Annotated in this window: 35 protein-coding genes; 9 read left to right on the top strand and 26 right to left on the bottom strand. The window is 42.1% G+C overall.

Going from position 1 to position 51,378, the window contains the following annotated elements; translation table 11 throughout:
• Nucleotides 1-777: 777 nt before the first annotated feature.
• Complete coding sequence (locus tag I2503_RS02125; RefSeq protein ID WP_196966863.1) at nt 778-2,574, bottom strand: ABC transporter ATP-binding protein; 1,797 nt, start codon at nt 2,572-2,574, stop codon at nt 778-780.
• A gap of 1 nt (nt 2,575) precedes the next feature.
• Nucleotides 2,576-4,282, bottom strand: coding sequence for an ABC transporter ATP-binding protein (locus tag I2503_RS02120; protein WP_196966862.1), 1,707 nt, complete (start codon nt 4,280-4,282; stop codon nt 2,576-2,578).
• 179 nt (nt 4,283-4,461) lie between these two features.
• Here I2503_RS02120 and I2503_RS02115 point away from each other — a divergent pair, with 179 nt between their 5' ends.
• Nucleotides 4,462-5,478 carry an NAD(P)H-dependent glycerol-3-phosphate dehydrogenase gene (locus I2503_RS02115; protein WP_196966861.1) on the top strand — a complete coding sequence of 339 codons (1,017 nt, stop codon included), beginning with the start codon at nt 4,462-4,464 and terminating at the stop codon, nt 5,476-5,478.
• A 2-nt stretch (nt 5,479-5,480) separates the two neighbouring features.
• Entirely contained in the window at nt 5,481-6,389 is a 909-nt protein-coding gene (galU, locus tag I2503_RS02110; RefSeq protein WP_196091266.1) for a UTP--glucose-1-phosphate uridylyltransferase GalU, read from the top strand.
• Nucleotides 6,390-6,622: 233 nt separating this feature from the next.
• On the opposite strand, the gene I2503_RS02105 is transcribed toward galU, so the two are convergent.
• The 9 genes from I2503_RS02105 to I2503_RS02065 all read right to left on the bottom strand — a co-directional run bounded on the left by I2503_RS02105 (nt 6,623) and on the right by I2503_RS02065 (nt 17,768).
• Nucleotides 6,623-7,285 carry a rhomboid family intramembrane serine protease gene (locus I2503_RS02105; protein WP_247644665.1) on the bottom strand — a complete coding sequence of 221 codons (663 nt, stop codon included), beginning with the start codon at nt 7,283-7,285 and terminating at the stop codon, nt 6,623-6,625.
• Complete coding sequence (locus tag I2503_RS02100) at nt 7,263-7,811, bottom strand: 5-formyltetrahydrofolate cyclo-ligase (protein WP_196091267.1); 549 nt, start codon at nt 7,809-7,811, stop codon at nt 7,263-7,265. Before I2503_RS02100 ends, I2503_RS02105 begins: the two co-directional genes overlap by 23 nt.
• Before the next feature lie 51 nt (nt 7,812-7,862).
• Complete coding sequence (locus I2503_RS02095; RefSeq protein ID WP_196091268.1) at nt 7,863-8,567, bottom strand: MIP/aquaporin family protein; 705 nt, start codon at nt 8,565-8,567, stop codon at nt 7,863-7,865.
• Between the two features lie 13 nt (nt 8,568-8,580).
• Nucleotides 8,581-10,404, bottom strand: coding sequence for a type 1 glycerol-3-phosphate oxidase (glpO, locus tag I2503_RS02090; RefSeq protein WP_196091269.1), 1,824 nt, complete (start codon nt 10,402-10,404; stop codon nt 8,581-8,583).
• Nucleotides 10,405-10,795: 391 nt separating this feature from the next.
• The gene (gene glpK / locus I2503_RS02085; protein ID WP_196091283.1) at nt 10,796-12,307 is read right to left on the bottom strand and encodes a glycerol kinase GlpK; all 1,512 of its coding nucleotides are present in this window, start codon (nt 12,305-12,307) and stop codon (nt 10,796-10,798) included.
• A gap of 107 nt (nt 12,308-12,414) precedes the next feature.
• A complete protein-coding gene (locus I2503_RS02080) occupies nt 12,415-13,848 on the bottom strand; it encodes a helix-turn-helix domain-containing protein (protein WP_196091270.1) in 1,434 nt (477 codons plus the stop codon).
• Nucleotides 13,849-13,852: 4 nt separating this feature from the next.
• Nucleotides 13,853-14,758, bottom strand: coding sequence for a DMT family transporter (locus I2503_RS02075; RefSeq protein ID WP_196966860.1), 906 nt, complete (start codon nt 14,756-14,758; stop codon nt 13,853-13,855).
• Between the two features lie 708 nt (nt 14,759-15,466).
• Nucleotides 15,467-16,816 carry a glucose-6-phosphate isomerase gene (locus I2503_RS02070; protein WP_196091272.1) on the bottom strand — a complete coding sequence of 450 codons (1,350 nt, stop codon included), beginning with the start codon at nt 16,814-16,816 and terminating at the stop codon, nt 15,467-15,469.
• A gap of 76 nt (nt 16,817-16,892) precedes the next feature.
• Nucleotides 16,893-17,768, bottom strand: a complete 876-nt coding sequence (locus tag I2503_RS02065; protein WP_196091273.1) for an RluA family pseudouridine synthase — start codon at nt 17,766-17,768, stop codon at nt 16,893-16,895.
• 102 nt (nt 17,769-17,870) lie between these two features.
• Between I2503_RS02065 and pbp2a the strand changes: the two genes are divergently transcribed.
• The 3 genes from pbp2a to secE all read left to right on the top strand — a co-directional run bounded on the left by pbp2a (nt 17,871) and on the right by secE (nt 20,561).
• The gene (pbp2a, locus tag I2503_RS02060) at nt 17,871-20,111 is read left to right on the top strand and encodes a penicillin-binding protein PBP2A (RefSeq protein ID WP_196966859.1); all 2,241 of its coding nucleotides are present in this window, start codon (nt 17,871-17,873) and stop codon (nt 20,109-20,111) included.
• A 108-nt stretch (nt 20,112-20,219) separates the two neighbouring features.
• Complete coding sequence (gene rpmG, locus I2503_RS02055) at nt 20,220-20,372, top strand: 50S ribosomal protein L33 (protein WP_196091275.1); 153 nt, start codon at nt 20,220-20,222, stop codon at nt 20,370-20,372.
• 9 nt (nt 20,373-20,381) lie between these two features.
• The gene (gene secE / locus I2503_RS02050) at nt 20,382-20,561 is read left to right on the top strand and encodes a preprotein translocase subunit SecE (RefSeq protein ID WP_196091276.1); all 180 of its coding nucleotides are present in this window, start codon (nt 20,382-20,384) and stop codon (nt 20,559-20,561) included.
• A 521-nt stretch (nt 20,562-21,082) separates the two neighbouring features.
• Here the strand turns inward: secE and I2503_RS02045 are convergent.
• Nucleotides 21,083-21,445: a YbaN family protein gene (locus tag I2503_RS02045; protein WP_196966858.1), complete on the bottom strand. Its 363-nt coding sequence runs from the start codon at nt 21,443-21,445 to the stop codon at nt 21,083-21,085.
• A 155-nt stretch (nt 21,446-21,600) separates the two neighbouring features.
• On the opposite strand from I2503_RS02045, the gene nusG reads away from it, so the two are divergent.
• Both nusG and gorA read left to right on the top strand, forming a co-directional pair.
• Nucleotides 21,601-22,140, top strand: coding sequence for a transcription termination/antitermination protein NusG (nusG, locus tag I2503_RS02040; RefSeq protein ID WP_160332851.1), 540 nt, complete (start codon nt 21,601-21,603; stop codon nt 22,138-22,140).
• A gap of 115 nt (nt 22,141-22,255) precedes the next feature.
• Nucleotides 22,256-23,605: a glutathione-disulfide reductase gene (gene gorA, locus I2503_RS02035; protein WP_196966857.1), complete on the top strand. Its 1,350-nt coding sequence runs from the start codon at nt 22,256-22,258 to the stop codon at nt 23,603-23,605.
• Between the two features lie 371 nt (nt 23,606-23,976).
• Here the strand turns inward: gorA and nrdI are convergent, their stop codons facing one another.
• The 7 genes from nrdI to I2503_RS02000 all read right to left on the bottom strand — a co-directional run bounded on the left by nrdI (nt 23,977) and on the right by I2503_RS02000 (nt 37,039).
• Nucleotides 23,977-24,444: a class Ib ribonucleoside-diphosphate reductase assembly flavoprotein NrdI gene (nrdI, locus tag I2503_RS02030; RefSeq protein ID WP_196091279.1), complete on the bottom strand. Its 468-nt coding sequence runs from the start codon at nt 24,442-24,444 to the stop codon at nt 23,977-23,979.
• Nucleotides 24,444-24,983, bottom strand: a complete 540-nt coding sequence (locus I2503_RS02025) for a hypothetical protein (protein ID WP_196091280.1) — start codon at nt 24,981-24,983, stop codon at nt 24,444-24,446. The genes nrdI and I2503_RS02025 overlap by 1 nt, the downstream gene beginning before the upstream one ends.
• Nucleotides 24,984-25,139: 156 nt before the next feature.
• Nucleotides 25,140-30,929: a DUF445 family protein gene (locus I2503_RS09845; RefSeq protein ID WP_196966856.1), complete on the bottom strand. Its 5,790-nt coding sequence runs from the start codon at nt 30,927-30,929 to the stop codon at nt 25,140-25,142.
• A gap of 621 nt (nt 30,930-31,550) precedes the next feature.
• Complete coding sequence (glmS, locus tag I2503_RS02015) at nt 31,551-33,368, bottom strand: glutamine--fructose-6-phosphate transaminase (isomerizing) (RefSeq protein ID WP_196092281.1); 1,818 nt, start codon at nt 33,366-33,368, stop codon at nt 31,551-31,553.
• A 399-nt stretch (nt 33,369-33,767) separates the two neighbouring features.
• Nucleotides 33,768-34,268, bottom strand: coding sequence for a transposase (locus I2503_RS02010; protein WP_196966855.1), 501 nt, complete (start codon nt 34,266-34,268; stop codon nt 33,768-33,770).
• 200 nt (nt 34,269-34,468) lie between these two features.
• Nucleotides 34,469-35,695, bottom strand: a complete 1,227-nt coding sequence (locus tag I2503_RS02005; protein ID WP_196092283.1) for a transporter — start codon at nt 35,693-35,695, stop codon at nt 34,469-34,471.
• 378 nt (nt 35,696-36,073) lie between these two features.
• Nucleotides 36,074-37,039 (bottom strand): Rgg/GadR/MutR family transcriptional regulator, encoded by a 966-nt coding sequence (locus I2503_RS02000; protein ID WP_247644664.1) that lies wholly within the window; start codon nt 37,037-37,039, stop codon nt 36,074-36,076.
• A 155-nt stretch (nt 37,040-37,194) separates the two neighbouring features.
• Here I2503_RS02000 and I2503_RS01995 point away from each other — a divergent pair, with 155 nt between their 5' ends.
• On the top strand, nt 37,195-38,181 hold the full coding sequence (locus I2503_RS01995; protein WP_196092260.1) for an MFS transporter: 987 nt from the start codon (nt 37,195-37,197) through the stop codon (nt 38,179-38,181).
• 578 nt (nt 38,182-38,759) lie between these two features.
• Here I2503_RS01995 and leuS read toward each other — a convergent pair.
• Nucleotides 38,760-41,261, bottom strand: a complete 2,502-nt coding sequence (gene leuS / locus I2503_RS01990) for a leucine--tRNA ligase (RefSeq protein WP_196966864.1) — start codon at nt 41,259-41,261, stop codon at nt 38,760-38,762.
• Between the two features lie 406 nt (nt 41,262-41,667).
• Here leuS and I2503_RS01985 point away from each other — a divergent pair, with 406 nt between their 5' ends.
• Entirely contained in the window at nt 41,668-41,958 is a 291-nt protein-coding gene (locus tag I2503_RS01985; protein ID WP_196966854.1) for a helix-turn-helix transcriptional regulator, read from the top strand.
• Nucleotides 41,959-42,052: 94 nt separating this feature from the next.
• Here I2503_RS01985 and I2503_RS01980 read toward each other — a convergent pair whose 3' ends face one another.
• The 6 genes from I2503_RS01980 to I2503_RS01955 form a co-directional block, all read right to left on the bottom strand.
• Nucleotides 42,053-44,548, bottom strand: a complete 2,496-nt coding sequence (locus I2503_RS01980; protein WP_196966853.1) for an SEC10/PgrA surface exclusion domain-containing protein — start codon at nt 44,546-44,548, stop codon at nt 42,053-42,055.
• A gap of 21 nt (nt 44,549-44,569) precedes the next feature.
• Nucleotides 44,570-45,544, bottom strand: a complete 975-nt coding sequence (locus I2503_RS01975; RefSeq protein ID WP_196966852.1) for a hypothetical protein — start codon at nt 45,542-45,544, stop codon at nt 44,570-44,572.
• Nucleotides 45,545-46,195: 651 nt separating this feature from the next.
• Nucleotides 46,196-48,085, bottom strand: coding sequence for a M13-type metalloendopeptidase (locus I2503_RS01970; RefSeq protein WP_196966851.1), 1,890 nt, complete (start codon nt 48,083-48,085; stop codon nt 46,196-46,198).
• Nucleotides 48,086-48,351: 266 nt separating this feature from the next.
• On the bottom strand, nt 48,352-49,032 hold the full coding sequence (locus I2503_RS01965) for an alpha/beta hydrolase (protein WP_196966850.1): 681 nt from the start codon (nt 49,030-49,032) through the stop codon (nt 48,352-48,354).
• Complete coding sequence (locus I2503_RS01960; RefSeq protein ID WP_196966849.1) at nt 49,025-50,011, bottom strand: hypothetical protein; 987 nt, start codon at nt 50,009-50,011, stop codon at nt 49,025-49,027. Before I2503_RS01960 ends, I2503_RS01965 begins: the two co-directional genes overlap by 8 nt.
• On the bottom strand, nt 50,012-51,073 hold the full coding sequence (locus I2503_RS01955; protein WP_196966848.1) for a ThiF family adenylyltransferase: 1,062 nt from the start codon (nt 51,071-51,073) through the stop codon (nt 50,012-50,014).
• Nucleotides 51,074-51,378 lie beyond the last annotated feature (305 nt).

Below are 51,378 nucleotides of genomic sequence, written 5' to 3'. Positions count from 1 at the left end.
CTTGAAAATCTAGTGAAAATTGGTTGAAAAACATCATTTTTCGCTAGCTCTTTTCAGTGCGCCCTTTTTTCTGAAAAAAAGAGTAACTGCTCAGAACTTTGAACTTGACTTTTCACCACTAGACTTTCTTCATCTTTCGCCTGTTTTTTCGAAAACATAAGATCCCTCCTACTTATTGATTCGGAAGAGAACTGAAAAAATACAACCCAATTGATTTTCAAAACTAAAACTCGGGAATCTAGGAGCATGAAGCCATTTCAACAAACGAATATTTTTCATTTGACAACTATTCCCAATCCTGTATAATAAAGATACAGAGATGACGTTCATAGCAACGCCAAAGCCCTTGATTTGTGTCAGAAATCAAGGGCTTTTTTACGTTCTTAAAAGATTAACGGACGTTTTTTAGGCTGGCCATACTGGTTGTCCTTCCTATTCAGCCATTTGCAGATAAAATAGAGCAGAATGCCAGATATTATATCTGCTACGATAGCAAGTAAGACATCAGAAATGACATCTATGAGCAACACCTCCTTTCCAGCAAAGAATTGCTCAAGGTTAAGCATTGCACTTACAAATAGAACATAAAATGAAAACCATTCCATTTCAAAACCTAGAGCTCTTGAACATTTTTTATGGATAACTCTCCCTATTCCAAACGCTTTCGCTATTCTCAAACTCTTACTGGTTCGATTTTAAAATCACGCAAACTAGAAGTCTTTATAAAAAAGACCTAGGTTTTTACACCTAGATCTGACTTTACATCTATCTTAATCCTTATTCAAAAACGAATTGATTTTTATAGAGTCCCGCATAGAAGCCATCTTGGGCCAACAAGGCTTGATGGTTTCCGCGTTCGATGACTTGGCCATCTTTAAGGACGATGATTTCATCCGCATTCAAAATAGTCTTGAGGCGGTGAGCAATGACAAAGCTGGTTCGACCAGCCACAATAGCTTCCATAGCACTTTGAATCTTAGCCTCCGTCACGGTATCCACGTTGGAGGTCGCTTCATCCAGAATTAAGACTTGTGGGTCTGTCATCAGGGTTCGAGCGATGGAGATTAGCTGCTTCTGTCCAGTTGAGAAGACATTTTGCTCGTCGTCAACCAGGGTATCATAGCCATCCGGCAGACTCATGATAAAGTCATGGATGTGGGTTGCTTTGGCAGCAGCTTCTACCATTTCTTGAGGAGCATCTGGAACTCCAAACCGGATGTTATCGCGAATGGTTCCACTAAAGAGAACCGATTCCTGAAGAACAATCCCGACATTTTGCCGGAGGCTATCCAGGTCATACTCCCGAATATCACGGCCATCAAACTGGATGGAACCAGCGTCTACATCGTAGAAACGGTTGATCAAGTTCATTATGGTGGTCTTACCTGAACCAGTCGGTCCAACAACGGCCACCATTTTTCCTTTAGGAGCAGAAATGCTGACGTCTTTCAAAACCTTTTGACCCGGTAGGTAACCGAAATCGATCCCTTGAATAGCCACTCCTTCTTTCAGCTCTGTAAAATGAGGGGCATGGACTGGACGAACTTCTTCGGCTTCGTCGAACATTTCCTGAATCCGTCCAGCCCCTGTGAAGGCCAACTGCAATTCTGCCCAACTCGAAGCCACTTGCATAATCGGTTGGTAATATTGTTGGGAATATTGGACGAAGGTTACGACCAAACCAAGAGCCGCAGCCGTCGTCATGGATGTGTCATTTAAGAGTAGGTTAGATCCGACAAAGATGACAATGGCCGTATTAATCAAACTCATCCCGTTCATAACAGGGAAGAGCATCCCTGCAAAGAGCCGCCCTCTGAAGGTAGCCTCTCGCACCCGATCATTCAAGACCACAAAACCCTCAATCGCCTCCTCTTGCACCCCTTGCACAATAATTGCCTTTTGCCCTGAAATTTTCTCATCCATATAAGCATTCAGCTTACTTACCTCAGCCTGTTGCAAGTTGGTGTACTTGCGCGCCATTCTTACAATAAAAACTAAAAGAAGAAGGGCGATTGGAGTAGAAGCTACGGTTACCCAGGCCAATTGCGTGTTCTGAACAAACATCATCCAGACCAAGCCAATATACAAGGCAATGTTTGAAACCACCTGCGTCAAGCTTTGGTTAAAGGAGTTTTGAATATTGTCCAAATCGGAAGTAAAGCGAGACAAGATGTCCCCATCCTTGTGCTGGTCAAAAAAGGCCACCGTCAAACGCTCCAATTTCCCAAAGAGACCTTTTCGCATCCGGTTGGTTGAATGGGCTACAATACGAGTAAAGAGCAAGGTATAAACCAACATGGAAACAGTGGTAAACACATAAGTCAAAAAGAGTTTCCACATAACCGAACCGAAGGCATCCATGCTTGGTGCAACCATTTTAGCTCCAGTTGCTTCACTAATTGCCTGGGCGTCAAAATACCCTTGTACCCAGTTTCCTAATTCCGCCAAAGCATCCCCAAGAAAGACAGGTGCCTGCACTTGGAGATAGGTGGAGGCAATAATGGCTAAGAAAATCAAGAGAAAGGATAATTTATAGCGTTTAAAGTAAAACCAGAAAAAACGTGCGGTTTTCATGTTAGGCCTCCTTTCCTTTTTGTGTTTCGTAAATTTCACGGTAGACATCATTCGTAGCAACCAGCTCCGCGTGAGTTCCTTCCCCAATCAAGCGCCCTTCATCCAGAACCAGGATTTTGTCCGCCTTGACAACGGAAGAAATTTTCTGGGCAATGATGACTGTAGTTGTCCCTTTTAGGTCCTTATTCAAAGCTTCCTGAACCAGCTTCTCGGATTTTGCATCCAAAGCAGAAGTCGAATCATCCAAAATCAAAACTTTTGGCTTACCGATTACTCCACGCGCAATGCTCATCCGCTGCTTCTGACCACCTGAAAAGTTATTCCCACGCTCTTCTACCTGGCTATCATAATTGGCATCCATGCGATCGATGAACTCCTTAGCCTGAGCAATACTGGCAGCTCGCTCCATGGCAGTAGCGTCCGCGTCAGCATCCCCTTGACGAAGATTGTCAGCAATAGTTCCACTAAAGAGGATGGCTTTCTGCAAGACGATGGAGACCGTCTTACGGACTGTTTCCTGACTCAAATCGCGCAAGTCGCGACCACCAATGGTGATTTTCCCTTCTTGTGGATCAAAAAGGCGCGGAATGAGTTGGGCTAAGGTAGATTTCCCAGCTCCAGTTGCTCCAACAACCCCAATCATCTGACCTGGCTCCACACTGAAGCTAATATCCTTGAGGATTGGATCCGTATCATGCGGGTAAGTGAAGGTCACGTGATCAAAGACCAAACTCCCCTCTAGGTCCTCAAACTCAGTTTCCTTAAAGGTCATAGCTGGTTCCGTATCCAGAACTTCCTGGATCCGTCCAAGGGCAATAAAAGCCCGGCTGGCCTGCATTCCCATAAAGCTCACCATGATGATCGAGAACATAATCTGCATCATGTAGGTCATAAAGGATGCGATATTTCCAATCGCTTCTGGCTCGGTATCAACAATCTGAGACACCATATAGATGGAGAGGAAGGTCGCCATATAAGCAATAAAGGTCACCGCTGGCATCATGATCGAGAAACCGTAGCCGATAAAGAGGTTCAAATTCAAGAGATCATTGGACACCTCTTTAAACTTAGCATACTGAGCCTTTTCCTGAACGAAGGACTTGACCACCCGAACTCCGCGGAGGTTCTCCTTGGCAATGGCATTAATCTTATCCATTAGGGTTTGGAAGAGACCAAACCGTGGTCCCATCTGACTCATGATTACACCCATAACAGTCGCAATGCCTAGAACCATCAAAACCAATACCCACCAGAGACTTGGTAGCGTCCGGACAGCCATAATAAATGCTCCGAAAAAGAGAATCGGCAAGCGCAGCAAGACCTGGAAAAGCATCATCATCAAATTCTGAATCTGCGTCACATCATTGGTCATGCGCACAACCAGATTTCCAGCATTGAATTCCTCAATATTGGCATAGGAGAATGTTTGAATTTTACGGAAGGTCGCCTCCCTCAAATCCGCCGATACTCCTTGGGCAATCTTGGCCGCTAAAATGGTATTAATGACCCCCGCTAGCAAACCTGCTCCGGCAATCACCAATAGCCAAACACCGATGGATGAAATCTTATCCTGGTCATTCTCTAAGACCGCAGCTAAGACATCACTCAAATAACTTGGTTGCATAAGGGAACTAGCCACGATGACAATGACCATGAGTACAGATCCCAAGACATACCATTTATAAGGCTTTAGTGCCTGTTTTAGCATGTTTTCCTCCTTCATTCCATAAAAAAGCTCCTGGTCCATAATCATGGACAGGACACTCTCTTCTCATTAATGTATCCTAGAATCTTACCATAAATTCCTAAGCCCTGCAAGCCTCGGATTGTTTTTAAATCCCATTAGATTATGATAAAATGAAAAGGAAAACAACGAAGGAAGGAACTATGGAAAAACAAATCATTACCATCCTAGGACCCGGGTCTTGGGGAACTGCTCTAGCCCAGGTCTTAGATGACAATGGCCATGAGGTCCGATTATGGGGCAACGCCCCTGAACAAGTTGAGGAAATTAATACCCAACACCAAAATACCCGCTATTTCCAAGATATCACGCTATCCCCAAGTATCAGAGCTTATAGCGACTTGGACCAAGCCTTAGCAGATACTCAGGCTGTCCTTTTTGTCGTCCCAACCAAGGTTACACGCCTAGTTGCCCAACAAGTCGCAGCCAGTCTGGACCATTCAGTCACAGTCCTGCACGCCTCCAAAGGATTGGAGCCTGGCAGCCATAAGCGTTTGTCTACAATATTGGAAGAGGAAATCCCTGCCAATCTCCGCTCGGAAATCGTCGTTGTTTCTGGACCGAGTCACGCGGAAGAAGCCGTTGTTCGAGACATCACGCTGATTACGGCTGCTTCAAAAGATTTAGACGCTGCACGCTACGCCCAAGCACTTTTCAGTAATTCCTACTTCCGCCTCTACACCAACACCGATGTTATCGGCGTTGAAACCGCAGGCGCCCTCAAGAACATCATCGCAGTCGGTGCAGGTGTCCTAGCTGGCCTGGGCTACGGTGATAACGCTAAAGCTGCGATCATCACGCGCGGACTAGCCGAAATTACCCGTTTAGGAGTCCAGATAGGGGCAGACCCACTAACCTACAGTGGCTTGTCCGGTGTTGGGGACCTCATCGTTACAGGTACCTCCAAACACTCCCGCAACTGGCGAGCGGGTTATGCTCTTGGACAAGGACAAGATTTGGAATCCATCGAAGCTTCCATGGGCATGGTCATCGAAGGTCTATCCACAACCAAGGTTGCCTATGAGTTAGCTCAAGAACTTGGGGTTTACATGCCTATCACCCAAGGAATTTACCAAGTTATTTATGAAAATCGTCCCATCAAAGAGGCCATCACTGAAATGATGAATAATGAATTTAAAGAAGAAAACGAATGGAGTTAAACATGAATAAAAAAGTCAGAAAAGCCGTTATCCCTGCAGCTGGACTCGGTACTCGCTTCTTACCAGCGACCAAGGCCCTTGCCAAAGAAATGTTGCCCATTGTTGATAAACCAACCATCCAATTTATCGTTGAAGAAGCCCTTCAATCCGGTATTGAAGAAATCTTGGTTGTCACCGGTAAGGCCAAACGCTCCATTGAAGACCACTTCGATTCAAACTTTGAATTGGAATATAACCTAAAAGAAAAAGGAAAAGATGAGCTCCTCAAGCTTGTCGACGAGACAACTGGTATCCGCCTACACTTCATCCGTCAAAGCCATCCACGTGGACTCGGAGATGCGGTTTTACAAGCCAAGGCCTTCGTAGGGAACGAGCCTTTTGTGGTTATGTTGGGAGACGACCTCATGGAAGACAAGGTACCTCTCACACGCCAATTGATGGATGACTATGACAAAACGCATGCATCTACTATTGCTGTTATGCAAGTCCCACACGAGGAGGTCTCCGCATACGGAGTGATCGCCCCTCAAGGAAAAGGTACAAACGGACTTTACTCCGTGGAAACCTTTGTGGAAAAACCAGCTCCTCAAGATGCTCCTAGTGACTTGGCAATCATCGGGCGCTACCTCTTGACCCCAGAAATTTTCAACATCTTGGAAACCCAAGCGCCAGGTGCAGGGAATGAAATCCAACTAACGGATGCTATCGATACCCTCAATAAAACCCAACGTGTTTTTGCCCGTGAATTCAAAGGGAAACGTTACGACGTCGGCGATAAATATGGCTACATGAAAACCTCTATCGAGTATGCCCTCCGTCACCCACAAGTCAAAGATGACCTTAAACAATACATCATTGACCTTGGAAAAGTGTTAGAAAAAGCAGACCGCCCTCATAAAAAATTAAAATAAAGCCACAGAACAAAATCAAAAACCACAGCTTGGTTCCAACAAGTCATCTTGTGAGAGCCAGCTGTGGTTTTTGTCGGTTAAACTCTTTGAAAATTTTAGCGTTACCCAGCCTCTTTAAATGTTATACTCTTTTAGTTTATCTTTTATTACTGTGTTAGCTCGCCTTGCCGTACTTCAGTACTGTCTACGACTCGCTGCCTTGTACTAAAAGTAAACTAAAAGACTATAAATTTCTACAAAACTGTAGCCAAGGTGATCAAAAACAAGCCAACGTAGACACCTAGGCCTAGCAGTTGGCCTCTACGGCCATGGACGAGCCCATAGGGATGTAGGGGGAGCGATAGGGCCAAACAAGCTCCTCCCACAAGACCTCCCAAGTGTCCTGCAAGACTGACGCCGGGTACCAAACTAAAGACCAGGTTCATGACTAAGAGAGGGAGATAGGATTGGCCTAAATGTTGAAGATAGGGATTTGGAAGCCAACGAAGGACTACCAAAATGGTAAAGAGGCCATAGATAGAGGTTGAAGCTCCCGCTACAATCACCTCTGGACTAAAGACGAGACAGAACAGATTCCCCATCAGCCCTGCCAAAAGGTACATGAAGAAAAAGCGGACGGATCCATAAAGTCTTTCGATTTGCTGACCAAGGAAATAGATGGTTAAGGTGTTGGAGAAAAAGTGCATAAAACCAATATGCACAAAAATCGCTGAAAGAAGACGATAGGATTGGCCTAAATCCCAGTGGATCAAAGGGGGATAAAGAGCCCCAAACTGAATCAACAAGCGAGCATCCTCTACCGCACCACCAGACACGATATACATGAGCAGAAAGACGAGGCAGTTAAGGGCTACAAAAAGACAGGTAACAGGACTATATTTCAATTGAGACATCATCGATAAGAAGCTCCTTTACAGCTTGATCATGGTTTTCAGGGGTGAAGTCGGCTAATTGTTGGCCGTAGACCGTAGACACGGTCCAACCAGGGAAATCGGCCAAGATACGGTCATAAAAACCTCCCCCGTAACCGATTCGATAGCCATCTTTCCGAAAGACAAGACCGGGTACATGAAGTACATCAATATCCATTAGCTTAAGGTCTGGATCAGGAAGGTTCGTCGGCTCTAAAATTCCATAGACACCTGCTCTCAAGGAACTAGCCTCATAATCCACAAAGACCATGTGACCTGGGCCTAAAACCTTGGGAACTAGCAGACGTTTGCCATCCAAGTGCGCTTGTTTCAACAGGGCTTGCGTATCGACCTCATGGCTGAGGGACAGGTAGGTGGCCACCACTTCTGCCTGCTGATAGGCCGGTGAAGCTAGCAACTTGCCCATTAACCGCTGATCGGCAAGCCTTTTTCTTTCTGGAGACAGTTGTTTCAGAGCCTCTAGCCCCTTTTTTCGTAAGATTTTTTTCATATTCCTATCATAACACAAAATAGCGGTTGGCTAAGCCAACCGCCGTGGTTCTTAATAAAGTCCGTAAACAAGGACGGCTAAAATCGCACCTAGGAAAGGCCCAACCACTGGAATCCAAGCATAGGACCAATCGCCGTCACCCTTGTGGGAGATTGGGAGGATGGAGTGAACTAAACGTGGGCCCAAATCTCGAGCTGGATTAATGGCGTAACCGGTAGTTCCTCCAAGGGACAGACCAACACCAATAATGAGGGCTGCAACAGACAAGGTCGACACGCCAGCTGCGATGTTCGCGGTTCCCATGGCCAAGAGTGTCAAGACAAGAACAAAGGTCCCCAAGATTTCAGAAATCAAGTTGGAAACATTGTCTCGAAGAGCTGGACCAGTCGCAAAGGTTCCCAAGATAGCAGCTGGATCCTCTGCTGCATCGTAATGGGGCTTATACATGAGCCAAACCAGAATTTGACCAAACATAGCACCAAGGAACTGGGCAAGGACATAAGTTCCAAAGGATGCCCATGGTAGTGAGCCATTGAGAGCCATAGCTAGAGAAACAGCTGGATTGAGGTGGGCTGGGGACAGACTACTCACCGCAAAAGCCGCAATCGCAACTGCCAGACCCCAACCGGCTGTAATAACAATCCAACCCGCATCATGGTTTTTGGTTTTAGGAAGCACAACCCCTGCTACCACCCCATTCCCTAAAAGAATGAGCAGGGCCGTTCCTAGAAATTCTCCTAAAAATTCGTTCGACATATTGTGATTCTCCTTATGCCTTCAATGAGGCTAAATCATTTTCTGCAAGGCTGACTGCCAACTCTTCTTGGTAAGCAGCCTTTTCTTCTGGGCTCCATTCATAGTAACGAGCCATTTCTTCAACGACAGCATCCTTGATACCATCCACTTGCTCTCGCTTGAAGAGCATGTAATTGGTGCGGCGAAGCAAGAAGTCTACGGGACTCAAGGTCAACTCATTTTGCATCGCATAGTGGAGGGATAGTGTATCCGCCAAACTCAAACCTGGAGCAGCTTGAACCGTTTGGGCCAAGGCATAAACTTTTGGTGCATTTGAACCATACAAGTTGGCCAAATACTTAGCCTCATCCTTGTCCAAACCACGCGCCACACCCAATTGCGCAAAGACTTCCAATTCCGCTTCGACATTATGTGGATTGAGTTCCCCACCAGAGACCGGATAGGTCTTCGAATGCACCAAGGTGAAGGACCGTTGGAATTCCTCCGCCAGAATTTGCAGGATTAACTCCATCGCTCCCTCTGCCATTTTGCGGTAGTCCGTAATCTTACCGCCCGCCAAGGTTAGGAGACCATTTGGATCGCGCTCCAAACTGGAACCGCGCGATACAGCAGACGGATCCAAACTTTTCTCAGATGTAGAGGATTCCATTTTGCTAAGAACATGTTCCACGTCTTCCCTTGTTTTTTCTTTGGCAAGATAAGCTTGAACGGCTCCAATCAACTGCTCAAAACTATCGTCACTAAGGGAACCATTATCGCCACCATTGTAATCAGAAGCATTATTGCCCGCAATCAATGGCCGCAGACCAGCCCAACCGCTTTCAATATCCGCAACGGTCAAGTGAGCCTCTGGGAAACGATGGTTAACAATCTGCAAGAGGTAATCCACATCCTCTTTTTCCACACGAGGATGAGCCAAATCCCCTTGGTAGTCGGTATCCGTTGTTCCAAAATAAGTTTTATTTTCACGCGGAAGAACAAAAATCATCCGACCATCTGCCAAACCGGAGTCAAAATAAACCGGCTGACTAACCTTGAGACGACTAGAATCCACCACCAAGTGAACCCCCTTGGTTGGACGCATCAAACTAAAGGCTTGCTCAGGATTGCTGAGGTTACGAACTTGGTCAGACCAAGGTCCGGTTGTGTTAATCACCAGACGAGCCCGAATTTCTAAGGTTTCATCTGTCAATAAATCACGCGCCTGAACTCCGACAATCTGATTTCCTTCAAAGAGGAAGCCTTCTGCTTTGACATGATTGGCTAGATAAGCCCCATCTTGATTGGCCCGTTTTAGATTTTCAATCACCAAGCGGGCATCATTATTACGGAAATCGAGGTAGACACCGCCACCTACCAATCCTTCTTTCCGCAGGTCAGGTTCCCGCTCCAACACTTGTTCCCGACTGAGAACTTGGTTGGCAACGGAAGAACCATTGACCCCAGCCAAAAGGTCATACAAATCCATAGCCACTTTCAAACGGAAAAGATTGAAGGTAGCTCCTGGTTCATCATAAACTGGAAGCAACATTGGATCCGGCTTAGGAATATGTGGGGCAATGCGTTGCACTACCGCCCGCTCGCTCACCGTATCTGACACAACCTCCACATCAAATTGTTTGAGGTAGCGGAGACCTCCGTGAACCAATTTAGTAGAGCGACTGGAGGTCCCCTCCGCAAAGTCTTGCATCTCAATCAAACCAGTGTCCAAACCAGATGCGGCCGCTTGTAAAGCTAACCCAGCTCCAGTTATTCCTCCACCAATGATCAACAAATCCAGTGTTTGCTCTTGCATTTTTTCCAATGCCCGTGTTCGGGTACGTTTTGAAAATTCCATGGTCAATACCTATTCCTATCTAATACTCTCTACAGCGTCAAAGTTCTTCCACTAACCAAAATAGGACGAGGTGACTTTTACCTCAACCTCTGTACATTTCAAATTCTGACTGTATTAAACCTCATCATTTTTCAACATTTTTCGGGTATTCCTATTTAAAGTTAGTTAAGTCTTACTTCAACTACTGACCAGAGATGAAACCAGTCTGCAGTTATACTCTTTTAGTTTATCTTTTATTACTGTGTTAGCTCGTCTTGCCGTACTTCAATACTGTCTACGACTCGCTGCCTTGTACTAAAAGTAAACTAAAAGACTATAAAGTTTTTATGTGAAATGACGAATCTAAATAAAAGGTCCAGTGGTCCTTTTATTCAGGAAGCTTCTGAGACACTTAAGCCTCACTATCGTCCGCAAAGACGCGCGTCGCTTTGACAGCTTTTTTCCAACCCTTGTAGAGTTGTTCCTTACGCGCTTCGTTCATAGATGGCTCGAAGAGCTGTCCTGTTTCGTTTAAGGTTTTTAACTCGTCCAAGTCTTGCCAATAACCGACAGCCAATCCTGCCAAGAAGGCTGCTCCCAAGGCTGTTGTTTCAAGGTTCTTGGCACGTGCAATATCAATGCCCAAGATATCCGCTTGGAATTGCATCAAGAAATTATTCATGGCTGCCCCACCATCAACCTTGAGGAGGTGAATGGCCGTTTCTGCATCCACTTGCATGGTGTCGATGATATCTCGAACCTGGTAAGCAATGGATTGAAGGGTCGCCTTAATAAAGTCTTCCTTACTGGTGCCACGTGTCAAGCCAAAGACGGATCCACGGGCATTTTGATCCCAATAAGGAGCTCCCAAGCCGGTAAAGGCAGGTACCACATAGACTTCATCGTTACTTTGAGAAGCAAGGGCTAGGCTCTCTGATTCTGGAGAGGCTTCAATCATCCGCAAACCATCCCGTAACCATTGAATCGCTGAACCGGCAATAAAGATCGAACCTTCAAGGGCATAGTACACCTTACCATTAATACCATAGGCAATAGTCGTCAAGAGATTGTTTTGAGACAACTGCATCTTCTCACCGGTATTCATGATGATGAAGGAACCGGTTCCATAGGTATTTTTCACCATTCCTGGTTCAAAGGCTAATTGACCAAAGAGGGCTGCTTGTTGGTCCCCAGCCATACCAGAAATCGGCACTTCTCCTCCATAGAAATGGAAAGGAGCTGTTTTGCCATAAATCTCAGAGTTGGAGCGAACCTCCGGCAACATAGCCTTTGGAATATTCAAGATTTCAAGGATCTCATCATCCCACTCCAAGGTCTCGATATTGTAAAGCATGGTCCGAGCCGCATTGGAATAGTCTGTCACATGAGAAGCCCCGTCAGTCAATTTCCAAACCAACCAGGTGTCAATCGTTCCAAAGAGCAACTCACCTTTTTCAGCTCGTTCTTGAGCTCCTGGAACCTGGTCCAAGATCCAACGCACCTTGGTTGCTGAGAAGTACGCGTCAATCACCAAACCCGTTTTCTTATGGAAGAGCTCTGTATAGCCATCCTGCTTCAACTGTTCTGCCAAAGGCGCTGTTTGACGAGATTGCCATACAATCGCATTGTAGATTGGTAGCCCTGTTTTCTTATCCCAGACCACCGTGGTTTCCCGCTGATTGGTAATCCCGATTGCCGCCACCTGACTTGGTTTAACACCACTCTCAATAAAGGCACCCGCAATGACAGACTGAACAGAAGTCCAGATTTCATTGGCATTGTGCTCTACCCAGCCAGCCTCTGGGAAAATCTGCGTAAACTCCTTCTGACTGCTGGCAACCTTCTCTCCCTTTTTATTGAAAAGAATCGCCCGCGAACTCGTCGTCCCCTGGTCAATGGCCATAATATATGTTTCAGTCATGATCGACCTCCTAAGGTTTTAGTATGACTTTAGTATATCAAACGCTTTCATTCGCATCCTATCAACTTTTTTGCTTTTATAAAAAAAACTGATAGGATTTTGTGATATTTTCACAAAATCCTATCAGTTTGAAGAAACTCACGAATGACTTCCAGGTCATAGCCTAACAAATCTCCTTGGAGGACATGGGTGGGCTGGGTAGGATAAGTCCGCCAAGCGGCATCCGTAACAACTAGACTATACTCCATCCCTGCTTGATAGGTTTCCACTTCAATTAAACGGTTGTGTTGCAGGTACTGTTTGAGGGTCCGAACCATCCGCGCCAAGACCAAAGGTGACCGGTAAGAATCCACCGCCAGTCGCTTAATGGGTTGTTTCAAGTCTCCCAGATAATCCAAAATCTGAACAAAATCCCATTCAAAAGCTAAGAGGCGACTATCCCCATCGTCCACTAAACGCAAAGCCAGAGAACGAGACACATCTACTGTAATCCAGGATTGAGGATAGAGTCGGGTATAAGAGCGTAAAGCTCCCTCTACTTCCCAAGGGACAAGTCCTCCTTCAAAGAAATAGACCTGACTAGCCAAGCGGCCCAAGTCATCTAAAACAGGACCTGGCCCTTGAGGAGACACTCCTAATTCTTTCAGAGCCTGGAGTAATTCTGTCACCTTATCCTGAATCGGACCCCCAAAAGCCAAGAATTTCTCCATCTCCCGACTAGACAAGAGACCCTGTCCCAATAGAAAGGCAAACAGAAGGCTCAGCTCAGACGAATCCCAATCCAAGCTTGCCAAACGACTTGTCAACTGCTGAAAGGTTGGGTGTTCCTGATATAACCGCAAATCTGCTGACAATTTCTGCTGAAAACGTTGGCGTAGCCGAGACAAAGACCACCAAATCGCCAAGTCCAGTCCCGGATCCTTCTGAATCACCGACTCAACCACAGCTTGAAACTGCTGATAGTCTGCCTGTTGCTGGATTCTAGCAAAATCTTCTGCTTGGGTCATTCCTCGCAGGAGTTCAAAGGCCAAGAACCGCACCTGCACTTCACTTCCTCGCAAACGGCCATTTTGAATGGCCAGTCCAAATTCCTCCAATAACTGGTTGAGGCCTAGCAAATGCCGGTTCAAGGTTGCTTCACTGATTTGAAAACGAGCGGCTAGCGTCTGAATACTGAAAACCTGCTGGGACCAAACAGCTTCCAAGATTCGAAAACGCAGAGAGCGCCGTAACAATATCCCTGTCAAAGCCGGCAAACGAAAATCTCGCCCCGCCTGTAAGCGCAAAAGGTCCCCTTCTAGGCTCAGATGAGCTCCTAGATTTTCTCGGTCTAGGAGCTCATTTAATTCCTCTAAATATTTCAAAAAAGTCTTTCGGGATAAACCCGTTCGAGCCTGAAGCTCTCCCAGAGACAAAGGTCCACCCTCCTGTAGGAGGGTGGTGATCATCCGATAGGAAGCCGCTGCTACCTTGTCCATTAACTGTGCACAATCCATTTTATACTCCCAAGTGAGGCTGCGCGTCGCCGCCTCTTCTCTTTTCACAAAATCAAATCTTCTCCTCTTCGATGGAAAGCAAAACCATGGAGGGAAGAATCAACATAGAGGCCACAAAGAGAGACCAATGGGGCTCCAAGCCTAAAAATGCCAAGCTCAGTAAGATGGAGGCCAAGGGCTCACTGGCTCCGACGACCGAAATAACCAAAGGCGAAACCAGCTTCAGAGCCTGCAAGAGAATCCAGAAAGACAAGGCAGTCCCAAAGAGAGCAATGATCGCCGAAATAGAAAGGCTGATTGCGTCCACCTGGAAGGTCACCTGCCAAACAGGATAGAGAAAGTTGGAAAAGGCGCCCGCTACCAAGAGACCCCACCCCAGGGTATAAAGGGAGCCAAAGCGATTCATAAAATAGGTAGGCAAGGTTGTATTAAAAAGAATTCCCACAGCACTCAAGAGTCCCGCTACCAAAGCCTTGGGACTAATAGAGAGCTGACTCAGATCACCCTCACTCACTAGCAAGGTCACTCCAATCATGGTCAACACCACATAGAGAATGGATTTTCCAGAAACTGGATGCTTTTTCCACAGGGCTGTGTATAGCAAAATAAAGACGGGTGCTGTAAACTGTAAAATTGTAGCTGTAGCCGCATTCGAATGTTGAATACAGAGGTAAAAGAAGTACTGAACTGAAAAGAGCCCCAAAATCGTATAGGCAAAAAAACGGGGCAGCTTTTTCGGTTCTTGCCAAATACTCCAGAGACCTGCTGGATTTTGGACATAAGCCAATATCAATAAGACGAGTCCGCCAATCAAAAGACGCATGGAGGTAATCCAACCCGTTTCCACTGTGTAATGGGAAAAAAAGTATTGACCAATAATTCCACACAAACCCCAGACAATACCCGATAAAATTCCATAGAGTGTTCCTTGGATAATCCTTTGCTTTTGATTTTTCATCCTTTCACCTCCTCATCTTTACTATACCATAAGTCTATCTTTCCGTTAAGACGGAGAAAGAAAAAAGAACCCAGCTGGGCTCTTAATCTGGAAATAATAGAAAGGTCGATCAAACAGTCTGGGGAGAGACTGTTTGAACCCGAGCCTAGAAATAAGAAGTGAGGACATTCTAACGTCATCAACAAATACCAATTTCTCCATGGCTCAAGAATGTTGTGAAAGACATCCACAAGATTAGTATAGCAAAATGAAACAGCCACAGCCAAACTGTCCCGCTTCCGCAACACCCTTCATGGGGCCAATTGTTTGGAAATCTATTTATGGGAAAACTTCAATTTTGCATCAAATCAGGTCGTAGAAACCTTGAAAAATTAACAATAAACTTTTCAAGTGTTTCTTTTTTAGAGATGCCTTAAAAAAGAAAGCATCGCAAGACTTCACTCTTTCCCGATTAAGCTTTCCAAAAGAAAAAACTGGAAAATTTTTTAATACTCATTAAATTTCAAAATCTGACGTTGTCAAGACTCTTCGGTGAACTTCAGTTCTACCATCATCGGCTTTCCTAGTCATTTTTTTGAAAATTTTCGAGTATTCCGATTTTGAAGTTTGTCCAGTATAACTTTTTCAAATCTTTTTCTATTATGTTGCATATAAGAAACAAGTGTACATTAAAATGAAAAGGCTGGAAATTCCAACCTTTTCATTTTATTATAGGCGAGCATTGAGCTCTGCAGATAATTCTTCAAATCCAGGTTTCCCAAGAAGGGCAAACATGTTTTTCTTGTAAGCTTCAACACCTGGTTGGTCAAATGGATTGATACCATTGAGGTAGCCAGAAATCGCAATCGCCAATTCGAAGAAGTAGATGACATAACCTAGAGTGAATGCGTCTTGTTCTGGTAGAGTTACGAACATATTTGGAACATCCCCATCTGTGTGAGCCAAAAGAACGCCATCCGTCGCTTTCTTATTCACAAAGTCAACATCTTTCCCTTGGATGTAACCAAGACCATCTAGATCCTCTTCAAATTCAGGAATAATCACGTTCTTACGTGGTTTGTCAACACGAACGACGGTTTCAAACATAATACGCGCCCCTTCTTGGATAAATTGACCAAGAGAGTGCAGGTCAGTAGAGAAGTTCGCAGATGTTGGGTAAATTCCTTTTTGGTCTTTTCCTTCTGACTCCCCAGCTAATTGTTTCCACCACTCGCTGAAGTATTGAAGAGATGGCTCATAGTTCACCAAGATTTCTGTCGCATATCCTTTGCGGTAAAGAATATTCCGAACTGCCGCATATTGGTAAGCTTGGTTTTCTTTCAAATCTGCTGAAGCATAATCTTTACGAGCAGCATTGGCTCCATCCATAAGCGCTTGAATGTCTGCTCCAGACGCAGCAATTGGAAGAAGTCCTACAGCTGTCAATACTGAGAAACGCCCCCCAACATCATCTGGTACGACAAATGTTTGCCAGTTGTTCGCATCTGCTTCGACTTTCACCGCTCCTTTTTCACGGTCAGTGGTTGCGTAGATCCGACGGTTCGCTTCTTCTTGCCCATATTTCTTAATCAAGAGTTCTTTAAAGACACGGAAAGCAATCGCTGGTTCTGTTGTGGTTCCAGATTTAGAAATCACATTCACAGAGAAATCCTTGTCTTCCACGTACTCAACCAAATCCGCCAAATAAGTAGAAGAAATGGAGTTTCCAGCATAGAGAATTTGTGGAGCTTTACGCTCTTCCTTGCTTTGCAAGTTCACAAAGTGATTGTTCAAGAAATCAATCGCTGCCTTGGCACCAAGGTAAGAACCACCAATTCCGATAACAACCAATACTTCGCTATCCGATTTGATTTTCTCAGCCGCTTCAAGGATACGTGCAAATTCTTCCTTGTCGTAGTTTTCAGGAAGGTCTAACCAGCCTGTAAAGTCGCTTCCAGCCCCTGTTCCCTTACGTAGTAATTCGTCAGCTGCTGAAACTTGTGCTTGCATGTAGTCCACTTCATGTGGAGCTACAAATTTACCTAGCACTTTTGAATAATCGAATTGAATATGTGCCATATTCCTGCTTCCTCCAATTTTTTATCTCCCTTATCTTACTCTTTTATGAAAAAAAAAGCAAGAAAGGTCACAAAAATTAACGATTTAATGCAAACGTTATACCTGCTTCAAAGCTGGGCGATGTAGCTTGCAGAACCAGAGACTCCTGTGTCAAAGGATGAACGAAGCTTAAGCGATGCGCGTGAAGCAGGAGTCGCCCTTCTGGATGAGGGTGATACAAAGGATCTCCCACAAGCGGGTGTCCATGGTGAGACAAGTGCACCCGAATCTGGTGTGTTCGTCCTGTTGCCAGCTGACAAGCCACCAAGGTCCGATCTCCATTTGACTTCAAAACCCGTATCGTCGTCTGGGCCCGCTGCCCCTTTTTAGAATCAACTCGCCGCTTGCGTCGGTCATGTCGATCCCGTCCAATCATATCTCGATATACCTGCTCCTTCCGAGCAAAGGTCCCTTCGACCAAGGCCCAATATTCCCGTTTGATTTTCCGATTCTCCAAAAGCCGATTCAATAACGGCAAGATCACAGGGTTCTTGGCAAAAAGTAACAGGCCGCTGGTCTCCTGGTCTAGCCTGTGAACCACATAGCAGGTTTGGCCCGTATGGGCAACCACATGATTGAGACAGGCAATTTCACCAGGCTGATTGGCGTGCGTCTTCATTCCTTCAGGCTTTTGAACGACAATCAGATGCTCATCCTCATAGAGAACCTTAATCTGATCCGCCTGCCCCGGCTGAACCTGGCGATCCTCGTACCAGTTCTCCTTAAAATCCAAGTCCAAGACTTGTCCCGTCTCCACTGGTATTTGCCAGTGGACGGCCTGGCCATCTAAGGTCAATGCCTTTTCCATCCTTAGAAAATGGCGGATTTTCCGGGGTATCAGTAGTTTCTCTTCTAGCACCTGTTTAATGGTGAGCCCTGTCCAGGCAGCAGGGATTGTGATGTTAATCTTCATACTCTTCATTGTAACAGAAAGAAAGCTTAAGAAAAACTGAAAACAAGCCTAGAACCAAGGCATTTTCTTGTTCCCTTGTAGAGAAATTGATACAATAGCCCTATGAATAGACTAAAAAACGCCTTTGAGCAGTTCTTACAGCTCTTTAAGGCATCCGAAAACGAAGAAGAACTGTTAGAAAACCAAGACGAGCTTTCTTCAGAAGCCTCGTCTCCAGAGCAAGACTCCAGTGAGAGTAGTCGCTCCGCAAATAAGAAAAAACGCGGCTTCTGGCCTGGTTTTCGCCGCTTCTGGCGCCGTTACCATCTGACCAAAATTCTCTTAATCCTGGTTCTGTCTTTTAGCTTGGTTATCGGTGGTTGGCTCTTCTACTTGGCTAAGTCTTCCAATGTCGAGGACTTACAAAATGCCCTTAAGGCCACAACCATTATCTACGACCGCAATGACGACGAGGCTGGGAGCTTGACCGGACGGAAGGGAACCTATGTTGAGTTAACAGCTATCAATCCCAATTTGCAGAACGCCGTGATAGCGACGGAGGATCGCTCCTTCTACGAAAACAGTGGGATCAACTACGGGCGCTTCGCTTTAGCCATCGTAACGGCAGGTCGCAGCGGTGGTGGGTCTACCATTACCCAACAGTTGGCCAAAAATGCCTATTTGTCGCAAGACCAGACTATCCAGCGGAAGGCGAAAGAGTTCTTCTTAGCTTTAGAATTAACAAAAACCTATTCTAAAGAAGAAATCTTAACCATGTACCTCAACAACGCCTACTACGGAAATGGGATTTGGGGAATCGAGGATGCCAGTCAGAAATACTTTGGCGTCACGGCTAGCGAGCTAACCCTAGATCAGGCGGCAACCCTGGCGGGTATGCTCAAGGGACCAGAGCTCTACAATCCGCTCTCTTCCTTGGAGAATGCGACCAACCGACGAGACACGGTGCTGATGAACATGGTGAACGCTGGCTACATCAGCCAGGAAGAAGCGGACCAAGCGGCAGCTGTTGATATGGCTGCTCAGTTAAGGGACACCTACCAGGGCAAGGCCAATGACTATCGTTACCCCTCCTACTTTGACGCCGTTATTGCAGAAGCCGAGAAAATCTACGGCCTTTCAGAAGAGGACATTGTCAACAACGGCTACCGCATTTACACCGAGTTAGATCAGAACTACCAGGCCAATATGCAGCTGATTTTCGACAACGAGAGCCTCTTCCCGCAGGCAGCTGACGGCAGCTACGCCCAATCTGGAAGTGTAGCCCTGGATCCACAAACCGGTGGCGTTCGAGGCTTGGTTGGCCGTATCAATTCCGATGAAAACCCTGAATTCCGGAGCTTTAACTACGCAACTCAATCCAAGCGTAGCCCCGGATCGACCATCAAACCCATTGTCTCTTACACACCAGCCCTCGCTGCTGGTTGGTCCATCAACACCCAGCTAAACAACAGCAAAAAAACTTACGGGGACTACAGTATCGATAACTATGCCGGTATGACCACCGCCCCTACAGTTCCTATGTACGAAGCCTTAGCCGACTCTCTCAATATCCCAGCCGTCGCAACCTTGGACGAACTGGGTGTTGACAAAGGCGTCGAAAGCGCCAAGAAATTCGGCCTTAAATTAGCCAGCGATACCCCAACCCTCGGCATGGCCTTGGGAAGCGGTTTTGAAACCAATCCCTTACAAATGGCTCAGGCCTATGGGGCCTTCGCAAATGATGGGGTCATGCGTGATGCCCATTTGATTACCAAAATCGAAAACGCTAGTGGTCAAATCATTAAGACCCATAAGTCCACTTCTACACGGGTTATGTCCAGTTCCGATGCTAGCAAGATGACCCAAATGATGCAGGGAACCTTTACCAACGGAACCGGTATCTACGCTGCACCATATGGCTACACCATGGCCGGAAAAACCGGAACCATGGAGACCGACTTCAACCCTGACGTCTCCAGCGACCAGTGGGTCATCGGTTACACCCCAGACGTGGTTATCAGCCAGTGGGTCGGTTTCCCTGAAACGGATCAGGAACATTACCTAACTGGAACGTCATCAACCGAAGCCGCTACCATTTTCCAAAGCGTAGCCGCCAGCGTTCTCCCTTACACCGAAGGTAGCACCTTCTCAGCGGAGAACGCCTACGCCGCAAATGGCATCGCTCCTGTCAATATCTATGGACAAGAAGAAACGACTAACAGCGGCACCCTCAATGACTTCCTCAACGATGTGCAAAGTCAAGCTCAAACCATGGTTGATCAAGCCAAGGAAGCCCTTAACAGCGCACAACTACCAGAAAAAGCTAAAAACCTCTGGGATAGCTTCACTGGGCTTTTCCAATAAAGATGAGAAAATCGGGTTTCACAGGCCTTCGGCCCTGACCCGATTTTTCCCTCTATAAAACTTGGCAAGAGTTTCAAATCTTGCTATAATAGGACTATTGGAGGCATCATGGCACTAAAAAAAGCAAGTTTAGCCTGCACGGTTTGTGGCTCACGGAATTATTCCATCAAGCTTAGCAGCAACCCCAAACCAACACGGCTCGAAGTTAATAAATTCTGCAAGCATTGCAGCAAATACACCATTCATAAAGAAACACGTTAGGAGATATCAATGAGATTTGTCCTCGATACCTTTCGGGTCTTGCGGGATACCACTTGGCCCAATCGAAAACAACGCTGGACTGACTTCTGGTCTGTCCTACAATATTCTGCCTTTTTCATCCTCGTCATTTTTCTATTTGACCAGGCTGTATCAAGGGTCTTTAATCTTCTCTTGGACTTCTTCCAATAGAAAACCAAGCAAGAGGCTGGAACAGTTGTTCCAGCCTCTTGTCTTGTACTCTACTCTGTCCGCTACCTCGCCTACTAGCAGTTGATATACTCTTTTAGTTTATCTTTTATTACTGTGTTAGCTCGTCTTGCCGTACTTATTTGAAACTTTCTTCGAAAGTTTTATCAGCAACCTCAAAATCTCCCTCAAGATTTTGACCTGTCTACGACTCGCTGCCTTGTACTAAAAGACTCTAGCAGTTGATACTCGAAATAGTTCGAAATCTGAAATGAATTTTAATCCAGGAATTGAATTAAAATTTATAGGTCATGAAGCAAGCATCGCTTGTAATCAATCCGATGAAGATAGTTCAACAGGTCTGAGAGACCTGTTGAATATTATCGCTAAAGCGTGCAAGGCACGCAATCAAGGGGTTCGGCAAAGAAGATTCACACATTCAGATTTTGAAATGTAATAAGTGTGAAAAAACTTCTCATCAACGATTCTACAGCCTATTTCTACGCAATATACAAGCTAAACAACTACTCCTTATCCGGAATCACCCAGAAAAGATAGTAGGTAATAAAGACTGTCAAACAGCCCAAGGCTCCTTTAACCCAAATAATAGGCGCAAAATAGAGGGACAAGCCCATCAAAAGATAGATTTGAATAATAATGGCTTTTTTTCTTCTCCTTGGAATGGAGCGACTAGTAGCATAGTCCAAAGCATAATAGCGGTATATCTTGCTTCTCTTCAGCTTCTCATTGAGCCTCTGTGATGATTTGGCAAAACAAAAACTAGCTAGCAGTAAAAAAGGCGTTGTTGGTAAAATGGGTAAAAAGATTCCTAGAGTCCCTATCAGAAGGCTTAGCGAGCCCAAGATTAAATAGAAGATTCGTTTCATAAAGCCTCCTTATATTTGTTTAGTATATCACAATTTTCAGATTAAAACGATTGGACTTCTTTTTTCCAATCTCCCCATATCTCCACTTTTTTGTGTTATAATGTGTAAGAAATACGCCAAGCCTTCGGGCTTTTTTATATAGGAAAGGAATGTCCATGTTAGATAGTTTTGATAAAGGCTGGTTTGTCCTACAGACCTACTCTGGCTATGAAAATAAGGTCAAGGAGAACCTTCTCCAGCGTGCACAGACTTACAATATGTTAGAAAATATTCTTCGCGTTGAGATTCCAACTCAGACAGTTCAAGTTGAGAAGAATGGGAAAAAGAAAGAAGTGGAAGAAAACCGCTTCCCTGGTTATGTCCTGGTTGAAATGGTTATGACCGATGAGGCTTGGTTTGTTGTCCGGAATACACCCAATGTTACTGGTTTCGTGGGTTCTCACGGGAACCGCTCCAAACCAACACCGCTCTTGGAAGAGGAAATTCGTGCTATCTTAGTCTCCATGGGACAAACAGTTGAAGACTTGAATCTGGACTTCAAGGAAGGGGATACCGTACGAATTATCGATGGGGCCTTCACTGATTACACTGGTAAGATCACAGAAATTGATAACAACAAAGTCAAAATGATGATTACCATGTTTGGAAACGATACGTTGGCAGAAGTAGATATCACTCAAATTGCAGAGTTATAATTATTTTTTACACCTAAGCAAGGGTATGGCTAAATCATCTCTTTTTGCGTAGCAAATTACTGCTAAGCTGTTTAAAAAGTAATATAATAAAAGCAGAACTAAAAGGAGTGATAAAATGGTAAAAGAATTTGATATTCTCTCAATCGGAGGAGGATCCGGTGGTATTGCCACTATGAATCGTGCAGCCATGCATGGAGCCAAGGCAGCTGTTATTGAAGGAAATCTACTAGGAGGAACTTGTGTGAATCTTGGTTGTGTTCCCAAAAAAATTATGTGGTACGGGGCATCCGTAGCCGATGTCTACTCTAAATACGGTGCAGATTATGGATTTAAGAATCCCGAAGTCACATTTGATTTTGCAACCCTACGGAAAAACCGGGAGGCCTATGTGGAGCGTTCCCGCAATTCCTATGGGGGACAGTTTGAACGAAACGGGGTCGAAGTCATTGAAGGTTACGCCCGTTTTGTAGATACGAATACTGTTGAGGTTAATGGTGAACTTATTCGTGCTAAACATATTGTCATCGCCACAGGAGCCAAGCCTAGCATACCGGACATTCCTGGCAAGGATCTCGGGATTGTCTCTGACGATGTCTTCGCTTGGGAGGAACTACCAGAATCCATTGCTATTATCGGAGCAGGTTACATCGCTGTTGAGATGGCAGGGTTGCTCAATAGCCTGGGGGTAAAAGTCGATCTTTTTGTTCGGAAAGATGCTCCTCTTCGCTACCTTGATGACTATATCTTAGATGGACTCTTGCAGGAAATGAAGGCTGACGGTATTCAACTACATACACATAAAGTTGTTTCCCAAGCTGAACAGGTTAACGAAGGTATTCGCCTTCAATTCCAAGATGGCAGCAGCCATACAAGTCAAACTGTACTTTGGGCGATTGGTCGTCACCCCAACACCCACGATTTAAACCTAGAGGCCGCTGGTGTTGACTTAACAGATAGAGGTTTCATCAAGGTAGACGCTTTCCAAAACACAACTACGACTGGTATCTATGCCCTCGGGGATGTGACAGGCGAGAAAGAATTAACTCCGGTCGCTATCAAAGCTGGGCGTACTCTTGCTGAACGCCTCTTCAATGGCCAAACTCAGGCCAAGATGGATTACAGCAACATTCCAACCGTTATCTTTTCCCACCCTGCAATTGGTACAGTTGGATATACAGAAAAAGCTGCAATCCAAGAATTTGGAGCCGATCAGATTAAAACTTATACATCCAGCTTCGCCTCCATGTACACGGCTGTGACGCAGCATCGCCAACCAGTAAAGCTCATGCTGGTAACTCAAGGGAAAGACGAAAAAGTCATCGGCCTTCACGGTATCGGTCATGGGGTTGATGAGATGATTCAAGGTTTTTCTGTAGCCATCAAGATGGGAGCTACTAAAGCTGACTTTGATGCTACCGTAGCCATCCACCCAACTGCTTCGGAAGAATTTGTCACCATGCGTTAAAAAGAAGCCCTACTCATTTGTTCTGAGGGAACAGAAGAGTAGGGCTTCTTTTTTTATTTTTTCTAGAAATATATCGGCTGGATTCTTCCGCCCCTACTACATCACTAATATAGTCTTGTAATTTTCATACTCATTACATTTCAAAATCTGAATGTGTTCATCCTCTTCGCCGAACCCCTTGATTGCGTGCCTTGCACGCTTTAGCAATAATATTCAACAGGTCTCCCAGACCTGTTGAACTATCTTCATCGGATTGATTACAAGCGATGCTTGCTTCATGACCTATAAATTTTAATTCAATTCCTGGATTAAAATTCATTTCAGATTTCGAACTGTTTCGAGTATCAGGTCAAGATCGGGACGATACGCTTTTATTCATAAATAGCCGCATAGGCTTCCAAAATTTTATGGGCAATGCGTTCTACATCATTTTGCATCCCCCGCATTTCAAACGTATCCAAAACAGGAATAGAAAATTGTTGACTATATTGTTGGGCCGTCAGGCAATACTGATGATTGAAGTTGCGATTGCCGCTACCGACAAGTCCTAAACAATAGAAGGAGTTTTCGCCATACGCCATGAAATCACGGACATCTGTTGTCAGAATTTCAACATCCCCATTGTCAATTCCATTTCCTCCTTCAAGATAGGTTGGAATGAAGGTCACATAGGGCTTGTTCAATAGGAAAAACTCTTGCTCTTCCTTCACCAAGGCCTTAATGTCAATCAAGTTAATCGTCAAACCAGGATTTTGAATCAGCAAGTAGGTTTGAAGACGCGAGACGAAACTTTCTGTATTGCCACTGAGACTAATATAAACAAAGGTCAACTCTTGCATTAGAGTACCTCACCATCAAAAACTTCTGCTTCCAAAGCCTTTTGGTAGCGGCGCAAACCAAAGTAGGCAATGGCAGAAAGGAGAAGGAAAATGATAACAGTGAAGATCGCAAAAAACTTATTTGCATTTAAAACACCTACCAATTGGTCTTTGTTCTTCAAGAATGACCGAGCCATCTGATTCGAAACCATAATTGAGACCACACCACTTATAAATACTGCCAATCGCATTGCTAGATAGGTATAAGTTGATTTCACAACATCCTTTTTGAAAAATAGGAAAAAAGCAGATAGTCCAAAAAGAACAGTTACCACTGCAGTCATAGCAAGTGCTAAGGGACTACCAGCCCATTCAAAGGTGGCGATTTGAAGATTGATCGTTTCAACCCCACCCAGTTGTTGGACAATCGTTTCATCATTCCTAAATTCAGTCCAAGTTTTGATAACATTTGGTCGTTGAATAAAACCATAAATATTCGACAGTAAGCCCAGGGTTGATATCCCCAATAAGACGTATAAAAATACAGGTTTCTTTTTCATAAATTCCTCCTTATATTAAATAGAAAACTTTACTAATAGAATAGACCTAACCCCTAAAAATGTCAAGAAAAAGTCAGCGTTGACGTTCATCTCTCATTTCTTTATTCGAAAATTAAGAGAAAAGGCTGAGGCAAACTGAACCTCAACCTTTTTTCATTATATCAAGTCTGTTGAAGAGGATTCTTCCTCTTTTTTCTTTTTCCGACGACCAAAAAGCAAGGCTGAGAAGAGAGACAAACCAGCTAAACCTAAAAAGCTCGAAGACTCTTCACCTGTATTTGGAAGTCGACGTTTATCTGGAGATTCACTGAGTGACTCTGAGTTAGATTCTGAGACGGATTCACTTACGGATTCAGAAATGGACTCGGAGATAGACTCGCTTAGCGATTCTGAGACTGATTCTGAGACGGACTCGCTCACTGATTCCGAAATAGACTCAGAGACTGACTCGCTTACGGATTCCGAGATAGACTCAGAAATAGATTCACTTACGGATTCTGAGACGGACTCAGAAACAGACTCACTTATCGATTCTGAGACGGATTCAGAGACAGACTCGCTTAACGATTCTGAAATGGACTCGGAGATGGACTCACTTACGGATTCCGAGATAGACTCAGAAATTGATTCACTTACGGATTCTGACACAGACTCAGAGACAGACTCGCTTAACGATTCTGAAATAGACTCGGAAATGGATTCACTTACGGATTCCGAAATGGACTCAGAAACAGATTCGCTTACGGATTCCGAAATGGACTCTGAGACAGACTCACTTATCGATTCCGAAATAGACTCAGAAACGGATTCACTTAACGATTCTGAAATAGACTCAGAGACAGACTCACTTATCGATTCCGAAATAGACTCAGAAACGGATTCACTTACGGATTCCGACACAGACTCAGAGACAGATTCACTTACGGATTCCGACACAGACTCAGAGACTGATTCGCTTAACGATTCTGAAACGGACTCAGAGATAGACTCGCTTAACGATTCTGAAACGGACTCAGAGATAGACTCGCTTACGGATTCCGAAATGGACTCAGAGACAGATTCGCTTAACGATTCGGAGACGGACTCAGAAACAGACTCACTTAACGATTCTGAGACTGATTCAGAGACGGACTCGATTACGGATTCCGAAATAGACTCTGAGACGGACTCACTCACCGATTCCATAATAGATTCGGAGACGGACTCACTTAACGATTCCATAATAGATTCGGAGACGGACTCACTTAACGATTCCATAATAGACTCGGAGACGGACTCACTCACCGATTCCATAACAGACTCAGAGACAGACTCACTTACGGATTCCGAAATAGACTCAGAAACGGATTCACTTACGGATTCAGAGACGGACTCACTTAACGATTCCATAATAGATTCGGAGACGGACTCACTCACCGATTCCATAATGGACTCAGACACGGACTCACTTAACGATTCCATAATAGACTCGGAGACGGACTCGCTTACGGATTCCATAATGGACTCGGAGACGGACTCACTTAACGATTCTATAATAGATTCTGAGACGGACTCACTTAACGATTCCATAATAGATTCTGAGACGGACTCGCTTACCGATTCCATAATGGATTCTGAGACGGACTCACTCACCGATTCCATAGTAGACTCTGAGACAGACTCGCTCACTGATTCCATAATAGACTCGGAGACGGACTCACTTACCGATTCCATAATAGACTCGGAGACGGACTCACTCACCGATTCCATAATAGACTCGGAGACGGACTCGCTTACCGATTCCATAATAGACTCGGAGACGGACTCACTCACCGATTCCATAGTAGACTCTGAGACAGACTCGCTCACTGATTCCATAATAGACTCGGAGACGGACTCACTTAACGATTCCATAATAGACTCGGAGACGGACTCACTCACCGATTCCATAATGGACTCGGAGACGGACTCGCTTAACGATTCCATAATGGATTCTGAGACGGACTCGCTTACCGATTCCATAATGGATTCTGAGACGGACTCACTCACCGATTCCATAGTAGACTCTGAGACAGACTCGCTTACCGATTCCATAATAGACTCTGAGACGGACTCACTCACCGATTCCATAGTAGACTCTGAGACAGACTCGCTCACTGATTCCATAATAGACTCGGAGACGGACTCGCTTACCGATTCCATAATGGATTCTGAGACGGACTCGCTTACCGATTCCATAATGGATTCTGAGACGGACTCACTCACCGATTCCATAGTAGACTCAGAGACAGACTCACTCACTGATTCCATAATAGACTCGGAGACGGACTCACTTAACGATTCCATAATAGACTCAGAGACAGACTCACTCACTGATTCCATCACGGATTCTGAAATAGAATAGGAAACAGACTCACTTAGAGAGTGAGAATGGGACTCTGAAATGGACTCACTAATAGAGTTTGACAAAGATTCACTCGTAGAATTCGACAAGGATTCACTCTCAGAGTTAGAGAGAGACTCACTAATGGATCTTGACTCTGATTCTGAAATACTATTGGATTGTGACTCTGAGATGCTCTGTGATTCTGAATTGGATATCGATTCAGAAGATGATCGACTCTCGGATTCACTGGTAGATTCGCTCAGAGACTCCGAAGTCGTATCCGATTCTGTTCGTTTCTCAATCTCAACATCGTAGTTCTGACCTTCACCCGTACTACTCAAGGTTCGTTTTATTTCCGTCCCAACATCTTGAGATACATGATAAACAGATCCATCCGTGGTCGTAATAGTTGTTGATCCGGTTAAATTTTCAAAGTTATAGTCACCTTGCAAAAAGGTCTTAGAGCTGGATGAAAACTCATCTTTCGTAATCACATAGTCCGGCCAATTTTCGGTAACGACCGTTGTAGGATCTGTATTGATAGCTGTCCCAGCTTCTCCTGCAAAACTATCTACTTTCAGCTGAACACGGCCACCGTCCGTGACATCATAATAGGTAACAGTTGCTGTTTGAGGACCATACTCAATGATGAGGTCTTGACCCTCAATCACTGTTGTCGTTTCAGTGCTAACACCATCTGTTCCCTTACTGCTATCCACAGTTTTCGTCACATTACCAGCTTGGTCTGTGTGATAGATATAATAAGTCGTTGTTTTGCTGCTAACAACTGAGTCTTTTCCTTGCTGTACAATACGAGCTGTATCAGCAGGAATATCTGGGTTATAACGATAAATAATATTATAGTCTTGGACTGTGGTTTGAGTTTCAACCTCTTCCCCCGTCCGATCTACTGCTTCAATGGTTATCCGTTGAGATTGATAAGGATTGAAGCCGTCGTTTAAGTTATTCAGTGCAACTCCAGACTGGGTTCCAGCTCCATCTCCACTGATACTTGTGTCTGTAAAGGTTGTATCAATCGTAAATGGATTTCTGCTTCCACTGAAGTCCTTATATTGCATACTAAACTCGGAGACTCCATACCACACATTTAAAGGAGTCCCTTGCGTATCAGAACCATTTTGCCACTTAGAAATCCGATAATTTCCATTCCCTTTGAAGGTTCCATCTCCACTAAAGAAGACCAAAGCCCCACTTGGAAGTCTTTGACTATTTGGGTGTCCCACATTTGGACGAGTCTTTTCAAGGTTCAGGTATTTTACATTGTCGAAATTAAAGGCTGATCCGCTATTTCCACCTAAAGGAACCGAAATCAATTCTGCATAATAGTCTGTGTTGTCTGTTTGCAAATCAACAACAGAGTTTTCACCTGCATAAAATTCTGTATAGCCATTCGCTGTTCCGTTCAGATTGATGACGTCATCGTAGTTAACCTTATGATTCGTTAATTTAACCTTAAGAGTCCCATTTTTTTCAACCCGAAGGGAACTGCGATCGTTAAGACCAATGTAATTTCCAAAAGCATAGCTACCAAATTCCTTGCCATCAGACTGGAGATCCATCACAGCTTGACTCTTGACATGAAGGTTAGCATCATCTCCCATATCAATGGCAGCACCATTTCCAAAGTTCTGGAAGGTCACCTGAGCACCATCATTGGCAATAAAGTTTGACTGGTCTCCCATATAGACTCCAGCCCGACCATAGAAATTAAAGGTGGCATTTTCACCAATGGAAATTGTGTTTTGCCCCGTATTTCCTTTCGTACTCTCGATATTTGTAGAAGTACTAGGATTATTGACTTGTTGTCCCAGGACAATCCCAACACCCTGTCCAACCTTCAAGTCCAATTGAGAATAAGCCCCTGTGATAACAGAACCAGCGACCTTCTGATTTGGCTGACCAGCACGAATAGCTGTGTTGTAGTTTTCAACATTGGAAGATTTTTGCGTACTTACTAAATCTGTAGCATCCCCATTTTTAAGGGTGATCATCACCTTACTATAGTTCCCAAGTTCGACAGAACCACCCGCTATCACACGGATTCCATCACCATCAGCAGCCCGGTTCATGTTCAAGACACTACCCGCTGTTGTCACCACTTTCGCTGCCATGTTGATATTAGCCCCACGGTTAGTTGCAGTGGTCTTCACAACAGAGTTTGTATTTGTTACTGTACCATCAATTGTGATGGTGACATTCCCAGTTGACCTATTCCCGCTACCATCGTACATGATTCCTGAAATGGTCGAATCCTTATAGGTAATGTTCCCGTCACCCGTTACAACAAAAGGACCTGATGTATTACTGGTATTCAAAGTTACATTATCGAGGGTCATGTCAACGGTTGACGAATTAATGGTGTAATTTCCTAAATTTAAGCTATTCCCATTCCCTTTAATGACAACCGTATTTCCTGTATAAACAGCATTGGAAGTAGCCGTTAAACTAGAGCCTAAATTGATTTCCGTAATCGAGCTATCTTGTAAGGCGCTTGCAAACTCATCCCAAGAATTTACGGTACGACTAGTCGCGGTCGTGCTAAGGGTATTGGCACGTAGAATACGAATCTGGTCACCAGTTACCTGAGTACGTCCAGTATTCCTTGTCCGACCCTCTTTTAAGAGCTCTGTTGCTAAAGCCTGGGTACTATTCGAAATAGAAGCTATTGTGGTTTGGATGTCCGCAAGACTGACTGTTCCTTGAGCTAGTAGAGCTTTTCCTGCTACAATGTCTGCTCGACTAGCCACTAAAGCCGCGGCTAAATCTGCACTTGATTGCCTACTGGTTCTCTCCTCTACACCCTCAACAAAATTTTCTGCAGTAGTTGTAACCGTCTCAAGACGCTTCAAAGCTTGGGATTTAGCGTCCTCGTCCGCTTGCTTCGTCACCTGCTCTGTAGAGAATTCACTCGTCAAGGATTCCGAGCGACTTACAGATTCCGAGAGGGAAAGTGACTGCGAAGTAGAAACCGATTCCTGACTCAGGGATTCAGACAAGGATTCTGAACTTGAAAGAGACTGGCTTACGGATACGGATAAAGATTCAGAAGCTGAAATAGATTCAGAAACAGAAAGGGATTGACTCTCAGAAAGTGAAAGAGATTGAGAGATCTCAAGTGATAGCGACTGTTCGGTAGACAATGCCTCTTCACTAGCTCTTTGATGATCTACGGTGGAAGTACTTGTTTCAATGGAAACAGATTGAGATTCTACCTCCTGACTTTGCGGGAGAGAAATCTCATCTTGATCAACCATAACTGTTGTAGCCAACTCAGAAGAAAGAACGGTTTCTTCCGCAAATGCTTGATCAGTCCCTAAGGCTGCACCCCCTAATAAAGCAGCAATGGCACCAGCCCCTTTTAAAACAGTTTCTGGGGAGATAGGGCTACGAGTAAAATCATCATCTGTCTTTGTTTTTCGAAGTACCGGTGTCACCTTAGAACCAAGGCGAATGGCACCTACTTTTGACATAATTGTCCGAACCCAATGCTTACCAGATTTATGCATTCTTACACGAGTATGGCGATAGGATTCTTCATATTTTACATCTTTGTTCTTCACTCAAATACATCCTTTCGGAAAAATTAATAGTTACCATTTTATAACAGTGATTCCTCAAATTCAAGTGCCCACCCCTATGAAAACGTTTTTTCGACGGGTGTACCTCTATTTTTAGGAATAAAAGAAAGCGGTACAAACGACCGCTTCTTTCCTATTTTACATTAGACTGCCTACGAAACAGTGACAGAACTCGAGATTCATCGGAGTTATACTCTTTTAGTTTATCTTTTATTACTGTGTTAGCTCGTCTTGCCGTACTTATTTGAAACTTTCTTCGAAAGTGTCTCAGCAAGCTCAAAATCTCTGGGAGAGATTTTGAGCTGTCTACGCCTTGCTACCTTGGACTAAAAGACTATATCACTTGAAAATAGACTGAGTTGCCAGAAACTTCAGTGTGGTTTTGCGATATTTTCTGCTGAGAAATTGCATCCAATACATTCGTTCCGCAGGAAGAGGCTGGGATAAACGTCTCAACCTTCCTATTTTAGTTAGTGGAATAACTTTTACACAGTACTTGATTCGGTCAAACAGCAAAAAGGCTGTTTGAGGTGCAGATAGGAGAGCGAAACCAATAACAATTGTTCGCTTTTATTGAACCGTAGAAATAATCGCTTTTTCTTCTTATTCTACAGTAACAGATTTCGCTAAATTTCTTGGTTTATCGACGTCTAAACCGCGGTGAAGAGTCGCATAATAAGCGATCAATTGGGTTGGGATAACCATGGCAATCGTAGAGAGATATGGGTGAACTTGGTTAACAAGGATATCGTCATCTTCACGCGCCACACCTTCTTCAACAATGGTCAAGACATTAGCTCCACGGGCTTGCACTTCGGCAATATTTCCACGGGTATGAGCAGCCACTTTCTCATTGGCAGAAAGCAAGGCAATGACAGGAACACCATCTTCAATCAAGGAAATAGTTCCGTGTTTCAACTCACCTGCCGCAAATCCTTCTGTCTGAATGTAAGACACTTCCTTCAATTTCAAACTCGCTTCCATAGCCACATAGTAATCCTGGCCACGGCCGATATAGAAGGCATTGCGGGTTGTTTCCAAAAGACTCCGAACCTTACTATCAATCAAATCTTTTTCAGAAAGGCTAGCCTCAATGGATTGCGCAACGATAGACAACTCATGCACCAAGTCGAAGGCCTCTGCCTTCGCATTTCCATTGGCTTCGCCAACTGCTTTGGCTAAAAAGGCAAGGGCTGCGATCTGCGCAGTGTAGGCTTTGGTAGAAGCAACCGCAATTTCTGGCCCCGCATGGAGAAGGAGAGTATGCGTCGCTTCACGGGATAGGGTAGAACCAGGTACGTTGGTCACCGTCAAGCTTGGAATTCCCATTTCATTGGCTTTGACCAAAACCTGGCGACTATCTGCAGTTTCCCCTGATTGGGTTAGGAAGATAAAGAGTGGTTTCTGGCTCAAAAGAGGCATTTCATAACCCCACTCAGAGGCAATTCCCAATTCCACAGGCGTATCTGTCAGCTCTTCCAACATCTTCTTAGACGCAAAGCCGGCATTATAAGAAGTACCCGCAGCAATGATGTAAAGACGGTCTGCTTCTTGCACGGCTTGCACGATAGCTGGATCAACCTTCATCTTGCCATCCGCATCCGCATAAGTGGAGATGAGTTTACGCATCACGGTTGGCTGCTCATCGATTTCTTTCAACATATAGTAAGGGTAGGTGCCTTTACCAATATCGGACAAGTCCAACTCCGCAGTATAGCTGTCACGCTCTACCGGATTGCCTGCATAATCCGTGATAGTGACTTGGTCTTTCTCCACAACAACCAATTCTTTGTCATGAATTTCTTTAAACTCACTGGTTTCACGAATCATAGCCATGGCATCTGAGCCAACCATATTATAACCATCGCCCAAACCAATCAAGAGTGGAGATTTATTCTTAGCAACGTAAAGAGTTTCTGGATTCTCTGTGTCCATCAAGGCAAAGGCGTAAGAACCTTCAATAATATTGAGAGCTTTTTTGAAGGCTTCCAAAACGCTCAAACCTTCAGTATCCACAAAGTGACCAACAAGGTGTACGGCGATTTCTGTATCCGTCTGACCTTGGAAATGGTGGCCAGCCAAATACTGATCGCGAATCTCGGCATAGTTCTCAATCACCCCATTGTGAACCATGACCAAACGACCAGATTCTGATTGGTGTGGATGGGCATTAAGCTCACTAGGTTTTCCGTGAGTCGCCCATCGAGTATGACCAATCCCAGCAAAACCTTCTAAGTTTTCACCAACCTTGGCTTCCAAATCCGCAATCCGACCATTGGATTTCACCAAACGACCAGATTGAGAACCATTTGAAACATAGACACCAGCTGAATCATAACCACGGTACTCAAGCTTTTCTAATCCTTGTAAAAGAATATCTGTTGCATTGGGATTTCCCACAACACCAACAATTCCACACATAATTGTATTCCTCCAAAATTGGTATAGTCTAATTCGACTTTTGTGAATTAACTGACAAGATTATAGTTTTTTCATCTCTCTTTGTCAAGGAGCAAGGATTGGTATAGGTGCAAGAACAAATAAATATACGAAAACAAGGCAAAATTTCTCTCCATTTTGTAAATATGTAACAGGTGAGTCAAGTGCTCTGGTTTATTTTGCGCGTGCATAGATAGTAACTGATGTTTTTCTATCCCGCCTTCGCTACTTGCTAAACTTAAATCAGAAAAAAAGAGTAGCATGAAGTAATATCTCAATCCTTCATGCTACTCTAATATTTTTATTTGAAAATAACACAGTAAAAAAGCGCAAAAAAACACTATCTGTGTTATACTTAAGATGAACATATTTAAAGATGTCTTAAGGGTGTTGCCGCATCCCTAATGCTTTTACTGCTTCATAAGTTTGACGTGTTTCCAAAAGTTTGTAGACAATTCTTAGTATCTTATGAGCACAAGCAATAACAGCCTTCATCTTACTTCCTCTTTGGGAAACTCGATTGTATAAAGATGAGAAAGCTGGATCTTTGGAGTGACCTGCTATCATACCCGAGATCGTTAAGGCATGTTTTAAGTATTTATTTCCTTGCGTTATTCGCGAGGATTTTTTAATACCAGCACTTTCATAGGAACCTGGACATAGACCAGCCCATGAGGCTAGGTGTCCATCTGTTGGAAAAGCATCTACATCAGGACCAATTTCCGCTAAAATAACAGCAGCTGCGTTTTCGCTTACCCCAGGTACAGTCATTAATAATTGATATTCTTCGGGGAAGTGTTTATTTATATAGGATTTAATATGCTTATCCAAATCCTCAATGAGACTCTGTATCATGCGATATTGTATTAGACTTTGTGACATGAGAAAACAGTCCTCGCTGGAGAGCTTTCCATTCATGGCTTCAACCAAGTCTATTGCTTGAGCTTTTTGTTAACAAAATTTCATAATAAAGTGTTCGGCTGAATAACTAGAGGTATATCATTTTAATCCTATCAAGCCAAATACTCATATCTCTTTTAATAGCCATGAAAAACTAGTACACCTCACAAAGCAATAATATACTAGTCACTAACTAGTTTTCGAGACATCACTACAACAAGAATTGTAATCACTAAATATAAAGCCCATGTCCACTGCATATTGGCTAAACTAACAATGGAGAACACAGTAGAACCGAGTGGCATTGCAAGCATGAATAATAGAGATAGGAAACTCCCACTACGAGCCAAAACATCACTAGGTAAAGAAGCCATCAACAAACTATTTAACTTTGGATTTATTTTCCCACCTAGATAAGCTATAAATGCCAAACTAGCTAGTGAAAGAATCTGCGAACCACCAAGACTATTGTTAATCGCAATCACCAAAATTGCAAGAGAATCCAAATAGATAATGGATACCAAACGTAATTTTGCAAAATAATCATGAGGAGTCAAAGCACCAATCATACTAAAGATGACCATAATCATTTGAATAGTAAGAATCGATTGACTAAAGCTCAGTTCGAAAAGCGGGCGAGTTAAAAAATAAATGTTATAAATGGATGTCAAAGCTGAACCCAGTCCATTTAACAATAAAATAACCACCAGCATCAATCCAAAATAGTCTGTTTCCGACTTCTGGAAAACCTCTCTTAAACCTATATAAACCTCTTTAAATTGAACAATAACTGTTTTTTTCTCGCTTTGAGTAATAGGATCATGAGTCAAAAATTGACGATATTTAAAAAGAACAAGTGTTGAAGCTAAAAATAAAATTGCATTTAAACCAGCAACCAACATAAAATTGTCGTTTGAGAAAGCTAATAAATAGACTCCTAGAGCCTGACCAACTAGATTACAAATGTAAGAAAGGAATTGATTAATCGAATGAGCCTCCATCAAATCCTCTTCCGCTACAGTATGCTGAAAAATCGGCAATTCCAAACCGCCCCGATAATCTCCAATAATATCTGAAAAGATATTAAACAGACAAATAATGGAGAAAGATAACCAAGTCGCACTCTGAGTCAAAAAAGCTACACCTACAAATAAAAGAGCTTGAACAAAGCCCAAATACACAAAAAACTTGGTTTTTTCTCTCGTCTCATCCGCTTTTATTCCAACAAAAAATGTTACTAAAACTGGAATCAAAACAATGATATTTGCTATTGCAACTGCTAGCTCACTCTCACTCACTGTTGCTGCAAATGCAATGAAAACAAGGTTATACATTGCCGTTCCAAGTCTATTAAAAAAAGTTGAATAAGCTAAGGCAGCAAACGATCTATTTCTACGCAAAAGTTTCATGAATCAATTCCTCCAAAAACTCCTTTTCAATGAAACGATTTATCTCACCCGTATAATTTTCGACGGACTCCTTTAAATCTAAATGAAATAACTGATACATGGAAGACATAGATAGTTCTTCTACTATCGTAATTTCTTTTATAAACTGCTCATTGAATTAAATTCATTATAACCTAGTAATTAAGTAAAATAATCTATTTGAAAATATGAAATAAAACTTCAAACTACTTTCATATTTTCAAGTATCCACTCTACAGATCTGGCTATAATACTATTTAAATTTGAGCTAGTCCTCATTCTATATTACAATATTCCAAACAATTCAAAAGAAGGATAAAATCATGAAAAAATCGTTAAAACTATGTACTTACTAAACTTTTATTTGTCTTCTGTATCTTCATCTTTTCTTAATATAAGTTCCATATGTACTAGCCTATCAGTCAAATATTCTGATAACGGAATACAACCAAAGTCCCTTACTTTCCGTATGTATAACTCTACCTCGTATCGAGTGACTTTTTTATCCAGTAGATAGGATTTGGCACAGATTAAAAAATCTAATACAATCTTTTCAAATACATCGGTTAGAGCAAGCAATGATTTTAATTGATCAACAAAGAACTCAATATGAGTTCCTTGTTCACGTTCAATTAATTCTGATATAAGATTTATATATAGGCGTTTCAATCCAATCTGAAAATTGGTCAGGGAGAGGTAAAGTTTCGATTTTTTTACCAATTCTTTACCTAAGAATAGTAAATCCATATCTGTTAGCAGTGACATCGCATTACCAAAAAGGTGAAGCTCGTAAGCTGTCCATTGTTCTATATCAAATAGATATCTTGTCAACAAACTCCTATCTTCCTCAGAAAATTCATACCCCGGTTCAAAAATGGAGATTCCTGATTTTATTATAAAACTATTAAGCCTATCATATAAACGATCACTTTCCTCATGTAATTTGAGGAGATTTTTTAATCCATCAAGATCCCTCTCCATTGTCAATTGTGAAATTTGTGCTATTAGCCTGTCAGTTTCTAGCGGTTGATAATCCCTTAAAGCAAGGGCAAACTCTGAGAATGACATATTGATACCTTCTATGGCATATAATAGTTTATCTGCTGTCAGCATACTTTGACCCGCCTCAAATTTTGAAAGTTGTGACACTGAAAAATGATTCCGAACAACATCTTTTTGCTTAACTCTACGAGCAAGGCGCATCTCTTTGTAAAACTCACCTAATTCAACTGTTCTATCTCTCTCCATACCAGAAACACCTTTCCAAACTTTCAGTTCATTATTAAGACAATTATAAACCATAAAATAAAAAGGAAGCAACTTCAATTTGAAGTTACTCCTTTTTTATTTTAAAAGGATGCGGGAACACATAAATATCCTGAAACGAGGCTGCCTTTCTCTAATATTTTTTGTAAATATGTAACAGGTGAGTCACTCCCCTAAATCAGACTTATAATGGAGAAAAAATAAAGGAGAACAAGATGAATCTTAAGAAGTACAAATTATACACCGCTACCTTTTTCAGTAATCTGATTTCAGATTTAGGTGATACACTCTACAGTTTAGCCCTCATGAACTATATTCTGCTGGTGCCTGAAAAACAAGCAGCGATTGCGCTCGTCAGCATTTCTGAGTCTCTTCCTATTATTTTCAGCGTTTTTCTCGGCTATTGGGCAGATCAGACTCAGCAGAAAGTGCTAGCCATCATTAGTAGTCAACTGTTCCGATTTCTGCTCTATCTTGGAGCCGGTTTTCTCCTACAATTTAATCCTGCCCTCATCCTCGTTATCAGTTTGGTTGCTATCAATTTCTTTTCTGACCTAGCTGGTAAATATGAAAATAGTCTCTTTCTTCCAATTCAAGTACAGCTACTTCCCGAAGCTGATAGAGAACAAATCTTAGGCACCAGTCAAGGAGTAGTTTCTAGTGCCGCAATCCTATTTCAAGCAATGGGAGCTATTTTAGTAACCTGGATTTCTTTTAGCCAGCTCGCCTTTCTCAATGCAGGAACTTTTCTCCTAGCTGCTGGAATTCTTTTCCTGTTTAAAACACAACTCGATAAAATTCTATCTTATCAAGACAGCACTCCTCGCAAGCCACAGCCATTTTTCGCTATGTTCCAACAAGCTCTAAAAGATGTTCGAGAATCCCCTCAAATTCTACCCTTAATAACGATCCTATCCAGTATCAATGCTTTGTTTTCCATTCTCATTCCACTTATTTTAGCCATTATGGCTATTAACGAATCCTTTTCCATTATTAACCCCGCTGCCACTGTCGCTGGCATCTCTATTCTCATTTCCCTAAGTTCAATACTGGGAAACATCTTAGTGAGTACTGCACTTAAGGGTTGGAAGTTATCAAGGTTTATCTTTTTAACAGCGGTCCTATCCCTTCCCCTATTTGGTTTCCTGATTCTGCAACAAGCTTGGCCTGTTTTCGTTTGCATCACCCTCATGGGAACCTGATGGGCTGTGTCGGTCCGAAAATATCTGCATTTTTACTCAGTCATCTACCCACTGAACGTCTAGGAATTCTTAACGCAAGTATTGGAACTTTTTTACAAGGAAGTATCCTTCTAGCCCAATTGTGTTTCTCTACCCTTCTGGTTCTTCTCCCGCTTAACTGGATCTTATTGATTGGATTTATCTGTTCTTTAGCACTGGTAGTTTTTGTGGGGAAACACAGATATGATATGTAAAAGGAGGTACACAGGAACCCTAACATTTGACAAAACCTATCCTTCCTGTACAATAAAGTTACAGGAAAAACGTTCATAGCAACGCCAAACCCCTAGACTGTTGCCGCAGTTCTAGGGGTTTTTACGTTCAAATTTGATTAACGAGCGCATTTAGGCTGGCAAACTTATTTTTCCTTGCTATCCAGCCATTTGCAGATGAAATAGAGCAATAAGCCAGATATCACATCCGCTACGATAACAAGTAAGACGTCAGGAAAACCCAGGTAGCCTATCCTAAAATAATCCATTCTTCACCTACAAAAACCTTCCAAGGCCTTTCTGCCTTGGAAGGTTTTCACTTTTCGGTTATTTCACCACAATATTAACCAGTTTGTTTGGTACTGCGATGACTTTGATGATTTCTTTTCCTGCAATTTCGGATTGAACTTTTTCGTTGGCGAGGACTGTTGCTTCGAGGTCTTCTTTGGAAAGGTCTTTGGCAACCATGAGTTTGGCGCGGACTTTCCCTTTGATTTGAACGACGATTTCAACTTCGTCTTCGATTAAGAAGCTCTCATCATAGCTTGGCCATGCTACATAGCTGATGGACTCGCCTGAAGCAGTCAAGGTTTGCCAGAGTTCTTCAGCCAAGTGTGGCGCGAATGGTGCCAAGAGTTGAACAAAGCCTTGGGCATAGCCTTTGTAGAGCTTGTCAGCCTTATTAGCCGCATTGACGAAGATCATCAATTGGGCAATGGCTGTGTTGAACTTGTAGTCTTCAATCTGCTCGGTTACAGCTTTAACGGTTTCGTGGTAGACCTTGTCTAGCTGACCATCGTTTTGGTCAGTGATTTCCTTGCTGGTGATGAGGCGGTAAACCCGATCCAAGAATTTCCGACTTCCTTCCAGACCTTCTTCACTCCAAGCGATGGAAGCATCCAATGGCCCCATAAACATTTCGTAAACCCGCAGTGTGTCAGCCCCGAATTGCTCAATCACATCGTCAGGGTTGACGACGTTTTTGAGGGATTTGGACATCTTAGCTGGTGTTTGTTCCAACTCTTCACCGGTCTCAATATTAAAGAAGGATCCATCTCGTTTTTCAACCTTATCGCTTGCGACCAAAGCACCTCGGCCATCACGATAACTGGTTCCCAAAATCATACCTTGGTTAAAGAGTTTTTGGAATGGCTCCTTGGTTGGTACCACGCCGAGGTCATAAAGGAACTTGTGCCAGAAGCGGGCATAGAGCAAGTGTAAAACGGCATGCTCGGCACCACCGATATAGATATCGACTGGCAACCACATCTTGAGCAAATCCTCATCGGCTAATTTCTCTGTGTTATGAGGATCGATGTAGCGGAGGTAATACCAGCTGGAACCAGCCCATTGCGGCATGGTGTTGGTTTCCCGACGCCCTTTGACACCATCTTCACGTGTTACTTCTAACCAATCGGTGAGGTTGGCCAATGGGCTTTCCCCAGTACCAGATGGTTTGATATCATCTGTTTTTGGAAGGACAAGCGGTAGCTGGTCTTCTGGAACAGCTGTGGAAGTCCCATCTTCCCAATGGATGATCGGAATTGGTTCACCCCAATAACGTTGGCGACTAAAGAGCCAGTCACGTAGACGGTAGGTGATGGTCTCTTCGCCCATCCCTTTTTCTTCTAACCATGCCGTCATGCGGGCTTTAGCCTCTTCGGTATTTAAACCATCTAAAAACTCCGAATGAATATGCGGCCCATCTCCGGTATAGACTTCCTTCTCAACATCGCCACCTTCAATAACAGGGAGGAGCGGAAGATCATAAACCTTCGCAAATTCCCAGTCACGCGCATCATGAGCAGGAACCGCCATCACCGCACCTGTTCCGTAGCTAGCCAAGACATAATCAGCGATCCAGATTGGAATTTCTTTGCCGTTGGCAGGGTTGATAGCATAAGCACCCGTAAAGGCACCCGTCTTCTCCTTGGCCAAATCTGTCCGAGCCAAGTCAGACTTGAGACTAGCCTGACGCTTGTACTCAGCCACTGCCTCTGCCTGCTCAGGTGTTGTTATCACATCCACCAAGGCATGCTCCGGAGCCAAAACAGCATAACTAGCCCCAAAAAGCGTGTCTACACGGGTTGTAAAGACAGAGAAAGTCTCCTCATGCCCCTTAATCTTAAAATGAACAGTCGCCCCAGAAGACTTACCAATCCAGTTCCGCTGCATATCCTTGATAGACTCAGGCCAGTCTAACTCTTCCAAGTCTTCCAACAGACGATCCGCATAGGCTGTAATCTTCAACATCCACTGACGCATTGGCTTGCGGACAACCGGATACCCCCCACGCTCAGAAGTCCCATCAGGAAGCACCTCTTCGTTGGCAATCGCAGTCCCCAACTCTTCGACCCAGTTAACCGGCACTTCAGCTTCATAAGCCAAGCCTTTCTCGTAAAGCTTGGTAAAAATCCACTGCGTCCACTTGTAATAATTCGGATCAGTAGTGTTCACCTCACGATCCCAGTCATAAGAGAAACCAAGCGCATTAATCTGACGCTTAAAGTTAGCAATATTCTCCGCTGTAAACTCCGCAGGGTCATTCCCCGTATCCATAGCATACTGCTCCGCAGGAAGACCAAAAGCATCCCAACCCATTGGGTGAAGAACATTATAGCCTTGAGCGCGCTTGTAACGACTCAAAATATCCGTCGCTGTGTAACCTTCTGGATGCCCTACATGAAGACCCGCTCCTGATGGATATGGAAACATATCCAAAGCATAAAACTTCGGTTTATCTGCGTCCGTTCTAGTCCGGAAAGTTTGATTCTCCGCCCAGAACTTCTGCCATTTCGGTTCAATTTCTTTGTGATTATAAAAGCTCATCATCTGCCTCACTTTAACAATAAATTACTCCTATTATACCATGAAAAAAGTAGAGCAGCCAAGCGATTCCCGCAGGTTTATTGGAATGAGGAAAGGTAAAAGATACTAATTATTCTAAAAATACGATAAATCTTTGACAGAAAGAAAAATAAAGAGTAAACTAAACTTACACATAGCTCCTTTGCGAGCATTGAGAAGACATAGTCCTTTACGGACATCTGCCTGCACCTAGAGGGAGCGGGCTTTTTTCTTGTTCTCTGCATATTCACCAGAGCAGTAACATCAACAATTTCTACTCCAGCTATCTATTCACAAAAACATTGATATGCCCTCACACACCTTTTTAATAACTTTTGAGTTATAATTAGTAGACAGCTATCTAACTTACTAAAGGAGGGTTAAAATCATGACAAAGAACTCCGCTATAGGAAGCAATTGGCAAGACATCCAGGAGGAACTCCTATCTCCAGAAGAGATTCGAGAAAGCGACTTACGAGTTGCCCTTATGCTGGAATTGATAAGAGCCCGAAATGAACAAGGACTCAGCCAACAAAAGCTCGGTGAACTCGCCGGCGTCAGCCAACCGGTCATAGCTCGGATGGAGACCGGTAAAACCAGTCCACAACTGGATACTATCCTAAAAGTATTGGCCAGTCTGGGCAAAACACTGGCAGTCGTTCCCCTAGATAAAGCCTGAAAAAGCATCCGTCTCAAATTCGAGACAGGATGCTTTTTTGTCCTCGTTGTTTTTACCAAATCTGAATGCGAGACACTTTAAAACGATTTTTTTACTATCTCTTTTTTCGACGGCTTCTTACAGTTGCAAGAGCAGCTAAAGTAGCTAAACCTGCTGCTGCAGAAACGTTTACAACGTTTGTATCTGTTCCTGCATTCGGTAAGTTTCCATTTGATTCCTCTAAGACTGACTCCATAGTCATATTTTTGGAAATATTTACTACATTAGTTATTGTTGCTTTTGCAGAATGTTCCCCTGTCTCAAGTGATTTCAGTCCCTCCTCAAGAATCAGTTTATTCAGAAGTTCTTTTTGTTGAGCGAGTTTCTCTTCAAGCTCTTTAACTGTTTGAAGACTTGCTTCGTATTCTTCTTTAGCTGTATCGTAGGCTAACTTAGCGGCCTTGTAGATAGTTTCAGCATTAGCTAGAAGGTCAAGTTTTTCTTGATCTTCTTTGTTGTAACCTTGTAGAAGTTTAAGATTTTCTTCTTGTTCTCTAAGGGTTACTTTAAGAGCGTCTAATTCTTTCACAAGAGCGTCTAATTTAGCAACTTCTTTAGTTTTGACTTCTTGAAGTTGTTTTAATGTAGCGTTTTCTTTAGCGAGACGTTCTTCAGCCGCTTTTAGGTTAGCTTCTTTAGTAGGTTTGTCGCTAAGTAGAACTGCTAATTGTTGTTCTTTGCTTGATAGGGCAACTTTACGGTTGTTGAGAGTCGCTGTTTCTTTTTCAAGTTGTTGTTCCAAAGCTGGAATGTTTGATTCCTTGTTTAGAAGTTGCAATTGATTATTCAAATCACGAACTGCGCTTTCAGCTTTGTTTAGTTCTGATTTAGCGTTATGAACATCTTGTTCTTCTTTTAGGCGTGCTACTTGTTTTTCGTTGTGTTCAGTAGTAGCCGCCTTTAGTTCGCTCTCAGCTGTGCGGAGTTTTTCTTCACGGTCTGGGGCAGTTAGATTGGCCGAAGTATTGAACTTAGATTTATCTTCAATTAGGTCTTCACGAACTGCGATAAATCGAGTTTGTAGAAAACGATTGTTATCTGTAATTCCGATACCTAGACCGAAGTATTTACTTGGTTTAGCTGGGAAGGTGATGTGACGACCGTTAACAGCTTTGTGCGCATTGCTATATCCTGATAGAGAGTTAGCGTGACCCCAATCAACATGGTCATCGTCAAAGAACGCCTGTTTAATATTGAAATGAATCTTCTCTTTTAGGTCGTTAAGAGTGTATTCGTTGTAGTTAGCGTTTGGGAATCCTGCATTTTCATAATAGTTATCAGCGCTGTTTAGACCGCGTTTAGCAGCTTCAGCAGTGATGACTCTTTCATCATGGCTCCACCAGTTGTTATCAGATCCATCAGATTTACGGGCGATGTCTTTTGCCATGTCAATGGCATCACTGTTTACAAGAAGCATCCCTTCGTAACCTAATTTCTTACGGATATCGTTGATGATTTCAGCTGCGAAGTGAGATAGTTCTTCACGAATGGCGAGTGGTAGATCATCCATAGTAGCGTTGGTGGCTACAACGATATCATCTTCTTTGTTAGGTTTGAATTCATTTTCGGGAGCATAAAGGAAGTTGATAGCGATGTTTTTCAATTCCTTGCGACGACGATTACCTTCTTCTCTGGTTTCGCTCCATGTTCCGTTTTGGAGTTGTTCGTCTTGCCATTCTAAGTATTCAGTAAGGGTTCGAATATAACCATCACTCATTGTGAGAAGATTTTTGTTGTATTGATTTTCTTTAAGCTCTTTAACGCGAGCTTCTAGTTGATTCTTTTTGGTGAGGGCTGCTTGTTCAGCTAACTTAGCTTGTTCTAATTCAAGTTCTTGTTTTGACAAGTTTGTTGTTTTAGCTGTTTTGTCATTTTCTGCTTGATTTAGCGCAGCTTTTGTTTCATCAATAGCTTTAGCTTTTTCTTCATCAGATTTTCGTGCCGCTTCAACTTCTTTTGTCAGAGCGTCTACTGTTGTTTGTTTTTCAGCAACCTCTTTGGTTAGATTGTTGATTTCTGCTTTAAGTTTGTCTTCTCCAAGTCCTGCAAGAATATCTTTTGCTTCTTTTGCATTTTGTTCAGCAGATTTAACGACTTGCTCTTGATCTTTAACGTCGTTTGTCGCTTTTTCAGTAACAGGTGACTGCTCTTTGATTTCAGCTTCTTTTTTTTGAATTTTCACAGTAGTTTCTGTGATATTCAATTCTTGACGCTCAATAAGTTTATTGGTTTCTTCGATTTCTGCTTGTAATTTTTCGGTCGTTAGCGGATCTTTAGATTCTGCAAGTAAGTTTTCAGCTTCTTTATAGTTGTTTTCAGCTGTTTGAAGATTTTCAAAAGCCGTCGCTGCTTGATTATTTGCTTGGGCGAGCTCATTTTCAGTATTTGAGACGATTGTTTCTTGTTCTGCGAGCGTCACAGTTTGTGTTTGGTTTTGAGTTTGAATATTTGTTTCTGGAGCGGTAACAGTTGGTTGTTCATCCGCAGATACGTTAGTTGCGGTGGCTGCGATAGCAGCAGCTCCAAGAGTTAATGATGTTTTTAGTTTCATTATGATTCTCCCCTTTTTTCTCTATTTCTGTGTTACTTCTACATCTACCCTAATTGGTCTAGAATGTATCCATGTTACATTTTTATTCAATTTTTCTAATTCCTCTGTTGTTAGTCTTTGCTCATCAACAAGGGTCTCTATTGTACTGGTTAATCCCTCAAAATAAGTAGCACTATCCTCCAATTGCGCATCTAATTGAACAATCATATTTTCTTGTTGAGCCTGTAATTTTTGCTGATGCTGTTCTGTTCTCCAAGTATTAGCAGCCTCCTGAAAATTAGAAACTCGAAAATCTTGTAAGAGAACAAGCATTCCCGATAAGTCTTCAAAAGTTCTAAAATTCTCAGGAATTAGGTTTAAAAAGTACTGAAAGGACTCATTATTAACTAACGCATTCAGCTGAATCTGTCCAATTTCTAATTCGTTTTCAACCTCCCTACGATAGTCAATCAATTCTTGTAATTTAGAACTAACCTTGGTACTGCTATCTACTTCCTCAGTGTTTACTTGTTTATTAGTTGTCAGTAGCTTAATTATTGGTGGCAGAATGACAACAGCAAACACATAAACACCTATAACTCCTCCAATTAAACCGAGTATACCTGATGTGTAATCCATACTATATCCCACGGATATAGCAATGAAAAGGGAAATTATTATATTTTTTACACGCCATGGTTTCTCACTGGTTTTACTTCTTCCAATTTCATACAATGAGTAAATAAAAGTTGTAATAAATATAATCCCACCGAATCCATTTTGAAAACTTGGAAATAATGAAGAAACTGCATAAGCTATCGCCATAAGAATAGGTAAAAATTTTACTGAGTCTGTTGCTCTTTGTTTTTGAATTTCCTGTTCATTAGTTTGCAGTTTGTCTTGTAAACTTATAACATGTGCGTCGACCTCTGAAATATCTCTTCCAAAATAATATACATAGCTTAGTATAGCCATTAACTCGTCTCTATTAAAATCCATAATGGTTCTCTGTGACATAAATAATCTCCTTTTAATATAGTCTTTTAGTTTGCTTTTAGTACAAGGCAGCGAGTCGTAGACAGTACTGAAGTACGGCAAGACGAGATAACACAGTAATAAAAGATAAACTAAAAGAGTATATCATTACTTAAAACATTCTACCCCCCCCCCCGACCTATTTTGTCAAGGTATTTTCAAACAATTTAGCATTCTTTTTAACATCAAATTTCTTGAAAATACCTGGCCTTTCATTTACAAAAACAATAGTAAAAATTCTTTGGCTCTTCTCCTCCTCTTAAACACATAATCATTAAAAGAAAAACAATATCTTTTTCATTTTCTTGATTTTTAAGATGTCTATCATCGCAAACATTATAGTATTTATAAATCAAATAAAAATAGCATGGAAACTCTTAGTTTCAAAATAATATATAAAGATAAAAATCTAAATAAGAACGAAACTACTAGCTTATAAGCCTAAACATAAACCGATTATCATACTAAATCGCTTTATCATGAAATCACATTAATAAATCATATACTCTTACATATTTGCCACAACTTCAGTTCAAATAGTCAGCTCCATCAAAACAGCAACAAAAAATCCTCTTTCTGGTTTCAGGTGATTTCTCACCATCCACCAAAAAGAGGTTGTTTACATATTAATTTTTACCAAATCTGAATGCGATCGGCTGGGTCTCGCCACATGCCGTCTTGGTCTGTAACATCGAAGGTTTGGAAAAACTCATCGAAGTTTGGCAATTGGAGGTTGACACGCAGTTTAGCTGGTGCGTGAACGTCCACGGCTGCCATCATTTTCATGAATTCTTCCCGGCCTTTCATGCGCCAGATGAGCGCGTGATTTTCGAAGAAGGCTTGGGCGGAGTAGTCTGGGTCTTGCTTAGCTGCCTCGAGGGCTGCTGAGAGTCCGCCAAGATCCGCGACGTTCTCCGACACGGTTAACTTACCATTGACCTTTGCGCCATAAGAATCCTGTCCTTCAAAGAGATCCACCACTTTTTGGGTTCTTTCTTGGAAGGAATCATAATCGGCTTGGGTCCACCAATTATTGAGGCTCCCGTTTTCATCGAAAGAGGCACCATTGGTATCAAAAGCATGGGAAATTTCATGGGCAATAACGGCTCCAATTCCACCGTAATTAGCAGAGGAAGATTGGTTCAAATCATAGAATGGAGCCTGCAAAATGGCCGCTGGAAAGACGATTTGGTTTTTCTGTGGGTTGTAGTAGGCATTGACCATATGGGCTGGCATTCCCCACTCCTTATCGTCCACTTCCTGATTCCACTTGGACCAGGCGTGTTTGATGGAAACACGTCCCAAAGCTTGGGCATTCTCGAATAGAGAAAGGGCTGGATCTACTTTCTTGTCTGCATAATAAGCAGGTAGTTCTTCCGGATAACCAATGTAAGGGCGAATGACATTGAGTTTAACAATGGCCTTTTCACGAGTTTCTGGACTCAACCAATCATTGTTCTCTAAGCGACGCTTGTAAACCTCAATCATCCGTTGAATCTTAGCTTCCACATCCGCTTTTGCTTCCGGAGAGAAGTAATGCTCCGCATACCAAAGACCCAAGGCTTGATTAAATGGTCCCTGTGCCAAGTAATAAGCAGCCTTTTGCAAACTCATTGGAACAGGAGTTCCAGAAAGGGCCCGACTATAGGCACCAGACAAGACCCGAATCTCATCTGTCAAATAGGCATCCGCTTGCCCAACCACTCCCAAGACCAGACTTGCCTTAAGATATGGCCAAGCTTCTTCTGAATAGAAAAGCTCAGAAGCCTTCCAAAATCGCTCTTCTGGTACAATCACTTGATCCGGTTCCTGACCAAGAATTTCTTGGAAAACATCACCTAACGGAAGCTCTGGAACCATGGCCTTAAAATCCTCCCAAGCATAAGGGTGGTAGAGTTTCGCATATTCAGATGATTCTTCACTAGAAAGGACCACTCCCGCAATCCGACGGTCCAATTCCAAGCTCTTATCAAGGAGATCCGCAATTTCTTCGTCCGTAAATGGGAATTTAGCCAGAAGCTCCTCCATAGAAGAACGCCAAAGAGCCAACAACTCTTCTTTCTGCGGATGATCTTCCGCATAATAAGAAGTATCCGGCAAGATCGTTCCAGGCGCATCTGCCCACAAAACATTAATCCGAGCATTCATAAAGTCCGGAGCGACACCAAAAGGAAGGAAATTCGGTGTCCCCGCCATCTCAAACTCCGCCAGACGCTGACGATAATCCTCATAAGTCAGGTTCTTATATTCTTCTAGGAGGGGTAAGACAGGAGCAACACCATCTGCATCCCGCTTCTCATAATCCGAAGCCAAGCGGTGGAAAGCGACAAATTCCTTCAAAACAGAATCCTCAGGTAGATCCTCACCTGCCAACCACTGATCTGTTTTCTCCAAGAACAGCTCTTCAATCTCATCCGCCAAGTCTGTAAAGCCACCTGTGCGAGCTTTGTCCTCAGGAATAACCGCAGTCGCAGCCCACTCACCATTGATCGCATCATAAAAATCATCTTGTCGACGTACCATAGGAAACCTCCATTCTTTTCCTACTATCATACCATAAATAGGCAATCCCTAACATGACATGAATGTCAGGGGGCAGTTGAATACAGACTAAAAGACTATTCTGTAGGCTTTTAGTCTGTCTACGTGACACTTGTCCGTCTCCTGTGAAACTCGATTATTCAATCACTTCTTTCCGAAAAATTGTTATTTTTAAGAAAAATATACGTATGTATCCTGATAAAGTATAAAGTAAAATTCAAAACAAAGGTTTCATATCTCTTATGACATTAATCAAAACTAAAAATTGCATCTAATAATCTATTAGGATTCGTCAGCATTAATAAATGATCTTTTTCATCAATTAAAATATGCGGTAATTCAACTTTATGAGTAGAAAAAATTATAACATTATTGATTTTGCTTAATACAGTATTCAGATCACTTAATATATTTCTCTTAGAATAAATAGAAAGATATAATTTCGTATTCATTTCATCAAGTATTGGTAAATAATAATCTCCATAATTCACTAAATTTTTATTTAAAATCATCTTCAAATCTTGATCTTTTTGTTCATCTTCTGTAAGTATTTCAGAATAATAATCTGATATTTGATAATATTTTACCTTTTTAATGTCAGAAAACATCAAATCTAATTCATCTAATGATGGAATACTTTCTAAACCATCAATAACAATTAAGTTACTTACCATAATATCTCTTTTTTTCAAATAGTTTACAAAAACAGCTGTACCAAAAGATGATGTAATAACTGTTCCCAACTCTGAAACTAAAGATAGTTTTCCGTCCAAAATTTCATCAATAGAATTCTCTGTCAAGCTAGAGAACGACTCATTAGTAAATTCAATAATATCAAATGAGTTGTTCAAAAATCTCTCATCCCTTAATACCTTATCCCAAACATATCTACTCCAACCAAGTGGAGAAAAGAATAAATAGTCAAGCATTTTTGAACCTCTCTCTCAAGTACGCAACAACAGGTAAAATCAATATTAAAACAACAATTGCATTATCTAATAAAGTACTATCATTCATGAAATATAATAAATTGCTTAACTGAATAAAATAAATAAATACTAAAGGTAGCAGAAATAATAGCCCCAATAAATTAAATATCTTCAAAATTATTTCTTCACGCTTCATTCCATGACAATAAAACATTATTAAATAATATAAATCTGTTTTAAAAGGTATCAATAAATGATGAATCATTTTTGTATATTCCGAAAATAATATTAAAATCATTAGATTTGAATTAATATTAAAAATGAATAACAAAATACTCGTAATAAAAATAATCATGTTATCCATTAAAATACCACCTAATATTGGAAATATCCTTAGTTTCTTAGATAATAACCAGACTCCATTCATTTTACACTCAAAAACTAAAAAAATAATAGATCTATGAGAAATATTTAATCTTGATCTTACTCCTAATAAATGAGCAGCAATATAATGACCACCTTCATGAATTAAAGATAAAATCATATCCAAAATAAACATCAGTATAAATAATTTAATTGGATTTTGATAATATGAAACATCTAAAACAAATATATCCTTTAAATGTCTGAACATCAAATTCAAATTAAATAATAAAATTAAACATGAAAAAACATACACGGAACTAATATACCTATGCTTGGATCCAGTGCCTTTTACATCAAATGACCGTTTACCATCATACACATACTCAACTAAGCCCATCTCTTCAAAAGTGATAATTAAAGAATCTAAGTCAATTAAACTAAATCTATTTTTTAGTTCCTCCAAAGTATATAATCTATCAACTTTTTCTAAAAATTCAAAAAGTTCTATGCCATCATTATCAAATTCTAAATATATATCTTTACCAATAAAACCTATAACCTTTTCATCAGTATTAATTACATAATCATCAAATAACAAAAACCTGTTATCCATCTAAAATTCCTCTTGTCTACATATAACGCACAATCCATCTAATCGTATTTTCTCTTTAATTAAATCCCATGTACTAGTATTAATTGATAGCATTTCTCCCGAAACAATAGGAGAGGCATAATTTGTCAAAATTTTAACTATCTCCGTTGAAATAATCCCAGCCAAAACACCGCCCACAAATATAGTTGTGGTATTAAAATTAGAATATGATTTACCCTTAATATTAATCGCATAGTCCATTCCAAGATTCGCTTGTTTTATATCCTCATTAAACATACATCTATAACAAGGTTGGTTCGGTAATGAATAATCAAAATATGTATACACTATCGAATCTCCCCAAACTCCACCACTGATTACTTTTTTATTTTGAGACTTACATTCATCATAGATCCAAATAGAAGAATCTATTATCGGTTCATCTAATGCAACAATAACAATATCAGCAGTTGATATAACTTTTCTAATACTTTCACGTGATACGACTCTTATATTCTGAAAATCATAAACTATTTTAGAATTTATCTCATTTAGATTTGCCTTCAAAGCTTCATTTTTTAATTTACCAATATCTTGTTCTTTATAAATAACTTGCCTATTTAAATTTGATTCCTCCAATATATCAAAATCCAATCCAGATATTTTTCCAATCCCAATCTGTGCTAATTGTTGGACAATAAGTGAGGAGCCTCCCAAACCTAAAATACAAACTTCAGAATTCTTTAATATTTCTTGATATCGACTTTTATTTTTGTTATCAAATAAGCTAAAAAACAAAGTGTTTGTAAAATACCTATCCTTCTCAACTTTCTCCGTAAGAAAACCAACATCTATTAAATCTTCTATAATTTCTCTCGATTCTTCTTCTGTAAAATCCAAATCTCTTTCAAATAATTTAATTAATTCATCAAATAAAATTTCCTCATTCTTATCAAATAATTCAATTAAGAAAACTACAATTTCAATATTTTCAATTCCAACAAACTTATTGTTATATTTAAAATAATAGGAATCTCCTGTTCTAAAAATAGGATGAATTATTGAATTTATAATTAACTTCATATGTACCCCCATTCCAAACAAAAAGGTTCTTCTACACAGTATAGAAGAACCCTCATAAAAATTACCATCTATGACAAATTAATAATGCTTTAACATCATCTAATTTTTTAATTTTAATTTTCTTTTTTGGTTCTACCACTTTATTATCGACTACAATATTCTTCATAAATATTTCCTCACTCGTTGTGCTAGTTAATCCTGGAAATAATAAAAAACTTTGCGTATCATAAACTCAAAACCACCACGAATTGAGGACATGATATGCAAAGCCAAGTACATTATCTCGCGAATCCATCACAAACACA

Source organism: Streptococcus sp. NLN64 (assembly GCF_015831295.1).
Lineage (GTDB): Bacteria > Bacillota > Bacilli > Lactobacillales > Streptococcaceae > Streptococcus.
This window is presented reverse-complemented; position numbering and strand designations above follow the sequence as displayed.

Excerpts from the sequence above, each read along its gene's own strand:
- I2503_RS02115 (WP_196966861.1), top strand. The coding sequence starts at position 4,462 with ATGGAAAAACAAATCATTACCATCCTAGGACCCGGGTCTTGGGGAACT.
- leuS (WP_196966864.1), bottom strand. The coding sequence starts at position 41,261 with ATGAGCTTTTATAATCACAAAGAAATTGAACCGAAATGGCAGAAGTTC.
- I2503_RS01980 (WP_196966853.1), bottom strand. The coding sequence starts at position 44,548 with ATGAAACTAAAAACATCATTAACTCTTGGAGCTGCTGCTATCGCAGCC.
- I2503_RS01995 (WP_196092260.1), top strand. The coding sequence starts at position 37,195 with ATGAATCTTAAGAAGTACAAATTATACACCGCTACCTTTTTCAGTAAT.
- I2503_RS02095 (WP_196091268.1), bottom strand. The coding sequence starts at position 8,567 with ATGTCGAACGAATTTTTAGGAGAATTTCTAGGAACGGCCCTGCTCATT.
- nrdI (WP_196091279.1), bottom strand. The coding sequence starts at position 24,444 with ATGCAAGAGTTGACCTTTGTTTATATTAGTCTCAGTGGCAATACAGAA.
- I2503_RS01960 (WP_196966849.1), bottom strand. The coding sequence starts at position 50,011 with ATGGATAACAGGTTTTTGTTATTTGATGATTATGTAATTAATACTGAT.
- galU (WP_196091266.1), top strand. The coding sequence starts at position 5,481 with ATGAATAAAAAAGTCAGAAAAGCCGTTATCCCTGCAGCTGGACTCGGT.
- I2503_RS01975 (WP_196966852.1), bottom strand. The coding sequence starts at position 45,544 with ATGTCACAGAGAACCATTATGGATTTTAATAGAGACGAGTTAATGGCT.
- I2503_RS01955 (WP_196966848.1), bottom strand. The coding sequence starts at position 51,073 with ATGAAGTTAATTATAAATTCAATAATTCATCCTATTTTTAGAACAGGA.
- glmS (WP_196092281.1), bottom strand. The coding sequence starts at position 33,368 with ATGTGTGGAATTGTTGGTGTTGTGGGAAATCCCAATGCAACAGATATT.
- I2503_RS02100 (WP_196091267.1), bottom strand. The coding sequence starts at position 7,811 with ATGAAAAAAATCTTACGAAAAAAGGGGCTAGAGGCTCTGAAACAACTG.
- rpmG (WP_196091275.1), top strand. The coding sequence starts at position 20,220 with ATGGCACTAAAAAAAGCAAGTTTAGCCTGCACGGTTTGTGGCTCACGG.
- I2503_RS02045 (WP_196966858.1), bottom strand. The coding sequence starts at position 21,445 with ATGAAACGAATCTTCTATTTAATCTTGGGCTCGCTAAGCCTTCTGATA.
- I2503_RS02065 (WP_196091273.1), bottom strand. The coding sequence starts at position 17,768 with ATGAAGATTAACATCACAATCCCTGCTGCCTGGACAGGGCTCACCATT.
- I2503_RS02105 (WP_247644665.1), bottom strand. The coding sequence starts at position 7,285 with ATGATGTCTCAATTGAAATATAGTCCTGTTACCTGTCTTTTTGTAGCC.
- I2503_RS01985 (WP_196966854.1), top strand. The coding sequence starts at position 41,668 with ATGACAAAGAACTCCGCTATAGGAAGCAATTGGCAAGACATCCAGGAG.
- I2503_RS02075 (WP_196966860.1), bottom strand. The coding sequence starts at position 14,758 with ATGAAAAATCAAAAGCAAAGGATTATCCAAGGAACACTCTATGGAATT.
- I2503_RS02120 (WP_196966862.1), bottom strand. The coding sequence starts at position 4,282 with ATGCTAAAACAGGCACTAAAGCCTTATAAATGGTATGTCTTGGGATCT.
- I2503_RS02005 (WP_196092283.1), bottom strand. The coding sequence starts at position 35,695 with ATGAAACTTTTGCGTAGAAATAGATCGTTTGCTGCCTTAGCTTATTCA.
- I2503_RS02125 (WP_196966863.1), bottom strand. The coding sequence starts at position 2,574 with ATGAAAACCGCACGTTTTTTCTGGTTTTACTTTAAACGCTATAAATTA.
- I2503_RS02025 (WP_196091280.1), bottom strand. The coding sequence starts at position 24,983 with ATGAAAAAGAAACCTGTATTTTTATACGTCTTATTGGGGATATCAACC.
- secE (WP_196091276.1), top strand. The coding sequence starts at position 20,382 with ATGAGATTTGTCCTCGATACCTTTCGGGTCTTGCGGGATACCACTTGG.
- I2503_RS02070 (WP_196091272.1), bottom strand. The coding sequence starts at position 16,816 with ATGGCACATATTCAATTCGATTATTCAAAAGTGCTAGGTAAATTTGTA.
- I2503_RS01970 (WP_196966851.1), bottom strand. The coding sequence starts at position 48,085 with ATGGTACGTCGACAAGATGATTTTTATGATGCGATCAATGGTGAGTGG.
- glpO (WP_196091269.1), bottom strand. The coding sequence starts at position 10,404 with ATGGAATTTTCAAAACGTACCCGAACACGGGCATTGGAAAAAATGCAA.
- pbp2a (WP_196966859.1), top strand. The coding sequence starts at position 17,871 with ATGAATAGACTAAAAAACGCCTTTGAGCAGTTCTTACAGCTCTTTAAG.
- gorA (WP_196966857.1), top strand. The coding sequence starts at position 22,256 with ATGGTAAAAGAATTTGATATTCTCTCAATCGGAGGAGGATCCGGTGGT.
- nusG (WP_160332851.1), top strand. The coding sequence starts at position 21,601 with ATGTTAGATAGTTTTGATAAAGGCTGGTTTGTCCTACAGACCTACTCT.
- I2503_RS01965 (WP_196966850.1), bottom strand. The coding sequence starts at position 49,032 with ATGCTTGACTATTTATTCTTTTCTCCACTTGGTTGGAGTAGATATGTT.
- I2503_RS02010 (WP_196966855.1), bottom strand. The coding sequence starts at position 34,268 with ATGTCACAAAGTCTAATACAATATCGCATGATACAGAGTCTCATTGAG.